41 protein-coding genes and 2 pseudogenes are annotated in these 45,744 nt (G+C 40.0%); 19 read left to right on the forward strand and 24 right to left on the reverse strand.

Annotated elements, in window-relative coordinates; all coding sequences use genetic code 11:
* Window positions 1-110: 110 nt before the first annotated feature.
* Complete coding sequence (locus B4F08_RS05250; RefSeq protein WP_086210080.1) at window positions 111-386, reverse strand: hypothetical protein; 276 nt, start codon at window positions 384-386, stop codon at window positions 111-113.
* Between the two features lie 148 nt (window positions 387-534).
* Window positions 535-1,725, reverse strand: a complete 1,191-nt coding sequence (locus tag B4F08_RS05255; protein WP_086210081.1) for a phosphoglycerate kinase — start codon at window positions 1,723-1,725, stop codon at window positions 535-537.
* Window positions 1,726-1,864: 139 nt separating this feature from the next.
* Here B4F08_RS05255 and B4F08_RS05260 point away from each other — a divergent pair, with 139 nt between their 5' ends.
* From B4F08_RS05260 to B4F08_RS05270, 3 genes are all read left to right on the forward strand, one after another.
* Window positions 1,865-2,251 carry a DUF2237 family protein gene (locus tag B4F08_RS05260; RefSeq protein WP_086210082.1) on the forward strand — a complete coding sequence of 129 codons (387 nt, stop codon included), beginning with the start codon at window positions 1,865-1,867 and terminating at the stop codon, window positions 2,249-2,251.
* Window positions 2,248-2,841 (forward strand): Maf family protein, encoded by a 594-nt coding sequence (locus B4F08_RS05265; RefSeq protein ID WP_110973975.1) that lies wholly within the window; start codon window positions 2,248-2,250, stop codon window positions 2,839-2,841. The genes B4F08_RS05260 and B4F08_RS05265 overlap by 4 nt, the downstream gene beginning before the upstream one ends.
* A 372-nt stretch (window positions 2,842-3,213) precedes the next feature.
* Entirely contained in the window at window positions 3,214-4,380 is a 1,167-nt protein-coding gene (locus B4F08_RS05270) for a cupin domain-containing protein (protein WP_110973974.1), read from the forward strand.
* 21 nt (window positions 4,381-4,401) lie between these two features.
* On the opposite strand, the gene B4F08_RS05275 is transcribed toward B4F08_RS05270, so the two are convergent.
* Together B4F08_RS05275 and B4F08_RS05280 are read right to left on the reverse strand one after the other, a co-directional pair.
* Window positions 4,402-6,300, reverse strand: coding sequence for a sensor histidine kinase (locus tag B4F08_RS05275; protein WP_151706408.1), 1,899 nt, complete (start codon window positions 6,298-6,300; stop codon window positions 4,402-4,404).
* The gene (locus B4F08_RS05280) at window positions 6,297-6,983 is read right to left on the reverse strand and encodes a LuxR C-terminal-related transcriptional regulator (protein WP_086210086.1); all 687 of its coding nucleotides are present in this window, start codon (window positions 6,981-6,983) and stop codon (window positions 6,297-6,299) included. The genes B4F08_RS05275 and B4F08_RS05280 overlap by 4 nt, the downstream gene beginning before the upstream one ends.
* A 298-nt stretch (window positions 6,984-7,281) precedes the next feature.
* Here B4F08_RS05280 and B4F08_RS05285 point away from each other — a divergent pair.
* A pseudogene (locus B4F08_RS05285) lies at window positions 7,282-8,951 on the forward strand (FMN-binding glutamate synthase family protein).
* 58 nt (window positions 8,952-9,009) lie between these two features.
* On the opposite strand, the gene B4F08_RS05290 reads toward B4F08_RS05285, so the two are convergent.
* The 4 genes from B4F08_RS05290 to B4F08_RS05305 are packed head-to-tail and all read right to left on the reverse strand — an operon-like array spanning window position 9,010 to window position 12,717.
* Complete coding sequence (locus tag B4F08_RS05290; protein WP_086210088.1) at window positions 9,010-10,041, reverse strand: alpha/beta hydrolase; 1,032 nt, start codon at window positions 10,039-10,041, stop codon at window positions 9,010-9,012.
* Window positions 10,041-11,153: a YdcF family protein gene (locus B4F08_RS05295; protein ID WP_151706406.1), complete on the reverse strand. Its 1,113-nt coding sequence runs from the start codon at window positions 11,151-11,153 to the stop codon at window positions 10,041-10,043. Before B4F08_RS05295 ends, B4F08_RS05290 begins: the two co-directional genes overlap by 1 nt.
* A gap of 4 nt (window positions 11,154-11,157) precedes the next feature.
* The gene (gene murB, locus B4F08_RS05300; protein ID WP_110973970.1) at window positions 11,158-12,195 is read right to left on the reverse strand and encodes a UDP-N-acetylmuramate dehydrogenase; all 1,038 of its coding nucleotides are present in this window, start codon (window positions 12,193-12,195) and stop codon (window positions 11,158-11,160) included.
* A gap of 9 nt (window positions 12,196-12,204) precedes the next feature.
* Window positions 12,205-12,717: a low molecular weight protein-tyrosine-phosphatase gene (locus B4F08_RS05305; protein WP_086210091.1), complete on the reverse strand. Its 513-nt coding sequence runs from the start codon at window positions 12,715-12,717 to the stop codon at window positions 12,205-12,207.
* 113 nt (window positions 12,718-12,830) lie between these two features.
* Here B4F08_RS05305 and B4F08_RS05310 point away from each other — a divergent pair, with 113 nt between their 5' ends.
* Window positions 12,831-13,991 (forward strand): iron-containing alcohol dehydrogenase, encoded by a 1,161-nt coding sequence (locus B4F08_RS05310; RefSeq protein WP_291373617.1) that lies wholly within the window; start codon window positions 12,831-12,833, stop codon window positions 13,989-13,991.
* Between the two features lie 51 nt (window positions 13,992-14,042).
* Entirely contained in the window at window positions 14,043-14,486 is a 444-nt protein-coding gene (locus B4F08_RS05315) for an acyl-CoA thioesterase (RefSeq protein ID WP_291373618.1), read from the forward strand.
* Here the strand turns inward: B4F08_RS05315 and dnaX are convergent.
* The 5 genes and pseudogenes from dnaX to B4F08_RS05340 form a co-directional block, all read right to left on the reverse strand.
* Window positions 14,479-16,577, reverse strand: a pseudogene (gene dnaX, locus B4F08_RS05320) (DNA polymerase III subunit gamma/tau). The gene B4F08_RS05315 and the pseudogene dnaX sit on opposite strands and share 8 nt — an antisense overlap.
* 261 nt (window positions 16,578-16,838) lie before the next feature.
* A complete protein-coding gene (locus B4F08_RS05325) occupies window positions 16,839-17,294 on the reverse strand; it encodes a copper resistance protein NlpE N-terminal domain-containing protein (RefSeq protein WP_291373619.1) in 456 nt (151 codons plus the stop codon).
* Between the two features lie 71 nt (window positions 17,295-17,365).
* The gene (locus B4F08_RS05330; protein ID WP_414632449.1) at window positions 17,366-18,616 is read right to left on the reverse strand and encodes a serine hydrolase domain-containing protein; all 1,251 of its coding nucleotides are present in this window, start codon (window positions 18,614-18,616) and stop codon (window positions 17,366-17,368) included.
* A gap of 68 nt (window positions 18,617-18,684) precedes the next feature.
* The gene (locus B4F08_RS05335) at window positions 18,685-19,539 is read right to left on the reverse strand and encodes a MaoC family dehydratase (RefSeq protein ID WP_291373620.1); all 855 of its coding nucleotides are present in this window, start codon (window positions 19,537-19,539) and stop codon (window positions 18,685-18,687) included.
* A 148-nt stretch (window positions 19,540-19,687) separates the two neighbouring features.
* Complete coding sequence (locus B4F08_RS05340; RefSeq protein ID WP_291373622.1) at window positions 19,688-21,079, reverse strand: 3-oxoacyl-ACP reductase; 1,392 nt, start codon at window positions 21,077-21,079, stop codon at window positions 19,688-19,690.
* A gap of 240 nt (window positions 21,080-21,319) precedes the next feature.
* Between B4F08_RS05340 and B4F08_RS05345 the strand changes: the two genes are divergently transcribed.
* Together B4F08_RS05345 and B4F08_RS05350 are read left to right on the forward strand one after the other, a co-directional pair.
* A complete protein-coding gene (locus B4F08_RS05345; protein WP_291373624.1) occupies window positions 21,320-22,837 on the forward strand; it encodes an acetyl-CoA C-acetyltransferase in 1,518 nt (505 codons plus the stop codon).
* A 107-nt stretch (window positions 22,838-22,944) separates the two neighbouring features.
* Window positions 22,945-23,496 (forward strand): hypothetical protein, encoded by a 552-nt coding sequence (locus B4F08_RS05350; RefSeq protein ID WP_291373626.1) that lies wholly within the window; start codon window positions 22,945-22,947, stop codon window positions 23,494-23,496.
* Window positions 23,497-23,542: 46 nt separating this feature from the next.
* On the opposite strand, the gene aceI is transcribed toward B4F08_RS05350, so the two are convergent.
* Window positions 23,543-23,977: a chlorhexidine efflux PACE transporter AceI gene (gene aceI, locus B4F08_RS05355; RefSeq protein WP_086210100.1), complete on the reverse strand. Its 435-nt coding sequence runs from the start codon at window positions 23,975-23,977 to the stop codon at window positions 23,543-23,545.
* Window positions 23,978-24,075: 98 nt separating this feature from the next.
* On the opposite strand from aceI, the gene B4F08_RS05360 reads away from it, so the two are divergent.
* The 4 genes from B4F08_RS05360 to B4F08_RS05375 all read left to right on the forward strand — a co-directional run bounded on the left by B4F08_RS05360 (window position 24,076) and on the right by B4F08_RS05375 (window position 28,064).
* The gene (locus tag B4F08_RS05360) at window positions 24,076-24,963 is read left to right on the forward strand and encodes a LysR family transcriptional regulator (RefSeq protein WP_063454283.1); all 888 of its coding nucleotides are present in this window, start codon (window positions 24,076-24,078) and stop codon (window positions 24,961-24,963) included.
* Window positions 24,964-25,055: 92 nt separating this feature from the next.
* A complete protein-coding gene (tal, locus tag B4F08_RS05365; protein ID WP_291373629.1) occupies window positions 25,056-26,042 on the forward strand; it encodes a transaldolase in 987 nt (328 codons plus the stop codon).
* A 70-nt stretch (window positions 26,043-26,112) separates the two neighbouring features.
* Window positions 26,113-26,763, forward strand: a complete 651-nt coding sequence (gene leuE / locus B4F08_RS05370; RefSeq protein WP_291373631.1) for a leucine efflux protein LeuE — start codon at window positions 26,113-26,115, stop codon at window positions 26,761-26,763.
* A 125-nt stretch (window positions 26,764-26,888) separates the two neighbouring features.
* The gene (locus B4F08_RS05375) at window positions 26,889-28,064 is read left to right on the forward strand and encodes a benzoate/H(+) symporter BenE family transporter (RefSeq protein ID WP_291373633.1); all 1,176 of its coding nucleotides are present in this window, start codon (window positions 26,889-26,891) and stop codon (window positions 28,062-28,064) included.
* 66 nt (window positions 28,065-28,130) lie between these two features.
* Here the strand turns inward: B4F08_RS05375 and B4F08_RS05380 are convergent, their stop codons facing one another.
* The 3 genes from B4F08_RS05380 to B4F08_RS05390 all read right to left on the reverse strand — a co-directional run bounded on the left by B4F08_RS05380 (window position 28,131) and on the right by B4F08_RS05390 (window position 30,137).
* A complete protein-coding gene (locus B4F08_RS05380) occupies window positions 28,131-28,688 on the reverse strand; it encodes a TetR/AcrR family transcriptional regulator (RefSeq protein WP_086210103.1) in 558 nt (185 codons plus the stop codon).
* A gap of 5 nt (window positions 28,689-28,693) precedes the next feature.
* Window positions 28,694-29,038 carry a DMT family transporter gene (locus B4F08_RS05385; protein ID WP_086210104.1) on the reverse strand — a complete coding sequence of 115 codons (345 nt, stop codon included), beginning with the start codon at window positions 29,036-29,038 and terminating at the stop codon, window positions 28,694-28,696.
* Between the two features lie 79 nt (window positions 29,039-29,117).
* Window positions 29,118-30,137, reverse strand: a complete 1,020-nt coding sequence (locus tag B4F08_RS05390; RefSeq protein WP_291373636.1) for an alpha/beta hydrolase — start codon at window positions 30,135-30,137, stop codon at window positions 29,118-29,120.
* A 296-nt stretch (window positions 30,138-30,433) separates the two neighbouring features.
* On the opposite strand from B4F08_RS05390, the gene B4F08_RS05395 reads away from it, so the two are divergent.
* Together B4F08_RS05395 and B4F08_RS05400 are read left to right on the forward strand one after the other, a co-directional pair.
* Window positions 30,434-30,877 (forward strand): universal stress protein, encoded by a 444-nt coding sequence (locus B4F08_RS05395; protein WP_086210107.1) that lies wholly within the window; start codon window positions 30,434-30,436, stop codon window positions 30,875-30,877.
* 82 nt (window positions 30,878-30,959) lie between these two features.
* Window positions 30,960-31,403, forward strand: coding sequence for a universal stress protein (locus B4F08_RS05400; protein WP_086210108.1), 444 nt, complete (start codon window positions 30,960-30,962; stop codon window positions 31,401-31,403).
* Between the two features lie 67 nt (window positions 31,404-31,470).
* Here the strand turns inward: B4F08_RS05400 and B4F08_RS05405 are convergent, their stop codons facing one another.
* Together B4F08_RS05405 and pepN are read right to left on the reverse strand one after the other, a co-directional pair.
* Window positions 31,471-31,686 (reverse strand): hypothetical protein, encoded by a 216-nt coding sequence (locus B4F08_RS05405; RefSeq protein WP_086210109.1) that lies wholly within the window; start codon window positions 31,684-31,686, stop codon window positions 31,471-31,473.
* Window positions 31,687-31,934: 248 nt separating this feature from the next.
* Window positions 31,935-34,544: an aminopeptidase N gene (gene pepN / locus B4F08_RS05410; RefSeq protein WP_291373640.1), complete on the reverse strand. Its 2,610-nt coding sequence runs from the start codon at window positions 34,542-34,544 to the stop codon at window positions 31,935-31,937.
* Window positions 34,545-34,965: 421 nt separating this feature from the next.
* On the opposite strand from pepN, the gene B4F08_RS05415 reads away from it, so the two are divergent.
* From B4F08_RS05415 to thiM, 3 genes are all read left to right on the forward strand, one after another.
* Window positions 34,966-35,223: a hypothetical protein gene (locus tag B4F08_RS05415; RefSeq protein WP_086210111.1), complete on the forward strand. Its 258-nt coding sequence runs from the start codon at window positions 34,966-34,968 to the stop codon at window positions 35,221-35,223.
* A gap of 184 nt (window positions 35,224-35,407) precedes the next feature.
* Window positions 35,408-36,568: a hypothetical protein gene (locus B4F08_RS05420; protein WP_119063433.1), complete on the forward strand. Its 1,161-nt coding sequence runs from the start codon at window positions 35,408-35,410 to the stop codon at window positions 36,566-36,568.
* Between the two features lie 11 nt (window positions 36,569-36,579).
* Window positions 36,580-37,452 carry a hydroxyethylthiazole kinase gene (thiM, locus tag B4F08_RS05425; RefSeq protein ID WP_291373642.1) on the forward strand — a complete coding sequence of 291 codons (873 nt, stop codon included), beginning with the start codon at window positions 36,580-36,582 and terminating at the stop codon, window positions 37,450-37,452.
* Window positions 37,453-37,485: 33 nt separating this feature from the next.
* Here thiM and B4F08_RS05430 read toward each other — a convergent pair whose 3' ends face one another.
* Window positions 37,486-38,217: a hypothetical protein gene (locus B4F08_RS05430; RefSeq protein ID WP_086210114.1), complete on the reverse strand. Its 732-nt coding sequence runs from the start codon at window positions 38,215-38,217 to the stop codon at window positions 37,486-37,488.
* 240 nt (window positions 38,218-38,457) lie between these two features.
* Entirely contained in the window at window positions 38,458-39,984 is a 1,527-nt protein-coding gene (locus B4F08_RS05435; protein ID WP_291373643.1) for a TerC family protein, read from the reverse strand.
* Between the two features lie 537 nt (window positions 39,985-40,521).
* On the opposite strand from B4F08_RS05435, the gene B4F08_RS05440 reads away from it, so the two are divergent.
* On the forward strand, window positions 40,522-40,824 hold the full coding sequence (locus B4F08_RS05440; RefSeq protein WP_086210116.1) for a hypothetical protein: 303 nt from the start codon (window positions 40,522-40,524) through the stop codon (window positions 40,822-40,824).
* Between the two features lie 153 nt (window positions 40,825-40,977).
* Window positions 40,978-41,442: a MarR family winged helix-turn-helix transcriptional regulator gene (locus tag B4F08_RS05445; protein ID WP_086210117.1), complete on the forward strand. Its 465-nt coding sequence runs from the start codon at window positions 40,978-40,980 to the stop codon at window positions 41,440-41,442.
* Between the two features lie 5 nt (window positions 41,443-41,447).
* Here B4F08_RS05445 and B4F08_RS05450 read toward each other — a convergent pair whose 3' ends face one another.
* The 3 genes from B4F08_RS05450 to B4F08_RS05460 form a co-directional block, all read right to left on the reverse strand.
* Entirely contained in the window at window positions 41,448-42,110 is a 663-nt protein-coding gene (locus B4F08_RS05450; protein WP_291373646.1) for an SOS response-associated peptidase family protein, read from the reverse strand.
* An 808-nt stretch (window positions 42,111-42,918) separates the two neighbouring features.
* The gene (locus B4F08_RS05455; protein ID WP_291373648.1) at window positions 42,919-43,395 is read right to left on the reverse strand and encodes a hypothetical protein; all 477 of its coding nucleotides are present in this window, start codon (window positions 43,393-43,395) and stop codon (window positions 42,919-42,921) included.
* Window positions 43,396-43,471: 76 nt separating this feature from the next.
* Window positions 43,472-45,634, reverse strand: coding sequence for a malate synthase G (locus tag B4F08_RS05460; RefSeq protein WP_291373650.1), 2,163 nt, complete (start codon window positions 45,632-45,634; stop codon window positions 43,472-43,474).
* Between the last annotated feature and the right edge of the window lie 110 nt (window positions 45,635-45,744).

The following is a 45,744-nucleotide window of genomic DNA, read 5'->3' on the forward strand; positions in this document are numbered from 1 at the left end:
AGTTGATGCGACATATTCTACATGGTCAAAGGTTTCAATTCAGCAACAAATAACACTATTTAAAAAAAATCCCCGCAATTGCAGGGACTTTTTACAAATTTCACATCTAATTAATGTGCTTGAGCCGCTGAAGCTTCCACCGCAGTATCCGCTGTTGCAGCATCGGCTGGTGCATTTGCGACTTCAGCAGGAATATCTTTATTCTTTTCATCTAATACTGGCTGATCAATCGCATCAATTGCTGCTTGTTGTTCAGCTGTTACAGCCTCTTCAACTGCTGCTGTTTCAGATGCTGCAACGGGTTGTTCTGGTGCTTCATTTTTCTTACAAGCAGTCAAAGCTAGTGGTGCTAACAAAAGTGCAGCAAGAGTCATTTTTAAATTCATAATGTTTTCCTAGAACAGATGATTTAATGCCCTGTAGTTTATTTCAGCAATATTTCATTTTCATGACTAAATGATGAATAGATTTGTTAAGCCCATAAAAAAGGTTGACCTAAGTCAACCTTTTTTACAACAACTTTAAACAAGATACTTATTGTGCACGTTCTAGTAATGCTGCAACTGCTGGAAGGGTTTTGCCTTCGACAAACTCAAGGAAAGCACCACCACCAGTTGAGATATAACCAATTTTGTCTGCAACTTCGTATTTATCAATAGCAGCTAAAGTGTCACCACCACCTGCAATAGAGAAACCAGCAGATTCAGCAATCGCTAAAGATAAAGTTTTAGTGCCTTCGCCAAATTGATCGACTTCAAACACACCGACTGGGCCATTCCACAAGATCGTTTTTGACGTTTTTAGAATGTCTGCAAATGCTTTTGCGGTTTCTGGGCCGACATCCAAAATCATGTCATTGTCAGTCACATCTTCAACTTTTTTCACGACTGCTTTAGCAGCAGCCAATGAACCCAAGAAGTCTGCAAAATCAATTTCAGAAGCATCCGCCACGACAACATCCGTTGGAAGCGGTACAGAAACTTTTGCAGCAATCGCTTTTGCGGTGTCAATCAAATCATTTTCACACAATGATTTACCGACATTGAAGCCTGCTGCTGCCAAGAACGTATTAGCAATACCGCCACCCACAATCAACTGATCGCAAATATCAGAAAGTGATGTCAACACATCCAACTTAGTCGATACTTTAGAACCCGCAACAATCGCAACCATTGGCTTTTCAGGCGTTTGTAATGCGCGACCTAAAGCATCAAGTTCAGCTGCAAGGAGTGGACCTGCTGCTGCAACTTTTGCTAAACGTGCTACACCTTCAGTTGATGCTTCTGCACGGTGTGCTGTACCAAATGCATCCATTACAAATACATCACAAAGCGCCGCATATTTTGCTGCAAGTTCTGGGTTATTTTTCTTTTCACCTGCGTTAAAGCGGCAGTTTTCAAGGAGTACCACTTGACCTGCTGTAACGTCAACGCCATCGAGATAGTCCGTCACTAATTGAACGTCTTGACCCAATGCTTCAGTCAAATATGCAGCAACAGGTGCTAATGATTGTTCTTGTTTTGGCTCACCTTCAACAGGACGACCAAGGTGAGAGTAAACCATTACGGCTGCGCCTTGTGCTAACGCTGCTTTAATTGTTGGTAAAGCGGCACGTAAACGCGCATCACTTGTAATCACACCATTTTTAACAGGAACGTTTAAATCTTCGCGAATAAGAACACGTTTACCTGTTAAATCGAGGTCAGTCATACGCTGAAAATTCATGTAGAGCTCTCTTTCTATATATAAAAATCGCGTCGATTTTAAATGATTATGCAGAAAAAGGTTAGCTTCTTTTGCAGAAAAGCAAACGAAAGACAAAGTTTTGCTATCATAGTGAAAAGTCTCACTCGATTTATCATTTATGTCTATTCATCCTGATCCAAATCTGAACCGTTTAAACGTTTTGGGTGAACCTTTAGCGAGCTGCTGTTACTCCCCAATTACTGGTTATTTCCGTAATGGTTTTTGTCATACAGCACCCTCAGATTTGGGACAACACACCATCTGTGTCGAAATGACCTCTGAGTTTTTAAATTTTTCGCAACAAGTGGGCAATGACCTCATTACCCCTGTGCCTGAAGTTAACTTTCCAGGACTACAACCGGGAGATTTTTGGTGTATCTGTGTGACTCGTTGGGTAGAAGCGTATCAAGCAGGTTTTGCTCCTCCAGTCAAAGTTCAAGCTTGCCATCAGGCCGTACTGTCTTACGTACCGCTGAATGTGCTCATGGAATATGCAGTCGAATGAATACTTCCGAAATTATCTTGGCATCCAGCAGTCAAACTCGTAAAGATTTGATGAATCGCTTACGCTTAGACTACCGTTGCATTGTCCCTGATATAGACGAATCGCCTCGTGGAGAAAGCCATGCGGATGATTTGGCTAAACGCTTGGCATTTGAAAAGGCGCATGTAATTGCTAGACGACATCCAGATGCGATTGTGATTGGTTCCGACCAAGTCGCATGGCGTGAAGGTGCGCCCGATATTTTTATTGGAAAACCATTGTCTGCTGAAAAGGCGATTAAACAATTACAAGCCAATTCAGACAAGATTGTCTACTTCAGTACCGCTTTGAGTGTTCAACAGCATTCTACTGGATTTGAACATAGTCTGGTTGAACACTATAAAGTTAAGTTCCGTAAACTTAGCCTGCCTGAAATTCAACGTTATATTGAACTTGAGCAACCACTCATGTGCGCTGGTAGTTTTAAATGTGAAAGCCTAGGGATCAGTTTATTTGAACAAATGATAGGACAAGATCAAACTACTCTTATGGGTATGCCGATGATCCAGTTATGTAATATTCTGCGTGAATTAAAAGTGCTTGTGCCTTAATTCTATAGAAAGATTTTTAGTTTATGTCTAATAAATTGAACAGCACTAAGTGTTGCTGTTCGCTTTTTAGTACTAAGCTCAATCACATTATTTGCTCTCTTTCATAAGTTATACTCACTCTTTTTGATTTCCTTCTGTCATATCTGATTCGCTATTTTCTGGGCATTGTCTTTATTTAACATTATGTTTATTTGCTATGTTTTAAACATATTATTCTGTAAAAATTTTAATGTGAGTAACCTAACGGCTAATGCAGGCGCTAGTTATTTAAATCAGCGAATCACTTTCAAATAAATCTAACGATACTTGCGCATAGGCCTTCGATCATAAGACAATACACAATATTGTTTTAAATTTGCTTAGGCTATTTTCATGTCCCAAACTCTTGATGTTCTTGGCGGTATTACAGCCGAACAATTCCTTACCGAATATTGGCAAAAAAAGCCTTTATTGGTGCGTAATGCTATTCCTGAAATTGCCAATCTCTTAGAACCAAGTGATGTAATGGAGTTGGCTTTGGATGAAAATGTCACAGCCCGTCTCATCAAACAAAAAGATCGCGATCCCAATCAATGGTCGGTAAAGTCTTCTCCGCTCTTAAAAGCAGATTTTCAAAAGATGCCGAAGCTTTGGACTTTGTTGGTTCAAGCCGTCGACCATTACTCTTTTGATTTGGCAGCGCTATGGAAAAAATTTCCATTTATTCCACAGTGGCGTCGTGATGACATCATGGTCTCTTATGCACCTAAGGGTGGTTCTGTAGGAAAACATTTTGACTTTTATGATGTCTTTTTGGTGCAAGGCTATGGTCATCGTCGTTGGCAGTTGGGTCAAATGTGCGATGCTGAATCTGAGATTGTTGCAGGCCAGCCTTTAAAATTACTGCCTGAAATAGACACCCATTTCGATGAAGTATTAGCCCCAGGTGACCTACTTTATGTACCACCAGGTTTAGCTCATTATGGCGTCGCTGAAGATGACTGCCTGACCTTCTCTTTTGGCTTCCGTATGCCAAACGTCACTGATATGGTTGACCGTGTAGGTGACAAACTATCAGATAATGCCCTGCTGCGTAATCCTTTGCTCGATATTGTCCGTGACCAACAAAGCCCGATCGGTCAATTAACACAAAACGAATTGGATTATTTAAAAGCAGAAATTCTAGCTCAATTACAAAATTCAACTCTGCTTGAAGATGCTATTATGACCTTGATGTCAGAGCCGAAATATCCTGAAAATATTCCTGAAGCTGAAGAAATTGGCACGGGAGATTTGGAAGGTATTTTAGACCAAGGCTACCAACTCATTTTAGAGCCTGCATCTCGCCTACTTTATACGTATGACGAAAATGCGTTCTTGTTCTGGGCTAATGGTGAAGGATTGTGTATTTCAGACCAATTTGCACCATTACTTAAAAGTTTAGCTGATGGTGAGGCATTATTGCTTGATGAAAGTTTATATGATGCCGATATTCTAGAAGATATCGCAATGCTTATGAACGAGTCTGTTTTGATGCTTCTACCTCCTGAAGAAGTTTAACAACATCAAGTGCTGAGCCTCTTACTCAGCACTTTCACCTTCTCCAAAACTTAAACAAGCCTTGATTTTGGTACAGCCTTTTTTAGACTCAATTTCCAACTCAGCACCAATTTTTTCTAAACGCATTTTCATGCTTCGCATACCAATACTCATTCCATGATTCAGCACACACTCTACGTCGAATCCAACACCATCATCTTGAACAATTAAGACCAATCGAGTTGTACTTGGATAATACATTTTGACTTCAATATGACTTGCTTGGCTATGCTTCACAATATTTGTCAAGCTTTCTTCAAGTACACGAATCAAAGTCAAACACTGTAAAGCCGTAGGCTGTATCTCCCATGTAGCTGGTATCGTCCAAGTCGCTTGAATATCCAATTCATCCATAATTTGACTAAAACGGTGCCGAACAGGTGCAATCCACAGCACTGGATTGTCTGGAATTTTATTATTCGTAGATGAACCACTATCAATAATTTGCCTTAAATCATCACGCAATAATTTAAGAATCGAAAGAAATTGTTGATTCGACATAGCACTAGAACTCTGCCCCACCAAAATCATCGAACGAACCAAAGATGCACCCAGACCATCATGTAAATCATGTGACAAGTGAATACGCTCTTGTAGCCGAACGTTTTCAAGCTCTAATTGATGTCGCGCGTATAGGCTTGAAGATAAATTACTGGTGACAAAGTTCACACGTTGTTCTAGCTCATTATTAAATCTTTGTATTTTTTTGATATTTTTATCTAAACGAGTTGCAAGAATGATCACAATAAAGAAAGTGATAATCGGTGAAGTATAGGGGGATAATGGCTGATGATCATTGATACGCTCATCAAATAATAGTGAAACGTCATACATCATTACAATACAAACAACACTCAAACACACAGCAAGTAAAATGTAATCACGACGCTTTGTTTTATTCGCACGATAAACCACAAATAAAAAAGAGGCTAAGAATAAGGCAATACACAGAAGAAAAATTATCGCAAAAACGGTTTTGACCATCAGACTCGGGATAAATAAAATCGTAACAATACAAACCGCTGCAACCAAAAATAATGTTTTTTCTAACTCAGCAAACTTCACCTTAACAAAACGGAGCAAATAAATAGAAAAGCAAACACTGTATAAAACAAAATAAGTTAGGTTAGCTTTCATAACCCATAACGAATTTGGATAAGGAAACACTTCCCGATTGATCACATTCCAAATAAACAGCACCCAAAACAAACAACTAATGGAGAACCAAAGAAAAGTTGTTTCATTGCGCCTAAAAAACCAGATGACAAAGCATACTAAACCTAAGGTTGTCGAAATCACCAAATTAACCTGAAACAGCGCTCTTTTATTCCAAAGCCGTCTTTGCTGCTTATCATAGGCTTTTGTAATATCTGAAAATTCTAAATTTCCTAAACCGGGGCTTTCATAGCTATTACCAACCACATACACCCAAATATCATTCTTTTGTTGTTTTAAACTTTCGACAGGAAGAATCCAAAAACGCGGAGTATTCCAACTTTTTGATAGAGGTTCAACTAAATGTTTATCTTTCCACATCAAATTACGGTTAAAAAAGACAGCACCCGCACTACTCATACCTTCTACTGAAAAAGCGATCGGTTCTTTTAACTCATGACTATCGCTACAGCTCCAATGCCATGCAAAATGGTACCAAACACCACCATCATAATATGGCCAACGCTTGGTCCAAACATCAGGATTTTTAACTTCGACCCAGCCCGTTTTAGGCACTTCATTAATAGATGTTGTTTTGACTGCAGAAATTTTATCGACAATCACATTACAAGTGGAGCCAACACTGAAGCGGGTTTCTGCATAACTGGCAAGACTAAACGCACACAAACATAGTGTGAAAAAAAGGCTCAGCCAGCCATTTTTCATAAAAGACCTAAAGAACGTGCTGTACTCACGGCCTTGGTGCGTTTGGTAACTGAAAGCTTTCGATAAATATGCTTAATATGACTTTCAACAGTATAGCGAGACACAAATAACTGCTCTGCAATTTCTCGATTACTTAAGCCCTGTGCAACTAAGTTTAGAATCTCAGTTTCTCGATTCGTCAATTCGTCATAATCTTGACCATCTAACTGATCTACACGTTCTGTTTGGGGTGTAGTTGATGTTGAAATTTGATTCAGAATTTCACGAGCAATGAATGGATCTATAGGAGCCCCACCACGTAAAATGCTACGTATAGACATAAGTACTTCAGCATCATCACGCTCTTTCAGTACATAACCATTCGCCCCTGCTTTAATCGAGGCAAATAGGCTTTGTTGTGTACTCCAAGCCGAAATCACTAAAATTAAAGCACTTTGGTCAATGTCTCTGAGTTTTTCAATCAGCGTAATACCATTGCCATCTGGTAAACCCAAGTCGACCAATGCCAAAGAAATTGGTTGCGATGCAATTATTGCCATTGCCTCCGCTAAATTCTTAGCAAAAATCAACATATCATGGCTATAACCTAATTCCGAGAGAATAAGGTCTAGGCGAGAGCGAATCATCGCTTCATCTTCTACAATTAAAACAGGTGCAGGCAAAACTGTTTCCGTATTTTTCACTGAAGCATCCCCTTTTTATCATTCTTTAACAACACTATACCGATGCTAACTCGAAGCAACCTATCCCTAGAAGTAAGTAATTTATCAATTTTTATTGTTGAAGAATACGCATTCATTAAAATCATTTTATCGACTTTAAAAACTGAAAGATACTAATCTGTATGTAATTGATTCCTCCATTTTTAACATTCGCCATATTCAAAATCTATTCACAGAATGAACAACAATTTATTACTTGTAGATGAAACAAAGACTTGGCACATTAGTCCTAAAACAACACGGAAGGAAGCCAAGCCATATGTCTAGCCCTGCTCAATCCATACGTCACAAATTACTCAATACTTTCTTTTCCAGACATTCTATTTGGCTGCTTTGTATTTTTATCTTTTTAAGTATTAGCTTTTTTCATTATAGCCATACCCCTATTTACATCAATTACTTTATCTCAAACACTTTCTTAAACAGTATTTGGCTCATTACAGGTTTACTCAGTTTTGTCGGTTTACATGATGTTTTGCAAAACAGACATTCTATTTTGAAGAACTACCCGATCATGGGACACTTTCGTTTTATCTTTGAAGATTTTCGACCTGAAATCCGCCAGTATTTCATTGAAGCGGATCAAGATGCACTGCCATTTTCAAGAATGCAACGCAGTCTAGTTTATCAACGCTCAAAAAACCAAAATGCAGATAAGCCTTTTGGTTCTATTGTCAATGTCTATGCAGACAACTATCGTTTCATGACGCATTCATTAAGTCCATGCAAACCTGCCGACCCAAAAACCTTCCGTATATTAGTAGGCAATGCGCAATGCTCTCAGCCCTATAGTGCATCTATTTTTAATATTTCTGCCATGAGTTTTGGCAGCTTGAGTGCCAATGCCATTCGTGCTTTAAACAAAGGCGCACAAATGGGTGGTTTTTACCACGATACAGGTGAAGGCAGCTTAAGCCCTTACCATCTAGAATATGGTGGTGATATTGTCTGGGAACTCGGTAGTGGCTATTTTGGCTGCCGTACTTTAGATGGCCAGTTTGACCCAGAAAAATTTGCCATTCAAGCTAAACGCCCTCAGGTTAAAATGATTGAGATCAAACTATCTCAAGGTGCTAAACCTGGACATGGAGGTATTCTACCTAAAGATAAAATTTCTGAAGAAATTGCTCAAATACGAGGTGTCAGTCGTGACCATGACTGTGTTTCTCCTTCAAGTCACTCGGCTTTTAAAACACCGATTGAAATGATGCATTTTATTCAACAACTGCGTGAATTATCTGAAGGAAAACCTATCGGTTTTAAACTGTGTATTGGTCAGCCTTGGCAATTTATGAGTATTGTCAAAGCCATGCTACATACCCAAATTATTCCCGATTTTATCGTCGTTGATGGTTCCGAAGGTGGTACTGGTGCCGCACCGATTGAGCTCATTGACAATATGGGTGTACCGCTACGTGAAGGTTTGCTTTTTGTACACAACACACTGGTGGGTGCAGGTTTACGTGATCAGATCAAAATTGGGGCCAGTGGTAAATTGGTCAGTGCCTTTGATATTGCCAGTACCATGGCAATTGGTGCAGATTGGGTGAACTCTGCACGAGGGTTTATGTTCGCGGTGGGCTGTATTCAAGCGCAAAGTTGTCATACCAACCAATGCCCTGTCGGTGTTGCGACACAAGACAAAGAGCGGCAAAAAGCACACATGTGCCCACCAAAGCCGAACGTGTGCTGCATTTCCATGACAACACATTAAAAGCACTTTCAGAAATGATTGCTTCAGCAGGTTTGAAACATCCAGCAGAAATTAAAGCACGCCATTTAGCACAACGTATTAATGATCGAGAAATTCGCAACTATGCTCAGCTACATTTTTGGCTAAAAGATGGTGAACTCCTGTCTTGTGAAAATAAAGATGAAGAGAACTTCTATTTCCGTATGTGGAATATGTCCAAATTAGAACATTTCTAAATAAAAAGGAGGCTGATAGAGCCTCCTTTTTATTCTCAATAAGCAAAATCACAGACTATTAGTAATATCCACTAGATGAACCCTGCGCATGTAAAAAAGCAGGGATTAAACCTGTTAATGCAGCACGAATGTCAGCACGTTCATTGATCAATTGGTGCGAACCTTCCTCTAGCATTAGCAAGGTCTGTAAACGAAACTTCTCTCGAATGAACTCGATGTTATACCGCCAATCTACCGTCTGATCCAGAGCGCCTTGAGCCAACCACACAGGAATACGACAGGCTGGACGTTGTTCCATTTCCAGCATCCACTTTGACATCGCCAAAATCCAATCCATACCCATCATACGCGGTTGCAAGGGATCTTTTAAACGGACAAAGCGCAAAAATTCAGGATTATGATTATTGCGTCTAAAATGACGCGGTACTTGGCGCTTTATCCGACGAATAATGCCTAATCCAACTGAATTATGCCACCAAGCCGATTTCGCAGGACGAATCAATGGTGAAAGCAACAGAACACGCTGTACATAAGGGTTTTCACGGCGTTCGGCAAATTCGAGTAAATGATGCATTAAAATTGCACCACCCGTACTCTGCCCGATGCCTAACCACGGCTGTGGTAGCTGATCAGCATGCTTTACATAACGCACTACAGCATGAAGCACATCTTGATAATGGTCAAAGTTTTGGATATTTGCAGGCGATCCATCACTCAGACCATGCCCAGGCAAATCATAAGTCAGTACGCTAAACCCTTGCTCAAGCAGCTCTTTAATGATGGGTTGGTAAATGCCACTGTGTTCTAAGTAACCGTGTAATAAACATACGGTTCCCTTAATCTTCTGGATTTTGGGCGCAAAGACCTGTACATGCAATTTAAACAAAGGCATTTGTACATAACCTTGCCACTGCTCACAGTCCAAAGTGTCTAAGCCATAGAGCCTACGGTATGAAATAATTTCAACAGACGCTTCATAAGACTGGTTTAAATTGAGTGGTTCTAAAAGTTGTGGTGTGGTCTCACGACTTGGGACAGGAAGCTCAAGTTGTTTGAGTACTGAAGGATTTAAAAAAGGAAGTTCAGGCATTATGGAATCTCCCTACAGTCACTTGAGCCGACAAGTACATCACGCACAGTTGCAAGCATTTCATAATTGGCACGGCGACTATGATCATAGTTTTGTTGACTTGGTCGCCAACGTGTTAATTGGGTCGGCATAGGTGCTTCTATCGGCTGGGTTTCTATACCATTTAAGGCAAATAAACGACGGGTACGTGGCATATGGTATTGATCTGTAATTAGAATCACTCTAGGTGCGCCACCTTTTTTCTGTAGTAACAAGGAACTAAAACGTGAATTTTCGCAGGTATTCATACTACGATCTTCCAACAGTTTTGCATCGACTCCTCGTGCCTTTAACCATTTTTGCATATACGGTGCTTCTACCCCACTCAGTACAATAGGCAGCTTAAACTGCTGTTCAACTTGTAATGTGGTTTCAAGTCGCAAACGGGTATATTCATTCACGACGATATCCTTACCATTCTTATCTAAAGTTAACCCGCCTCCTAGAACAACGATGGCATTCGGCATATTTAAAGCTGCTTTTTTCTCTTCATTTTGTGCATGGATTTGTGCAATATCTTGATAAATTTGCTCATCAACGGGCTGTTCTTCGAGTTGTTCAACCTTATGCGTTTTTAAGAACGCTAGATAATGCTCCATTAACGCTTTATTTTCTTTACTGTTGAGTTCTAATAGTTCTTTTACATTCTCTGTTGGGTCTACTTCTGAACTTGCAGTCTCAACCACCAAAGGAATTTGAGGCTTCTGTTCTTTTTCCTGTTCCTCTTTTTGCTCAGCAACAATCAACTCTTGTAAGGCTTTGTAGCGCGCCTGAATGGTGGTTAAGTTTTGTGAATTATGCTCTTTAATCTGTTCTTCCATGAGCTGTAAATAAGCTTGACGTGCTATCCACAAATCAGAACCCGGTTCTAAGCTTTCTTGCTCACTCAGTGCTGCCATCTTTTGGCTCTGTGCGGCCACTTCGTTAACATCGACAGGAACAAAAGTATTAAGCGCAGCAACAATGAGCTTAGAATAAAAAGGCGTATAAATAAAAATCATTAAACAGCCGAAAAGTGCAAATAACACCGAAGCGATTTGCACTAAACGTACCATTTTATGGGTTTTACTCATACTTTTAATGATCCTGATGAGATTGAATTAAACCGAGCGAATTAAATAAAACTGGCTCAGGCTCTAGTAAAACTTTAAATTTATTATACACATCCCGTTGTACTGCTCGGTATGTGCTCTGTACATCGTCTAAATTTGCATTGGCATAGTTCACCAAGACCAACGCCTGCTTATGAAACATACCCACCGCCCCAAGTTGCTTGCCTTTCCACCCCGACTGGTCGATTAACCAACCAGCGGCAATTTTAACATCACCATTTGACTGTGGATAATGTGGCAATTTGTCAAATTGTTGGGCTAAATCGTCATACGCCTGCTGACTCATAATTGGGTTTTTGAAAAAACTCCCTACATTTGGAAACTCTTTAGGATCGGGTAATTTACTTTGGCGAATCTGAATCACTTGTTGCTGCAAATTTAATGCAGTTAAGTTATCCCCTACAGCCTGTTTTAAATCACCATAACTAATTTTTAAGTCTTCGTGTTTCAAGAGTTTAAATGTGACATGAGTAATCACATAGCGATTCGGATCATCCTTAAAAATACTATGGCGATAACTAAATGCACAATCTTCAGCAGGAATATCACTAAATTGTTTCAGTTGTCTGTCATAGACCTGCACACTTTCAATGAACTCACCTGCTTCGACACCATAAGCACCGATATTTTGTACTGGGGATGCACCGACTAAGCCTGGGATCAAGGCTAAATTCTGTAAACCAAATAAACGCTGTTCTGTCGTCCAAAGTACAAAATCATGCCAAACTTGCCCTGCACCAACTCGTATGGTTTGGGTATTCGCATCTTCAGACAGATTCTCTATACCTAGAATATTCATATGCACAACCAAAGCATCAATTTGTGCAGGCAGAAGCATATTACTTCCACCTGATAAAATCATGACATTCAGCGCTTGTTGCTGCGCATAATCTAGGGCTTCAACCAATTCATCTGCACTATGAATTTGAACATAATGCGATGCAACTGCATGTAAACTTAAAGTATTAAAAGGTTTAAGCTGTTTTTGTGTTTCGATTTGCATGCGCTAACCTTAATAACTTTCAATTTGTTGTTTAAAAATGTGAACCCATGCTTGGCTACTTGATTCACATTGATCCAATACACGCTCAAAACCATCAGATCCACCATAGTAAGGATCAGGTAAGGCTTGCTGTGGATATTGCGTATCATGCTCGGACATGAGAGCGACTTTAGCACGTAGTTGCCCCGTACCAAATTCACGTGATGCTGTTTGATACAGCATCTGAATCTCATCAAAATTATTGTGGTCCATCGCTAAAATTAAATCAAAATGGACAAAATCACGGGTCTGTAACTGTCGTGCACGTAAACCAGACAAATCATAACCACGTTTCAAAGCATGTTCTTGGCTGCGTAAGTCAGGTGCCTTATTGGGATGATAGTTACTCGTCCCTGCTGAGTCGATTTCAATATTAAGTTGATGCGCATCACAAAAATGTCTGAGAACCACTTCTGCCGTGGGAGAACGACAAATATTTCCTAAACAGACACATAACACCTTATAGGGCGTTGTGAATGACATAACCACCTCGAAACAGCTTTATTTTCAAGTGTCTTATGTTAAGTTATTTAGAGGATGAATCCTATAGAAGTACAAAACATTATTGTTGAATAAGATATAAAAAAGGATGCTGTATGAACTCATTTCAATTTCAAACTGTGCCGAATATTATTTCAGGCTTGGGCAGCATTCAGCAACTCAGAGACATTTTAACAGCACGCCCTTATCAACATCTGTTATTGGTTACAGATGCAGGCATGCTACAACATCAACTGCATTTTCCCATCTTAGAAATTTTAGAGGATCTCTCTCTCACTTACAGTATATACAGTGAGGTTAAAGCCGACCCGAGTGAGCAGATTGTTTTAAATGCGGTTAATTTTGCCAAACAGCAAAAGGTAGATCTCGTTTTAGGCTTTGGTGGTGGTAGTTCTATGGATGTTGCAAAAATTATTGCCATACTCAGCCATCCTGCACAGCAGCAACAGTTAGCTGATCTTTATGGGGTAAATAATGCCCAAGCACCTCGCCTGCCGTTAATTTTAGTCCCTACCACGGCAGGGACAGGTTCTGAGGTCACACCGATTTCAATTGTTACCACAGGTGAAACGACAAAGACTGGAATCGTCGCACCTGTTCTTTTTGCCGATGTAGCGATTTTGGATGCGACTTTTACTGAAAACCTGCCGCGTCATATTAGTGCAGCGACAGGCATTGATGCGATGGTACATGCCATTGAAGCTTATACCTCTAAAATCAAGAAAAATCCCTATGCAGACATGTTAGCGAAACAGGCTTTGAAACTGCTGAATCAAAACCTCAGTTTGGTGCTAGAAGATGGTCGAAATTTAGAAGCCCGACAAAATATGTTGGTCGGTTCAATGTTGGCAGGACAAGCTTTTGCCAATGCCCCAGTAGGTGCTGTACATGCACTTGCTTATCCACTGGGTGGACATTTTCACATTTCACATGGACATAGCAATGCCTTAGTGCTGACAGAGGTTTTAAAGTTTAATCTTCCGCAAGCCAAGCACCATTATGCAGAGTTGATCTGCTGGCTCGACCCAAAAAGTACAGGTTGTACTGATGGTCTTTCTGATCTCTTTGTCGATCATATACAAAACCATTTAGACCGTAGCGGTTTAACCTTAAAACTCAAGGCGTTGAATGTTCCTGAACACAGTCTAGATCAACTTGCAACAGACGCCATGTTGCAAACACGCCTACTACAAAACAACCCAAGAGAACTAGAGTGGCAACAGGCACGCGAGATTTATCAAGCCATTTACAGCTAACCCATATAATTAACTTAGGCTATTTATAATCAGATTTTAAGGATGACGTCGATGAGACAAGCCGCAAAGACACGTGACCAATTTCATTATTTTTTACCGATTCAGACACGTTGGTCGGACAATGACCTCTATGGCCATGTCAACAACGTCACTTACTATAGCTATTTTGATACTGCCGCCAATGCCTTACTGATTGAAAAAGCAAATTTTGATATTCACCAATCCCCTATTATTGGCTTAGTGGTCGACTCAGCATGTAGTTTCTTACATGAGTTATCTTACCCTGAGATTATTGACGTGGGTGTGACTATTTCCAAAATAGGAAACTCTTCACTTACTTACGAGCTCGCCATTTTTAAATTTGGTCAAGAAACGGCTTCGGCTCAAGGACATTTTGTTCATGTTTTTGTGGATCGTGAAACACGAAAAAGCACCCCGATTCCATCTGAAATGCGGAATGCTTTGCGCCACTATTTAAGCCATGACATTACTTAAGCTGAATATTGTGTAATTCACCATCAAAAGTTTGCACTAGACTTTTCACGGTGTCTTCGTTTTGTAGTAATTCATGTGCACGTTGGAATGCCTTTTCCTTACGTTGCGCTTGCATCGTATATGGCGTAATGGTTTCAACTTCTGCATATTTCACATCAAAACGCGTCTGAGGCCATTCAGCTTTGAGCGCATCTTCCAAGACATGACGTAATTGGGTGAGGAGTTGCTCATAGCGTTGCGGTATCATAAACACCGATTCTGCATCAATCTGTCCCGTCATTAAGCCTTGCTGTGCCAACTCTTGTACCGCGGGTGATAAATCGCTGTTTCTAAACCAATACTCCCACTTCTCCACTGTCCATTCACCGACTAACTGCTGTGCTTGTAGTTGCAAAATATCTTGTGGCATTAAATCGGTTGGTGTAGATGAGACCTGTTCAGGTTGAGCAAGCTCTACAAGGGCAGTAACAGTTTGTAGGCTTTCATTTTCTACAACTTGAGTATCCTCAACATTCGCGACTGAAAGCACTTCACTTGCTAAATCAAAAGATTCCGCTTGTACAGCAGGTTCAGCTATTACTGCGGCAGGTTCAACGGATGCTTCATTTTGAGTTTCTAGGTCTAGCGGTACAATTTCATCAAACAAGAAATCATCACTATTTGGCTCATCGTCATTGCTTTGCGCATTAAATTCATCTGCTTCATCTAAATCGAACAACACTTCATCGCTTGAAGGATCGAAAACGATTTGATCAGATTGCTGAGATACTTCAACTGATGGTTTATTCTCTTTGGCGCTTTCTGAAAGATTCACATCATCAAGTTCAGAATTAAAGTCAGTCTCTGCATCCTCATTTATCGCAGCATCCTCAAATGTCGCGTCAATATCTAAGCTTTGAGCATCTTGTTGCAAAGCCGTTGCTGGAGCAGAAGTCGGTATTACCGTTTGTTGTACAGATTCAGCTATAGCGCTATTGGTCTGAGTCACCAGTACTTCATTCGGTTGTAATGGACGGAACGCCAACATGCGTAGCACCGTCATTTCAAAGCCTTGCTCTTGCGTGACTGCTAACTGTAATTCAGCACGTCCTTTACATGCAATTTGGTAATAAAGCTGTAGGTCTTGCGCAGCAATCCGCTGAGACAATTGCATGATTTTTTTATTAATTTCAGCGCTATATTTGAGGCTTAGTTCTGGTAAATATTGTAATAATGCCAATTCATGTAAAGTCGAAATCAACTGATCCAAAACTAAAGATACATCGAGTGCTTGCTGGCGGAATTGCATCAGCAACTCACTCACCCGTTGTTTCTGGTTTTGATGTATCGCAAGGATCAGATCATAAATAATGGTACGGTCGATTAAACCTAACATCTCTTTGACATCTTGGTGCTGGATAGAGCCCTGACCATAGGCAATCGCTTGGTCTGTCAAAGAAAGTGCATCACGTAATGAGCCTTGGGCAGATTCCGCAATTTGCCAAATCGCATCCTGCTCGGCGGGAATGCTTTCTTTATTTAAAATATTACCCAGATGCTCGGTAATTTCATCTACAGCCAACGGGCGTAGAGTGAATTGCAAACAACGTGAAATCACGGTAATTGGGAGCTTTTGTGGATCTGTCGTTGCAAAAAGGAATTTCACATGTTCAGGCGGTTCTTCCAATGTTTTGAGTAAAGCATTAAAAGAATGCGTAGAGAGCATATGTACTTCATCAATCAAATAGACCTTAAAACGACCTTGCGTCGGTGCATAAGGAACATTGTCTAAAAGCTCACGCGTATCTTCAACTTTAGTCCGTGACGCCGCATCAATTTCAATCAAAAATCAATAAAACGGCCTTCATTCACGGCAGTACAGGTTGGGCAAACTTCGCACGGCGTCGAAGTCACACCTGTTTCACAATTCAAGCACTTCGCCAAAATACGGGCAATGGTGGTTTTTCCGACCCCACGCGTTCCTGTAAATAAATAAGCATGGTGCAAACGTCCGCGCTCTAAAGCACTGGTTAGTGCTCGAGAAACGTGGTTTTGACCCACTAGCTCATTAAAATTGCGAGGACGATATTTCCGTGCAAGTACTTGATACATGTATGCTCCTTTTTATAGGTCTAAGCATACTGTTTTTTTGCCAAAGAGTGAATGAATTACTTCACCCCGTTCTCGCATTTCTAAGCTATAAACCTGATTTAGATCAATAATTCAAAAACCATTCGCTCCATTTTTATCCCACTCTCTATCTCAAGCTATTTATACATTTAGATTATGGATTTGAAATAAAATGAGAGCTTTGCAAAAGTAAAAAAGAGGTAAATATTAAAATGAATTCGTAAAATACAGCTATTTAGAAAATTAAGCCGACTTCACCAGAATAAAATCACTCTGCATTTGGTATTTTTTACTGGTCACATCTTCACGTATTTCTAAAACACGATCCTCTAAATCGACATAAAGTAAGTTTCGCTTGGTCACGTTCACCAACTCTACCTTGTGCTGATCTTGAGCATTAAAACGAAGTGGTCCAGTCAACGTTTCGATTTCATTATGACCACTCAAACTTTCTCGTTTTATGGTATAGGTCATGTTTTCATGCAGCTCTAGTGCAACTGCCATACCTAGACAGTCTTCACAACGGGACAAACATCCCATACACGGCGTTGTCCCGTAATAACCCCCAACCCACGCAGGAATAATCTGCTTTTGTTCTGCCACTTGGAGTTTAGACTGATCATGTTGCGTTTGGTTCGCCTCGGAACAACCCAACAATAGTCCTGTAGCCATCAGAGGAATAAGAATGGGAGCCTTCATATCACAAATCTTCAAAACCTAAACCGCGACGAACATAACATATTTTAGACGATGACTAAATCTCAGACCTGTCAAAACCAGCCTTTTTTACCTGTTAAAATTGCGTCCGCACAGCGTAAACTTTCTTGGCTCAAAGCCCAAAGTCGATAATCCCCAGTTAAAGAAGCTGTAGCAAAGTTATGTGTATAAGCAAAACTTAAGCCTCGCTCACTATCGCCCCAAGCCCCTGAACCATTAAAGCCCATATGACCAAAACCCTGCTCTGCGGTTTTGCCTAAAGTTAATATACGGTGATATCCCAAGCGCCAATGCATAGGTATCGGCATCACCCGATCTCGATACCTATATTGCACTCGACTCAATTCAGAAAACACATCAGGACGAATCAACTGCTGACCTTTCCAAACTCCTTTTTGAGATAACATCGCATACACTTTGGCTAAACTATTGGCGGTAAAGACACCATTTGCCGCCGGAATGATCGCCTGAATCGCATCATCATGATAAAAGCTGACCTTTTTCATGCCTTTGGGAATCATGCCATCCTGAAAGTCTTGTGGATCTTGCCCTGACCACTGTATCGCTTTATCAAACACTGAAACTTTACGCACCTTCGTGGGACTTGTTTGATTTGCTTGGATAGGTACAGGACGAGTAATAGGTCGTGCGATACGTTTGAATTCAGCACTGGGTGCACCAAAGTAAGCTCCATCTAGCTCCAGCGGCTCAACTAAATAGGTTTGAAAAAGCTCAGTTAAACTTTTCCCCGTTGCTTTTTCCAAAGCACCACCGACAAGCCAACCGAAGGATAAAGGTTGATAGGCAGCATCTTCACCAATTGCAAAGCGTGGTTGCGCCCTTTCAAATACGTCTAACATATGCGTCCAATCTAACATCTCTGTCGCATCGGCAATGTTATTACGAATATCAAATAATCCACTTTGATGACTCAGAACATGTCTTAGCGTCATCTTCCCTTTGCCATTTTGGGCAAATTCAGGCCAATAATCCGCAATCGCTTGGTCGTAACTCAGCACACCTTGACTGACTAAAATATGCGCCAAGGTTGCGAGCACGCCTTTGCCTGTCGAATAACACACCGACATCGTATTGGCCTGCCAAGGAGAATCTACCGCTGCCAAACCTGTATAGATATCGACAACTTTTTCACCCTGAAAATATAGAACACAGGCCGCACCGCCATATGCTGAACGAGCATCTTGTAAGCGGCTAAAGAGATGGGTAACACTTTGAAAACGTGGGTCAACGTAGCCTTGGTAATGGTTCGGATTCGCTTGTAAATATTGTTTTAAAATTTTCATTTACACATCCATGTATTTTAAAGCTGACATAAAAAAGCCCAGTGTAATCTAAACTGGGCTTTTTAAAATTATAGTGCTTTGATCTGTCCCGTCACATGCGGTTTTTGATTCTTACTATTTCGAATTAAGAAAGCAGTATTTGCCCCTTTTGTCACAGTCATAAAATCGACTGTTGACGGCAAATACATCGGCAGTTTAAACCAAACATCTGCTTCATAAGCATCAGGCAATGTGATCGAAGCCAACGCTCGTGCCTTACTCCACATGCCGTGCGCAATGGCCTGTTTAAAACCAAAGGCTTTTGCTGTCACCGCATGAATGTGGATCAGGTTAAAGTCGCCCGAAGTCATTGCATAACGACGACCTGTATTTTCAGAGACTTCCCAGACTACATTCGGCTGATAATCTGGAGTCGTTGCTTCGACTAATTTTGGTGCTGTTTTACCATCGGTCTTTTGACGTGCTAAATACGTGGTTAAAGCTTCAACCACGACTTCATTACCAACTTTCACCGTGGTAATAAAATCAAACTGAACACCTTTATCATGTGGCTCAAGCGCGCCATATTTACATGATAAAGTGAGGGTTTCATTGACGCCAACTTTACGCATTTGTTTGACTTGATTGCGAATATGCACCAAACCTAACACTGGAAATGGAAACGGCTCTTGCCCCATCATGTGCATTTGTAAGCTTTGCGATAATACAGCCAAATAAATCGCAGGAATATAACCATTATTCTTAAAGCCACATACTTCGTTATAGGCTTTCAAATGCTTTTGATCGACATTAAAAGAATCTACCACATACTCAACCTGCGGTAAGACTTTTTCACCTTTTGGTTTTTTAAAAATCAAACCTTGAATGACTTTCGGATAAGCCATGTATGGTTTTGGAAGTTGACTAAAATGGCGAGTCTTCATACTGAACCTTTGAGAAGTTTTTATTTCAATATTTTGAAAGTTCCTTCTCCCTCAGGGAAAAGGTTGGGATGAGGGAAAAATGCCATCCCATTTATAATATAAAGAATTCATCTCCCCTCTAAAGGAGAGATAAATTCAAGTTTTTAAATTAAGCACCCAACAAGCTTTGACCACAAACGCGTACCACGTTGCCGTTTAAACCAGTCGATGCTGTCGCTGCAAATAAAGCAATCGTTTCAGCAACATCTACCGGTAAACCACCTTGGCTCATCGAGTTCATACGACGACCCGCTTCGCGGATTGCAAATGGAATCGCAGCGGTCATTTGCGTTTCAATGAAACCTGGTGCAACCGCATTGATGGTAATGCCATTCGTCAACGTTGGAGCAGTAAATTTAACCACACCAATGACACCCGCTTTTGATACCGCATAGTTGGTTTGACCGAGGTTACCTGCAATACCTGAAATTGATGATACACAAACAATACGACCATTGGCATTTAAACCGTCGTTCGCAAGTAAATAATCATTTACACGCTCAATCGCTGACAGGTTAATGTTAATGACCAAGTCCCAAAGCTCAGGCTTCATATTTGCCAAAGTTTTGTCACGGGTAATACCTGCGTTATGCACAATAATGTCTAAACCACCTTGAGCAGCTGCCGCAGCTTTGATTTTCTCGCCTGCATCGTTTGCTGTGATATCAATTGCCAGTGTTGAACCACCAATCTCACCTGCAACACGGTCAAGATCTGATTGCTGCTGTAGTACGTCTAAACAAATCACATGCGCGCCATCGCGTGCCAAGACATGTGCAATCGCTTCACCAATACCACGGCTCGCACCTGTTACTACAGCCGTTTTTCCTGCCAGTGGTTTCGCCCAGTCCACATCTACAACATCAGCTTTAGAAACACGAATCACTTGACCGGAGACATAAGCAGAACGTGGAGATGCTGCAAAACGTAAAGTTGACTCAAGATTTGCTTCCGCATCTGCATCCACATAAATCAAATGTGCTGCAATCCCCTTTTTAAATTCTTTACCGACTGACTTCACGAAGCCTTCAAGCGCGCGTTGTGCAATCGCTTTTTTAACGCTACCCGCAGTTTCAGGGGTCGTGCCTACCACAATCACACGACCAGAAGCAGCCACTTGACGTGCAATCGGGTTAAAGAAGTTATATAACTCATTAAGTTGCTCTGATGACTCAATGCCAGATGCATCAAAAATAACAACTTTGAATTTAGACTCTTTGTCGCCTGCATTAAATGCACTTAAGTTTAAGCCCACTTGAGCCGCAGCTTGTTGTAGTTGCGCATTGTTACCCGCATAGCTATTGGCGTGGACATTTGCCAACACTTGCGCAATTGCACCAGATAGTGAACTGTTTGCTGCTGCACCCAGTAAAACAGCACCTTTAATCACAGGCGTTGCTGACTCAAAACGGTCTAAAAAAGTTGGTGCAGGTAAACCCAAATTTTTAATGACAAATTTACCAATAGGAGATTTTGCAAATGTTTGGTATTGATCAGTCATGTTTTTATCTCTCATACAAATGAATTGTTGATGGATTCAAAGATATCCTTTTAACTTCAAAGTGATGTCTAGAGTCTTATATTTCAATAGTTCCATCGGTTTCAGTAGAATCATACTTGAGTTATAGAGGATATGTCTTGACCTGAAAGCCTGTTGCAATGTCATTCTAGTCAATTCAGCCCTTTTTATAATATGCTAATGTACACCCTAAGAATAGATTAACATGCTTGGAAAAGCCTTATGAGCAAAACAACTCAAGAAAATCCAGCAGTGGAAAATTCTGCTACGGAAACCGTGTCAAATACATCAAAAAGTACACCGCGTAGAACTAAAAGTACTGGCACGACAACCCAATCAGTAAATAACACGACTAAGCCGACTCGCACTCGTGCTGCGTCAACTCGTAGTAAAAGCCCTGCTTCTTCTACAAATGCTTCAAAACCAAAAACTCAAACTGCTGTTCAACAGGATCAAACCATGAGTCAAAACACTGTTCGCCGCGTGGCTATTATCGGTGGTAACCGTATTCCTTTCGCTCGCTCAAATGGCGCATATTTCACCGCTTCGAATACAGATATGTTCACAGCAGCGCTAAACGGTCTTGTTGAACGTTTTAATCTTCAAGGCCAACGCCTTGGTGAAGTGGTTGCTGGTGCTGTTCTTAAGCACAGCCGTGACTTTAACATGACCCGTGAATGTGTACTAAACACTGCACTTGCGCCAGAAACACCTGCTTACGATATTCAGCAAGCATGTGGTACTGGCTTACAAGCAGCGTTCTTAGTTGCGAATAAAATCGCACTGGGTCAAATTGAAGTGGGTGTTGCTGGTGGTGTAGATACCACTTCTGATGCACCAATTGCGTTTGGTGATGGTTTACGTAAAGCATTACTTGAACTCAACATTGCAAAAACGGGTAAAGACCGTTTAAAAGCTTTAACCAAAATCAACCTAAAAGACTTGATGGATGCGCCGAAAAATGGTGAGCCACGTACAGGTTTGTCTATGGGTGATCACCAAGCCATTACTGCGCTTGAATGGGGTATTGCACGTGAAGCGCAAGACGAACTTGCTGCATCTTCACACCAAAAAATGGCTGCGGCTTACGAAGAAGGCTTCTTCGATGACCTGATCACACCATTCTTAGGTTTAGAGCGTGACAACAACTTACGTGCTGACTCTACGGTTGAAAAACTGGCTAAGCTCAAACCAGCTTTTGGTAAAGGCGATGCGCGTACCATGACTGCGGGCAACTCAACACCACTTACGGATGGTGCATCTTGTGTGCTTTTAGCATCTGAAGAATGGGCGAAAGCAAACGGTCACGAAGTCCTTGCTTACTTAACCTTCCAAGAAACAGCTGCTGTTGATTTCGTTGAGAAAAAAGAAGGCTTATTGATGGCACCTGCTTATGCAGTTCCACGTATGCTGGAGCGTGCTGGCCTTAAACTTCAAGACTTCGACTACTACGAAATTCATGAAGCATTTGCGTCACAAGTTCTTTCTACATTAAAAGCTTGGGAAGACCCGAAATTCTGTAAAGACCGTTTAGGTTTAGATGCTCCACTCGGTTCAATTGACCGCACTAAACTCAACGTCAAAGGTTCTTCACTTGCAGCAGGTCACCCATTTGCTGCAACAGGTGGTCGTATCATTGCCACTGCTGCGAAGTTGATTAACCAAAAAGGTTCAGGTCGCGTACTGGTTTCAATCTGTGCTGCAGGTGGTCAAGGTGTGACAGCAATTATTGAGAAATAATCTCGCCTTCGCTGTAAAAAAGCATCTCTTTTGAGGTGCTTTTTTTTACTGGTCAAAACCATCAATTTACTCTATAGATAAAAACATAAAATAACCAAATACAAACTATGCGAAATTCACCGCCCTTTATTGTTTATCTCAATACCCCGATTCGCTATTATTATTTTTACCTCATTCCCTTAGTCATAGCGCTTTTGATTGTCAGCTTCGACTTCCACTTTCAAGGCGTGTTTCCAACCAGCATTGCATCCAACTTGTCCAGCCCGCATAAATTTCTCAATGACTTTTTTGCTATTTGTACTTTCATCTGTCTTGCCCTTATTTTGATCAATTATTTTCGTGTACAACTCAACCGACCACAAGTTCAGCAGATCAGGCAACACTACGTAAAACTGAATACACAACAACGCTCAATGTTTAATCCACTAGGCTTAGTGTTTTTTATTTTTATGCTGCTTTTTTTCTGCTTAAGTTGGTTTTTGATCAGTGATGAAATCCCATACACAAATTCCAGTACAAAGAAAGGCGCAACCATGATCTATCTCAAAGGCTTTGCGCATCCATATATAAGCGCTATAGCAAATAGTTTTCATGCTGCCATCACCGTCTTTTTTGCCTTAATGATCCCTTATATTTTAAATGTCAGAAAATTCAAATAAGAATTGCATCACATTAAAAAAGCCACGACATTGCGTGGCTTAATTTTTAATTTGAATATTGTGCTTCAGATTGAATACCCAATTTGGCCTCCACCATGTCATAACACCATTGGAAAATAAAGGTATAAACCAAAATACACATGGTTAAACTGAAGTCGAGTACGATGGCTTGCCAAATACTCATTTGCATTGCATATGCGACCATTGGGATGGTTGCAAGCATCAAACCACCTTCAAAACCAATCGCGTGAAGAACACGTACGCCGATGGTTCTTTTGAGTTTTCTTTTCGCTTCAAACTTTTCAAAAAAATGGTTAAACACCATATTCCATATGACCGAAGTGACTGCCATGGCAATACCGAGCACGCCTGTGACCTCTAAAGGCATATGGAATATGAAACTTAAAGCTACAGCAATGATCACCAATAGGATGATTTCATAGCTGAGCGCATGAATAATCCTTCTTTTGGAAATCAACATTTTTAATTACTCTTTCATGATTGGATGTTGGCTATTTTATTTTTATAATATTGATTAATCGAGTCAGGTTCTTTCAATAAATTTGAAAGATGAAAATTATGAATATTAACCAAGAACAACTGATCATTTTTAAGACCGTGATTGAATCAGGCTCATTTTCTGCTGCTGCACGCAAATTGGGCAAAGTGCCATCGGCTGTGAGTATGTCAATTGCCAACTTGGAAATAGACTTAAACCTACAACTTTTCTTACGCGAAGGACGTGAGCCTACAGCAACAGCGCAAGCCCTAACCTTGTATGAAAAGACCGAGCAACTACTGACCGAAATGAATCAATGGAAACAGCATGCTCATGCCCTAAGCCACGGTTTGGAGTCCTCGCTCAATATCGTCGTTGTATCCGAACTGCTACATATGCAATGGATCGACTACATCGCAATATTAGAAGCTGAATTTCCCAGTCTACAGATCAACATTTTTTCTGCACCTCAGGAAGATGCGCAAAGAATGTTACTCAACGGTACAGCGCAACTTGCACTGATGTTCGAACGTGAACAGCTGGAAAGCAGCGAACAGTTTGTTGAATTAAAAATGGAAACTTTAGTCCCTGTCGCAAACAAAGACTTTGAGTTGGCGCAATTTTCACAAGTCAGCTTTGAACAAATTCAACACAGTCGCCAGATCGTGGTTGCCAGCCGAGATAAAAGCATTAAACCTGAACTACTTTTTTCTAAAGAATATTGGCGGACTGACAATCATCACTCTGCCTGCGCACTCATTATGCAAAATTTCGGCTGGGGTGTTTTACCCTTGGAAATGCTGAATGAAAACCCTCAGCTCAAAACCCAGTTGAAAATATTAGATCTGCTAGATTTCACCCCAAAGTTTGAATATTTTGTCGATTTGGTCTGGAGTCGTGAAAGTGAATTGGGTGCAGCTGCACGTTTTTTAATCCAATACATCCGAAATCAACGTAAAAAATCGTGATAACTGCTGTTAAAACATCCGAATCCACTTGGGTTAGAAGCAGTTTGTGTTATAAATATTTTATGGGTAATAACTTTAAGAACTAACGATCAATGACACAAACTGCATTAAACCAATTAAAAAGCTTAACCACCATTGTTGCTGACAGTAGCGATTTAGCGGCGATTAACCAATTTCGCCCGCTTGACGCAACGACTAATCCGTCGCTGATTACAGCGGCTGCTATTCAACCTGAAAATAAAGAGTTGATTGAGGATGCTTTTGCTCAAGCCAAAACTGAGGGCTATAAAGAAGACTTACTCATTGAACGCACAATCGACATTCTTACCGTCAAGTTTGGGGTTGAAATTCTCAAATTGATTGAGGGTCGTGTATCTACAGAAGTGGATGCTGCACTGTCATACGATACCGATGCCACCATTGAAAAAGCCAAAGAGCTGTTGGCACTATATAAAAACTACGGCGTAGATCAAAATCGTATATTAATTAAAATCGCTTCAACATGGGCGGGTATTCAAGCAGCGAAAGTGTTAGAAGCTGAAGGTATCCATACCAACTTAACGCTTTTGTTTGGTGTGCATCAGGCCCATGCTTGTGCGGAGGCAAATGTCACTTTAATTTCACCTTTTGTTGGACGTATTTTAGATTGGTACAAAAAAGCCGAAGGCGTGGACAGTTATCCAGTTGAAAAAGACCCTGGCGTACTTTCTGTGAAGCAAATTTACCAGTTCTATAAAGCACATGAGATCAAAACAGAAATTATGGGCGCAAGCTTCCGCAGTGTTGACCAAGTCTTAGGACTTGCAGGTTGTGACCTTCTTACTGTTGCGCCTAACTTATTGGCAGCTCTTGAACAAGACACACGTGAAGTTAAAGCCCAACTGTCAACAAGTGATATTGCACCAGCGACAACTGCACTTAACACACTCAGTGAAGCTGAGTTTAGAAATCAAATTGAACATGACTTGATGGCAACGCAGTTGTTACAAGGCGGTATTGATGGATTTATTAAAGCCCGTCAACAGCTGAACACACTATTGCGTCAGTCTTTTGGTCTAGATGAAGAAATTTCAGCTTAACTTGATTTTTCTTCTTTTAAAAGCCGATTTTGCTATCATGCAATATCGGCTTTTTTATTGAGAATATGTTGTGTTTGGGATTATCGACATCGGTACCTATATCATCGGTACAATTTTAATTGTGATTCTACCAGGCCCAAATTCTCTTTATGTGATGTCCATTGCCTCACGTTTTGGTCCGAAGATCGGCTATTGGGGAGCATTAGGCGTTTTCACGGGTGACCTGATCCTCATTCTATGCACGGTACTAGGCGCAGCGTCTCTTTTACATGCTTTTCCTTGGCTGTTCATTTTATTAAAAATTGTAGGGGCTTTGTACCTATCCTACCTAGGTGGAAAACTCTTGATTGCTGGCGTCAAAACGTGGCATTCATCCCCACAGCATCTTGAAGCAAGTACAAACCAGAATACTTTGCAAACGCTACACCCGTTTAGATCGGCGCTGACCATTAGTCTTTTAAACCCTAAAGCTATTTTGTTCTATTTGTCTTTCTTTGTGCAGTTTGTTAACCCTAAATACGCTTATCCTGCACTCAGCTTTACTTTACTTTCAGTCATCTTGCAGATCATCAGCATGGCTTATCTTAGCATTTTGATTTTCTCAGGGATTAAATTGGCCAGTTACTTTAACCGTCAGTTTAAAGTTGCCGCTGTCGCAGTGGCAACTGTTGGTTTGCTGTTTTGTGGTTTTGGTTTAAAGCTCGCACTTTCCACCCTGTAATTCTCGTGAATAATCTCGTTATTTTCGATAAAAAAACCATTGTATGCTGTTTTCTTTTTCAAGAACCAGCGTATGATCCTTGAACAATCGCTATTTTCACTCATTCAAATTATGTTTTGATCTTCATGCAAAAATTATTTCAAGATTTCTCAGTTCCAGCAGTATTCGCAGGTTTTATTACCTTCCTCATTGGCATTAGTGTGTCTTCAGTCTTGGTCATTCAGTCCGCCCAAGTCTTAGGTGCAAATACCGCACAAATCAACTCATGGTTCTGGGCTTTAGGTCTGGGTATTGGTTTGAGTGGATTGCTTTTATCTTGGAAACTTAAATATCCTGTATCGACCTCATGGTCTACTGCGGCACTGGCTTTAATTATTGCTACGGGCAGTGGCTATAGTTTACATGAAGCAATTGGCGCATTTTTGGTCTGTGGTTTAGTTACCGCTATTTTGGGCTTTTTCGGGATCTTTGAGAGAGTTCTGACTTATATCCCGCAAAGCCTAACCAGTGCCATGCTGGCAGGTGTGCTACTGAAGTTTGGTATTTCATTGTTCGCCAGTATGCAAGACCATTGGGGGTTTATTTTATCCATGCTGGCGGCTTATATTGTTTCTAAGCGACTTACCCCACGTTATTGTATTGTCATTACCGTGATTGCAGGCTTGTTACTCTGCCCATTGTTCCTAGACTTCCATACACCTCAAATCACATGGAGCCTAGCGCAACCTGTTTGGATGACGCCTGAATTCAGTATGTCTGCTATTTTAGGTTTAGCGCTGCCTTTGTTTGTGATCAATATGGCATCCCAATATTTACCAGGTATTGCCATGATTAAAAGCTATGGCTATAACCCACATGTCAATCAACTGATTGGTTGGACGGGTACCGCTCAAGCCTTACTCGCACCATTTGGTTGCTATAGTGTGAATACTGCAGCCATCAGTGCCGCTGTCAGTTTAGATGAACAAGTTCACCCTGACCCATCAAAACGCTATATTGCGGGCATGAGCTGCGGCTTCTTTTACATCTTAATGGGACTATTCGCAGCCACCCTGACCAGCCTTTTACTGTCTTTCCCTGCGATTTTTATTACAGCCTTGGCTGGTATTGCTTTGTTTGGCACGATTAGCCATAACATTGCAATTGCATTTGAAGCGGTATCAGACCGTGAGGCAGCTCTCATGACCTTCTTATTCAGCGCATCTGGGGTACAGTTCTTAGGCATTGGTTCTGCCTTTTGGGGACTACTCTTTGGTTTTGCAGTTATGCTTATATTTAAGTTTAAAACCAAAAAAGTTTAAGCCCTCATATAAAAAAGCACCCGCGATGGGTGCTTTTTTATTTTGAAATACTGCTAACTTAAAAAGTTAATGCTGATAACTTCGTTGAATCAATTCTTGCTTAAGCTGCATGGTCTCAGACAAATTTTCCACCTCAGTAAATGCTGTGAGCCAAATGCCATCTGCAGCATAACGTAGAATTTTCAATTCCAAATCATTATCTGTGTCCTGATGTCGCGCTAAACGTTTTTCTAGCCACTCAATCCAATACTCATTAAAGGTACGATCTGTCAGCATGATCATCGAAATAGCTGACCAAGAGTGTTCTAAACCCAGCACCTGCTTTTCTAATGTAATTTCGATATAGGCTCGCGTGAAGCATCCGTAATACTCTTGATCTTTGGCTATCAACTGATCCACCACTCGATCTAATTGTTCAAGCTGTTCTACAATCATTGCCTCAAGTAGCTTTTGCTTGTTTGGAAAATGATGAAAAACCCCTCCTTTACTCACGCCAACCAAATCAGCTACGGCCTGTATAGAAACCCCTGTCACACCCTTTTCAGCCGCCAAACGGATGGCATGTTGCAAAATACTGTGGCGAACCTGTTCAGGTGCTTTTTTACGTGGAGTTGTTTGTTGCATCGAAGTTAATGCCCTGTCGAATTTGAAAATAAATTAATTACGATTACACCAGAAACAATCAACGCAATACCAATCATTGCGGCGAGATCTAAACTTTGTTTGAAAATAAAGTAGCCAATCAATGCAGTTAAAACAATCCCCACACCCGCCCAAATTGCATAAGCGATACCCAATGGAATCACTTTAATCACTTGTGACAATAAATAAAATGCCAGTGAAAATAAAACCACCACCGCCAGCGAAGGCAATAGTTTGGTAAAACCTTCCGACTTAACTAAAAAGGTCGAACCAATGACTTCAGAAATAATTGCCATCGCTAGCAAAGCATAAGCCATTAATACAGGATTCATACTAAACTCAATTATTAACATACCGATCGGTCGGTATGTTAATAAAACCCCAAAAGTTAAGCAAGTCTTTTAAACATGATTATTTGGATGAATTTATCACTAAATCTGAAGTTCTTTTTATGAAATCAATGGTTCGATCAAAGGTGATCTGACTCGCCTCTTTACTCATCATGAACTGATATTCATGCACCAAATACTCTTTAGAGTTTGGATAAAAAGCTTCTGTAACTGCCACCTGATGCTGCTTCAGTACTTCAACAAAAGGTAAAGACTGAGTTTTGGTTAAAAAGTCTTTATTTCCCCCACTAATAAATACAGCAGGATACTGTGATGTAATATGTTCGCTAGTTGAAATCGACTTTAAAAATGCAGCATCGTCCTTACGCTCGCCTGTATAAGCCTGCACCAAATTATATACACCCCATTCAATCAACTTTAACTCTTCAGGAGCCGTATTCACAAAACTGTATAAATCGTAAATCCCACAATGCAGAATCAATCCTTTTAGTTGTCTAGCCTGAATCGAAGGTTGAAAGCCAGATGCTTCAGCAAAGCTAGAATTAGTCAAAAGCGCAGCATAATGGCTGGCAATATTGGCTCCAGCAGAATCTCCAGCAAGATACAATTGGTTCGCGTTAATGTGGTACTGAGTAGCATGTTTTTGTAAAAAACTAAGTGCTTGATTGAGCTGATGTAGTTGCGTTGGATAAATCGCCTCGGGGGCAAACTGATACTCAACTGAAATAACATTGAAACCTTGGTTGGCTAAAAGCTTGAAATACCCACGTGCATGTTCTTTAGAACCAGAAACCCAGCCACCACCATGAACCCAAACTACTGTAGGCACTGTATCTAATTGTTCAATATTTTGTGGTTGATAAATATCAAGATTCAGCACAGGACTAGCTTGATATGGAATATTGTGATGTACAATGACATCAGGGGGAGCAAAACGATCCAGCATTTTCATTTGAATATGGGTTGCTGTATTAAATGTACCCGCAATCAGTTTGGTATTTTTTTCGACACTTTGACATGCACTTAACACGACCATCATAAAAATGATACTGATTGTTTTAATCAGAGACTGAAAACCCATATTGTTTGCTCAATTTTTTTAGTGATTCTAATACAATATCTTGCGCAAGATATATTTAAAACAGACCAATTCGCCCCTTTTATAGCTCTCGAGTTAAGCGCTGAAAAAAATTCTTCAAACTTGAAACTTGAGTTTTTTGCTCAAGATTTATTCTGGCTAAATCCACATTTAATGACATTATTTTCTGAAAATTTCATGAATTTTCAATTTTTTAGCGCAATCAAAATTGAACATTTAAGTACAGTATGTTATCAATAAAACAAGAACTAAATCTTATACAATCAGGAGTTCCACTGATGGCTTACCAACATATTTTAGTCCCTGTTGACGGTTCGCAGATTTCTTTTTCTGCTGTAAAACAAGCAAGTGAAATTGCCAAAGTTTTCGGCAGTCAATTAACTCTCATCAGCTTAGTCGCTGAGGATCCCTTGAAAGATGCTGACTTTTACTACACAGCTCCAATCATGAAAGAATATTTCATTGAAGCATATAACAATGCTGAAAAAGCCCTGCAAGATGCCGTTAAAATTGCACAAGAAAATGGTGTAGCAGCTCAGTCAAAAATCATCAAAGGTCAAGTTTCGGAAGATGCTGTGGTTGAAGCAGCAACTTCGCTGAAAACAGACTTAATTGTCATGGGCTCACATGGCCGTAAAGGCTTCCAAAAGTTTCTTTTAGGTAGCTTCGCTCAAGATGTGCTGAAGTCTACCGAGCTTCCTGTTCTCATTGTTAAAGCCTAACCCAAAATAAACTTTCTTTGCGATGCACTACGATTCTCTCTGCATAAAATAGCCATCGCGAAGAAAAACAAGGAGAATACCAATGAGCTATAAACACATTTTGGTGGCAGTTGATGAGTCACCTATGTCTTATGCTGCCGTTGAGCAGGCACTTGCTTTGGCTAAAGACCTCAATAGTCGTGTAACGTTGATGAGTGTCATTGCCGTTGATCCATTTGTCGGAGTCGATTTTTATAAAGTTGCACCTGCAATCACAGACTATTTCCTACATGCAGAACAAGCTGCTCAGGCACGTTTAGCTGAAGTCAAACTATCTTTTGATCGTGATGAAATTGAAGCAGATACTAAAGTCATCCGCGGTATATCTCCCTCTGAAGGTATTATTCATGTCGCCGATGAAGTCAGTGCAGATTTGATTTTGATGGGTTCACATGGACGCACAGGCTTTAAAAAAATGATGCTAGGTAGTGTGGCACAGAATGTCCTGACTCAGTCTCCTATTCCAGTCTTAATTGTGAAAGTTTAATACATAGTGCTAAATAAAAAAGACTGCCTAGGCAGTCTTTTTTATTTAGCAAAGTATTAATATTGCACTAACTTTTGGAAATTTGCTGATGCAAATTTTGTAAATATTGCTCTGCTACTGACTGTTGAATAAAGGTTTTTTGAAATAAACCTGAGGCATGATGGTTATGTGGACTATACTCAATATTGACTTGAAATGTTCCCAGTTCAACACTTTTTACAATACGAATCGCAATAATATGAACAGTATTTAAATAAAACCCATCTTCAATCTTAACTAACATATCTGTTTACACTCTACATGTTCTATTCACTCAACATCCTGCATACATAGGCCGAAAAAAATGCAGAATATGAGCTAATCAATGATTATTGTGGATTATTATAGCTCATAAAATGCGATTAATTTCACACTATTCACATGAAAAGTAATTATTAAAATAAATACTGATATAGATTTACATCATGCAGTCATTCTTCAGTTTTAATAAAAAACCAGTCATATGACTGGTTTTTTATTAAAATAAATCTGTTAAATGCTTAGCATACTACTTAAAGTTTCACTGACATTTTTAGATTTCACTTGTGGTTTTAAGCCCTCAAGCTTTGCTTTCACTTCGCTACGCTGTGGTTCTGCCAATGTGTACCAACGTGACAAAACTTGCAATAAACGAGAGCCTACAATTGGGTTTTTCTCATCCAAATACTTTGCCAGTCCAATGAAATGATCCACACCAAAACTCCATGTGTTCACTGGGTTTGCATTTAAGCCACCGCTCACTGAACGGATGCGGTTTGGTACACCCAAATCATAGTCTGCATGTGAAGTAAGGTAATTAATCGTCTCTTCTGTCGCACAAGGATGTGCCGCTTGTAGCATAAACCACTGATCTAATGACAAAGCCTCATCTTTAAAACGTAGATAAAAATCACGTAATGCAGCTTCTGCTTGTGGTGCATCGTTCCACACCAAGACACGTAATGCGCCTAAACGTTCAGACATATTGCCCGTAGCTTCGTATTGCTGGTACGCCAGTTCAAAAGCAGTTTCATCACCTTGGCGAGCCATCATACTGAGCATGATATTTTTCAGTGCACGGACGCCCATCGCCTGTGAGAACTCTTTTTGCAAATCTGGGTCTAAAGCCAAATACGTGTCTTTACAGAACGCCCCTAACTCACGTGCAAGTTTGTCAATCAGAGCATTACGCTGTTCTTGAACTTTCTCAGGTTCATAATCAGTGTCGATACGGCTACCTAAATATCCTTCACTTGGCACATCAAATAAACGCGATGCCAAGAGTGGATCTTGCTCAACAAGCGCAGGCAACGTGTTTTTAATGGCTTGAATATAAATATGCGCATCATGACCATTGAGCAAAATACGCTCAAGCAGTGTTTGTGTTGCTTGCCATTGGTTAAATCCATTGGTTTCGTATTGAATTAAGAATGCCAACTCTTCATCGGTATAGTTGAACTCTAAGTTGACGGGCGCAGAAAAATTACGCAGTAATGACACGACCGGCTTCGTGCTTAAACCGCTAAATACAATGCTGGCTTGGTCTTGATCAAAAAGATACACACCGTCTTTGACTGCATTTTCAAATAAACTGTCTGAGTTTAAAAGCAATTGCTCACCTGTTGCAGCATCGAACAGTGCTAAAGCAACAGGAATTGGAACAGCTTTTAGGTTCGGATACTTAGGATGTGCTTTTAAACTTTGCTTAAAGTTCAAGCTATAAGTTTGTGCAGCAGCATCATAGTGACCTTCAGCTTCTAACTTTGGTGTACCTGGTTGGTTATACCACGTTAAGAAGTTGGATAAATCTACACCTGAACCCGCGGTCAAAGCAGCGACCCAATCTTCAACTGTCACAGCTTGACCGTCATGGCGTTCAAAGTATTCATCGGTTCCTTTACGGAATTTTTCTTTGCCTAATAAGGTTGCCATCATGCGGTTAATTTCCGCACCTTTTTCATAGACTGTTGCCGTATAGAAGTTATTGATTTCCACAAAATGGTCTGGACGCGGTGGATGAGACAATGGGCCTGAATCTTCTGGGAACTGATGCGCTTTGAGTACCGCAACGTCGTCAATACGTTGAACCGCAGCAGACTGTAAATCTTCTGAGAAAGATTGATCACGGAAAACCGTTAAGCCTTCTTTTAAACACAATTGGAACCAATCACGGCAAGTAATTCGATTACCTGTCCAGTTATGGAAGTATTCATGGGCAATCACCGACTGTACACGCATGATCGCGGCATCTGTTGTGTATTCTTCATCAGCCAAAACACATGAGGTATTAAAAATATTGAGACCTTTGTTTTCCATCGCCCCCATGTTGAAAGCACTGGTCGCCACAATCATATAATTATCTAAATCATAGGGACGACCATAGTGTTCTTCATCCCAACGCATTGAATGCTTTAACGCTTCCATCGCAATATGACATTTCGGAATATCTTTTTCTTCGGCATAAATTTCCAAAGCCACGTCACGACCTTCGGAGGTCACATAACGGTCTTTTAAAACAGCCAAATCACCAATCACACAAGCAAACAAATACGCTGGTTTTTTGGTTGGGTCTTGCCAAACGGTATAGTGACGACCTTCGCCTGCCTCGCCCGCTTCAATTAAGTTACCATTGGCAAGCAGCACAGGATATTTTTTGTCAGCTTCTACACGAGTGGTAAACACTGAAAGAACATCAGGACGGTCTGGGTAAAAGGTAATTTTACGGAAACCTTCAGGCTCATTTTGGGTTACGAACAAATCTGATGCGGCTTGGTATAAACCTTCAAGTTGTGTATTTGACTCAGGATGAATGATCACTGATGTCTCAAGCTTGATCTGATTTGGTGCATTGCGAATTACCAACTGCTCAGCATCAAGTACATATTGCTCTTGGCTGAGTTGCTGACCATTCAGCACTAAACGCTTCAGCTCTAAATCACGCCCGAGTAGAACCAAATCACCTTCAGCTTGGCGCGTTAACTCCAGTACAGCATCAACTTTGCTATGCTCATCATAGACTTGAATATCGAGGTGAATGCTGTCTACTAAAAAAGATGGCTTTTGGTAGTCTTTTAAATAAACAGTTTGATCTGCCTCAATAATTGGATTTGCCGCAATATTCATGTCATGTCCTAATGTTATTGGTCTACAGCTTTATATTGTGTATGTTTTGATCATACGACAAGTTTGTCATGCTGTCTGTGTTCGTTGAATGATATTTATATGGGCACATTGAATTGGCTTTTCAATTGTATTTCCCTTGTCGCTATCCACTATCTTTATCAATTGAATAAGAAACAGGCAATTCCGTTCATTGTGCTGGTGTTGTTCTGCAATATTTACACCAGCACTCAAAACCAATTTCATACAAATGGTACAAATTCAATAAAATCAGGCTTTCTCAAAACCCTATAACACTATAAGAAAGACGTTTTCGAATTTATAACTTAATTTTCAAATCGTCTACATTTTGTGCACAGTTCTTGCTTGTATCTCATTATGCATAGCGCATGATAAAACTTAGACAAAATAAAAGAGGTGTGAGATGTATTTAAAAGACCATATCGTCCGCGTCGAAAATATAAAAATGCTGCAAGCACTGGATGCTGCAAAAATTGATCATAAAGTGATTGCTATGTTTATGAGCTGTGAAGGAATGCCATTACAAGCACATGACGTCACCAGTATCTTAAACCACTATGACAACCTTAGTCGCAAAAAGCTCCCCAACAGGAAGGTTCAAGCTATGATTGAAGCCAAAAAATTAGGTAGAGAAGACGACTCTTTGCCTTGCCCCGTTTAAATTCGACTTCTACAAAAATACGGCGCATGCCGTATTTTTTTGCCCTATATTCGCCCCTGTATCCCTTCTTCTATCTCATCGTCACAAAGCGCCTCTGCTTGTTCAATTACACTGCAATTTACAACGCCTTTCTGAAATTTTAGCGTGTATAATTTGAGAAAATCCTGAGTTCCAGATTCATCCTATGTCGCTTCAAATTTTGCACAAACAACTTGATGAAAGCACGCCATGTCCACTGTGTCAGGCGGCTATGTTTTGGGTGGATGCTGAACAATACGATAAAGAAATTAACTTTCATGAATGTAGCCACTGCCAACATCGTGTTTTTAGTCATTCAAATCTAAATTGTCACTGTGACAGCTGTTTAGCGCAACGCAAAAAAATATTGAAAGAAACTCGCCAGCAAGAACAACGTAAAACTAAAAATCAAAAAGACATTTATGAGTTTGAGCTAGGTCAACTTAGTTTTATGCATAAATTATTTTTATTGGCCCTGCTTGATGACTACGTACAAGAACATACTCAACACCAAGAGTTTATTGATTGGGAACAGATCAAATATTTTAGCATCAGCCCCAATTACCTGTTTCAAAATAGCCTTGTTAAACAACTGGTAAAAGAACAAATCCTCGTTGCCAAAGATTTTGCCAGTGAAGCACATCAGTACTATATAAATGTCCGTTTAGATGGTTATTCGGAACCCAGCTTATTTAGCATTACCCAACAGCTTCGTTATTGGTTTTACGAGAACCTGAGCCTCGGTGTTCCATTTAAAACCTCAGATGAAGTCAAAAATGCCTTGTACCAATTGCTTTATCAGGAAATTATCCAGTTTATGCAGTTTTACTGCCGTACTTGGGGCATTCAAATTGCGGGAAATAACAGTTTCCAAGTGTTTTGTTATCGTTTACTCGATGTACTCGCAGTCGGACAAATTTATTATTTAATCCAAACTGCATTGGAGTATTTGTACGAACGTAAAGCCTTACAAATACGCAATGAAAACTTTATCAATACCAACTTGTTGAAAAAAACCTTGCAACAATACCGTGAACGTAGTGTGGCTGAAAAATGGGAAACTTCAACGTTGCCTCGACCGCATAACTTAGCATTCAGTAAAATGAGCGAAATTTTGTTTTTCCGCTTCTTGGGTTATGACGAAACTATTTTCTTCCAACCTGTTTCACGTTCATGGCAAAAAATTGAACCACGTTTAAGCTTCTACTCACAAAAACGCTGTATGTACTGCGGTTCAAATGAACTCACTGTAGATTATGATGCTGACCAATATGTGACTTTATTTTGTCGTAAATGTAAGCATCAAGACCACTATTTCACAAAATAAGGGCACCCACCATGACCCAGCTTTTAGACCTTTCCTTGCTTAACTCAAAACAATCAATTCACGACCAAACCGATGTCTTGGTGGAATATGTTGCTGAAGCTTGGACTGCCCTGCAAACACAACAACCTTTGGTGCAATGTATCACCAACAGTGTTGCAGCCAACTATGCAGCTAACGTTTTATTGGCTGCGGGTGCCTCACCTGCCATGATTGATAATCCCTTTGAAGCGGAAAGTTTCACCCGCATTAGTGCAGCGCTTAGTATCAACCTAGGAACGCCAACCACTGAACAAATGCAAGCCATGCAAATCTCAGCTCAAACTGCGCAGCAACAAGGCATTCCATGGGTTCTAGATCCTGTTGGTTATGGTGCATTTTTAAAATGGCGCTCTGAAATGGTCGATCAGCTTTTAGCCTTTAAACCCACTGTTATTCGTGGTAATGCATCGGAAATCAGCACACTTGCGGGGAATCAGATCGAAACCAAAGGTGTGGACAGTACTGCCAATAGCGCAGATGTCTACCATCAAGCAAAAACACTCTTAGCACAGGCTGAAGTCATTGCCATTTCTGGTGAGTCTGACTACATCCTTTCGAAACAACTTGATGCTGTAATCCAAGTCAATGGTGGTTCGCATTTACAACCCAAAGTTACTGCTACGGGTTGTGCCCTAGGCGCATTAATCGCAGCCTATAGCGCAGTCACCAATCCTGTCATTGCGGCGCTGTCTGCGCATGTCCACTTTGCCATTGCAGGACAGCTTGCTTATACCCAAAGTCAAAGCATTGGAAGCTTTGCCGTAGCTTTTATGGATCAAATTCACCAACTCAAAGCTGAAATGATTTATGAATATGCAAATATACAACTGATTCAAACATCTTGATAAGCGCAAATAAAGCTGTTCTTGACTCGCTTGTTAGGCGACTTCTCGCCCTAAGAGCAAGTTAAGTGCAGCATCTACTAATGTAAAAAGATCTAATTTACAAATACAGATCAACCCCATACCGATAAAATAGTCAGGTGCATGCTGCATATAAAAGTTGATATGTGGACTCGCCCGATTGCGTAGTCGAATTAATTGTTCAGGGGTTGTTTGTGGCAGCACACAAGGATGTACAAATACATCCTCACTACGTTGCTGTACATTCTCATGACGATTTTGCATGAGCTCAAGCACCTGCAAATACTCTTCAGGCATCTTAGCACCAACACGTGGATAAAAGCGCTTAGAGCGTGAAGCAAACAAGCGATACACTTTCGGTTGCATCAAGCTTGAAACAAACCACAGCTGTCGCGTGGGATATTTGAGGCGATAACCTAAAGCCACTCGTATCGCAGACATCAAACTTCTGTTTTGATTCCTATAATCAGGTAAAAAGGCTGCTCGTGAATTCACGATATACAAAGTCTGCTGCTCTCTATTAAGCTTTAAAATGGCAATAATATTTTGACCAACGATTTTACCTCGATGATAAAAACGAATAATCGGTAATGCAACAACATCATGATTATAAAGTAATTGATATAACTCATTTTGAACTGCATTTGGAAAAATTTTCCGATCAAAGCTTTCCAACTTCTTAAATAAGGCCTGTTGCTTCTCAGTCGAAAGCTTAGTGAAATCGACCATTTTTTCCATAAGATGCATGAGCTCTTTCCATTTTTATTTTTGGTAGCCACACTACCTTTATTTATTATCTGATATTAAATTATGGGATAAAAACCTACCTTTACTAAACTTCACCAGCTCAAAAAGGATAAACGCACATCGCCACTAAATTTTGCGCATAGCATAGCGATTTTTTAATCAAACATCTAATGGTTAATTTATATACAAAAAAATGCCAACATAAAGCTGACATTTTTTTACAAAAGCTTAAAGCAAATCTTAAACTATACGATGAACAATGCTGACAGTTTTAATTCGATTTGAATCTAACTCAAGCACTTCAAAATGAACACCACGATAGTCTAACTGAGTTCCGACCTGAACATCACCATGGGTTTTATCAAGAATTAATCCAGCTACACTGATATAGCCTGCATCTTCCTCGACCAAATCCAGCATTCCAAGTTCGAGTTCAAGTTGATACAAGTCTAGCATTCCTGTCGCCTTCCAAGTCTGATCATCTATTTTGATCAAATCAAGCTGTTCATCAGCGTCAGGAAACTCACCAGCAATTGCTTCAAACACATCAAGCGGTGACACCAAGCCTTGTACATTACCAAACTCATCACTCACCAAGACCAAAGAACCTTTTGATGTTCTCAAAGTATTAATGGCATCAATCACTTTCATTTTTTCGAAGATGTAAATTGGGCGATGACGCTTGATCAGATCTTTTAACTGTTCTTCATCATCGAGTACATCAAGCAGCTCTTTGGCACGTGCAATACTTATGACCTTGTCTAGACTACCACGACACACTGGAAATAAGCTGTGTGGTACAGACAATACCTGCTCACGAATTTTTTCAGGGGAATCGTCTAAATTGACCCATGAAATTTGGCTACGTGGCGTCATGATTGAAGCCACAGAGCGTTCGGCCAATGTCAGCACACCACCGATCATATAACGCTCTTCATCCGCAAAAGCTTCTTGTGCTTGACGCTGTTCCGGGTCTTCAGCTTCGATTTTTCCGCCCATGAGTTTTAAAATAGAATCCGCAGTACGATGACGTAGTGGAATTTTAGCTTCATGTTTTGCCGCATTACGCTCACCAAACTGGTTAAATGCCTCGATCGCAATCGCGACACCAATACCCGAATAGATATAACCCTTAGGAATATGGAAGCCGAAACCTTCCGCAATTAGGCTGATACCAATCAATAACAGGAAACTAAGACACAAAATAACCACGGTTGGATGACGGTTTACGAAAGCAGTTAAAGGCTTAGATGCCAACAACATCACGGCCATCGCAACAATCATCGCTGCCATCATGACATAAATGTTATCTACCATACCAATGGCGGTAATTACTGAGTCCAGTGAAAAAACAGCATCTAGAATAACAATTTGTGCAACGACTGCGGTGAAACCTGCATAGACAACATTGCTTGTAACTTTAAGCTCAGGCTTACCTTCAATTTTTTCGTGCAACTCAGTAACGGCTTTATATACCAAGAATAAGCCACCAAAAAGTAAAATGAGGTCACGTCCAGAGAATGTCCATTCCAATATAGAAATAAGCGGTTGAGTCAATGTGACTAACCAAGAAATTGCAAATAACAAACCCAAACGCATAATAAGTGCAAGGGATAAACCTATGACACGCGCTTTATCACGTTGTTCAGGGGGAAGTTTTTCAGCCAAAATGGCAATAAAGACTAGGTTATCAATACCTAAAACAATTTCTAATATAATAAGAGTAAGCAAACCAACCCATATTCCCGGATCTAATAGAAATTCCATTATTTCATTACTCCAGAATTATGTTTCTGTTTTAAAAGCATAAACCCACACGGCGACGGATCCATTTTTGTGACCTGTTCAACTAAAGATGAAATAATTATGCCTGAGATGTTTGCTTTGTAATATTTTTTTTATGGTTTTTAACAAAATTTTAATATTTAGATACTTATAGAGTGAAATTTATCCTTAAAGCGTCTAACTTGACTTTAGATATTGTCACTTAATGCCAATATTCGATGTTTAAAAATTCTAGACGCATTGGTCATTTTTTAAAAAATTAATTTTCAAACTCAATTTATTTGAATCAAATAAATGTTTTTTATAGATTATTTATTTTAATAATAGTTAAAAAAAATCAATTTATAATATTTATGACCTTACGCATTGAAACTTTTTGTTAAAAACACTAGTTCACAAATCCATTTTTTTCACTAAAATGAAACACAGCCAAGATTGTTGTAAAAATAATCAATTGCTAAAACCAAGGATGCGCGGATTTCTAATCCAATCAAGTAATACAGAATAGGATTCATTGCTATGACCAATGAAAAGGCTTTGACTTTTAATAAAACGTCAAAAATGCTTAGCAATACTAGCTATGAAGGCTCATATCTCAACTTAGACTCATCATTTGATCAGCATCAAGTTAAAATTGTGGTTTCGCATAATAACCAAAAGTTTGAAATGCTCCTACCTATCGTTCTACAAGACGGTACCCCAATGGCTAAACTTTCTTTAGATTCTCACCAGAATGCTGAAGTAGAAGATGAAGTTATACAATTTGCGCAGACTATTGTTGGCTTTCACCAAAATAAAAGCAGTTATACCCTATCTGTTTAATAGCCACACTTAGCTTCAAATTACTGTTAAAAGATATTTCATCTGCAAATCTCTTTTAACAGTAATTTTATATTGCTAAGTATATGAGTGTTCACATAAAATGTGTTCAATTGATTTATAAAATAAAAATACGATTCACGGGGAATCCGTCACATGACCAAAAAGTATAGTAAGTTCCTACCAGGTTCTGAAGATTTTTCACTGGAAAACTTTCCATTTTACTGGGTAACTCAAGTACATGCTCAATATGTACTCAATGTCGATCACGCTTTGAAAAAATATGGTTTAGACAACTCTCGTCGTCGTATTTTACTTGCTCTCAAATCAAAACCACATGCCAGTGTTTCTGATCTATCTGACATGGTCGTCTCAAAAATGTCGACAACCACCAAAATTGTTTATCGTTTGAAAGATGAAGGATTGGTTGAAACTTATTCTTGTGAAGATGATGCACGTATCACTCGTGTCCTCCTCACAGAAAAAGGCACGGAGATGACCAGTAAAATTAATGATTTAACCAGTGTAGTACTTGAGCAATCATTTGAAGGTTTAACACCTTTGCAAATTGAAAAAATGATGGAAAGCTTGAAACACGTGTTTAAAAATTTAGCGCGCTAAACCGTTTAAAAGTCGAAAGAGTTGAGCTGGGGACTCTCTTTTTCGACTTTTATTTTGGGTACATAAGAACATTCAAACTCTTCAACAGGAAAGCCTTGTACAAAAGATTGAATATTTGACGATTTCCAGCTAAGCCATTCCTCTAAACGGTCATGTGGAATCACAATCACTGAGCGTTTCACATCCCCCGGCTCATGGAACTCCCGCATCATTGGGTGGTCTATAGCGTCCATCGTCAGCATGGTTGCTGACCGCACTACCTCGCCTGCTATGCGACAGATTTCATAAAGAGCGGCAACAAAAACAACCTGTCCATCCCGTCGTCTAACACCCCATCTCTGTGGTTTTTGCTCTATATATTTTGACTCATAGAATTCAAAAACTGGAATTACCCCAAACTGATATTTTGAAGTCGCTTCAATAAAACTAGCCTTTTGCAGAAGTGTCTCACTTCGAGCATTATAGGTTTTGCTTGCAATACTCTTATCTTCTGCCCATTTCGGTATTAAACCAAAATGCACCTTACGCCATTCAAATCCTATATTTGATTTGAACAATAAGGGCAGCTCATAACCTGGATACACCTCCTCCACATAATCAAAAGGAATTTCAGGTAGGCCAAACTGCTGTACTTGAGCAAGGGTTAGAGGTTTAAAATTAGCACACATAGCATCAAATCATTTTCGCTTTTTTGTCTCAAGCGAAGTTCTAAACTTAATCAATAGAGTAACATATCATCTTGGATATTTTACCCATCAGGCATAATCAACCAAAGCCCAAACTAAAGTCTTCAAAATACATCACTTAGCTTGAGCTAGAAAAGATATGCGAGACCTGTAAATACCATCTGCCAATAGTGAGCACGATAAACGACAACCTGGCTTTTGTTCAAGCATACTTTTCTACTACCGTATAGCAAAAGTATAACCTTAGCTATTTATCTAAGTTTTGACCCTGAATAATGAGTCTGCACCAGTCAAAGCGACTAAAAATAAAATGGGATAAAGACTCAATAAGATATTTTTTCCAATCAGTTGGTGAAATATTTAAGTCGAAATCAGCTTATTGATGGCGAAACTTCAGCCACAAATTCGCACCATATAGCAATCAAGATTGATACGCTCTGTAAGACCAATACATTCATTAGAGCTCTTGCAAAAGTCAAAAAATGATCATGCATTGGTAATAAAATAAGTGTTGAACGTCACTTCTCTCTTGTTGAAAAGCTTAGAATGAGGGCGGATTCTTCCTATCAATCCTCTCCCTAGCCCTCTCCTTTAAAAAGGAGAAGGAACTTTCATTGTAATTTCAATACAGCTCAAAAAATGACTTATGCAAAAAATCCATTTATCTTAGAACAAATCTAGTAGACATAGACCTTATTTTTACTCTTGGCTTTAGAGCAAACCAAGTGCTTGGTGGACTATATATCCTGTCGAAAGCTCAATAAAAGTTCTCTATGAATATAAACCTTTTTCATCTCAGTTGATTAATTTGTTTTACTGCCACATAAATTCGCCAATAAATATATGTACTGATAATAACTTCAAAAATAAGATCTAAGACTATATTTAATTGCTTAAGCATTGCCTCTTCCAAACTGGAAGCAAAAACCAAAATTATGACTTGCAAGGAAATACCAACTATCAAAAACAACACAAGTGATTGAATTGTAATAGGTAGACTCAAAGCAATAATACGCTTTAAAAAATCACGACCTTTTTCACCCCCATTCACTTTAAAGATTGCATTTATCCAGCTAATCAACAAACCAATTTGCAGAATAAATGATGCCCACGCTGCGGATACGGTAGATTCGGGTGCAAGTGTAAGTGCTAAATAACTCAACAAGATAATAATGGCACTCACGATATAATAATTTTTAAAATCTGTTTCTGAGACTTTATTTAACTTCAAATCTTCTGCTAATTTATTAACATTCCAGAAGTACATTGTTATTCCTTGTTCTTATACTATTTAAAATTGCTGATAAAAAAAGCCTCCGAAGAGGCTTTTTTAGCTTTACAGATTAGTCACCTGTATAACCTTTTAACTTCAAACGTGCAGCATGTAGAAGTGGCTCTGTATAACCTGATGGTTGCTCGCCACCTTTAAACACTAGGTCATAAGCTGCTTTGTATGCATAACCATCGAAGCTTGGTGCCATTGGTGTATAAAGCGGATCGTTTGCGTTTTGCTCATCAACGATTTTCGCCATACGCTGCATCACTTCTTCAACTTGCTCTGCAGATACGATGCCATGACGCAACCAGTTTGCAACGTGTTGAGATGAAATACGCAAAGTTGCACGGTCTTCCATTAAACCAACGTTGTTGATGTCTGGAACTTTCGAACAACCTACACCTAAGTCAACCCAACGTACAACATAACCTAAGATCCCTTGAAGGTTATTTTCAAGCTCTTTAGTTTTCTCTTCTTCAGTCCAGTTAGTATCTGTCGCTAAAGGCGGTGTTAACAAATCGTCTAATGATAAAGGCTGAGTATTCAAGAGTTCTTTTTGACGCTCAGACACGTTGCATTGGTGATAGTGAATCGCATGAATGACAGCACCAGATGGAGATGGAACCCATGCACAGCTTGCACCCGCTTCTGGATGTTCAATCTTGGTTTTGTACATGTCTAGAAGCATGTCTGGTTTTGGCCACATGCCTTTACCAATTTGTGCTTTACCACGTAAGCCCGCTTGAAGACCGATCATCACATTGCGGTTTTCATATGCTGGGAACCAAATTTGTGCTTTCACTTCGCCCTTACGAACAAATGGACCTGCTTCCATGAAAGTATGAATTTCATCACCTGTACGGTCCATGAAACCTGTATTAATGAAGATAGTACGGTCTTTTGCTTGAGCAATACAGTTTTTCAAGTTTACAGAAGTACGACGCTCTTCATCCATGATACCGATTTTTAACGTTTTTGCAGGCAAGCCAAGCGCTTGTTCTGAACGCTCAAACAACTCAACCGCAAAAGCAACTTCTTCAGGGCCATGCATTTTAGGTTTTACGATATACATTGAACCTTTACGCGAGTTCTTGTTTTCGTTTTCACCTTTAATGTCTGCAAAAGACAATAGCGGAGTGATTAATGCATCCATAATCCCTTCGTAGACTTCAGCACCATCTACAAGGATCGCAGGGTTGGTCATGAGGTGACCCACGTTACGAAGAAGCATCAATGAACGGCCATGAAGTTTCGTTTCACCGCCGATCAAGTTTTTGTGCGTACGGTCTTTATTCAAAGTACGCGTAACAGTTTTACCATTCTTCTCGATAGACTCTGAAAGTGTACCTTTCATCAAACCTAACCAGTTACGGTAGCCTTCAACTTTCTCTTCTGCATCTACAGCAGCGATCGAGTCTTCTAAGTCTTGAATTGTGGTTAATGCAGATTCAAGAACCAAATCTTTTACGCCAGCCGCATCTGTTTGACCAATTGGGCTATTTGCATCAATTTCGATAATAACGTGTAGGCCGTTATTTAAAAGTACGATTTCTGTTGGAGCAGATTCTTCGCCATTGAAACCTACAAATTGTGCTTCGTGTGCTAAGCTTGTTGTTGAACCATCTTTTAAGGTCACAACTAACTTTTTGCCTTCAACTGCATATTTTGTCGCATCAGCATGTGAACCATTTGCTAATGGGAAGGTTTCATTTAAGAAGTTTTTAGCAAATGCAATAACTTTATCGCCACGTACTGGGTTATAGCCTTTACCTTTTTCAGCGCCACCGTCTTCAGGGATCACGTCAAAGCCGTAAAGTGCGTCGTATAAAGAGCCCCAACGCGCGTTTGCAGCATTTAAGCAGTAACGTGCATTACGTACAGGTACCACCAATTGCGCACCAGCCAATAATGCGATTTCTTCATCTACATTTTCTGTGCTGATTTGGAAATCTTCTACTTCTGGTACCAAGTAGCCAATTTCAGTAAGGAAAGCTTTGTAAGCTCCAAGTTCAAATTTGTTGTTGCGGTGCCATTCATCAATCTTCGCTTGAATGTCGTCACGCTTAGCCAATAGTGCTTTGTTCTTTGGGCTAAGATCGACAACGACTTGTTCAAAGTTCTTCCAGTAAGCTTCACTGTCTAAACCTGAACCTGGAAGTGCTTCATTTTCGATGAAATCGTAAAGTTCTTTAGCAATCGCTAACTTGCCTTTTTGAATACGTGCAGTCATTGTCTTTCCTGATATTGCTACTTTTTATACAAGAGATTCTAGTATACCGATTTAAACTTGGCTGAATAGTAATATCACCGTGCGAAATAGTGATCATTTTTTATTTAATA

This window comes from Acinetobacter sp. UBA6720 (assembly GCF_002454215.1).
Taxonomy (GTDB): Bacteria; Pseudomonadota; Gammaproteobacteria; order Pseudomonadales; family Moraxellaceae; genus Acinetobacter.

What these genes read in the sequence shown, in the direction of transcription:
- B4F08_RS05400 (WP_086210108.1), top strand. Translation starts at nt 30,960, where the DNA reads ATGAGCTATAAACACATTTTGGTGGCAGTTGATGAGTCACCTATGTCT.
- B4F08_RS05390 (WP_291373636.1), bottom strand. Translation starts at nt 30,137, where the DNA reads ATGGGTTTTCAGTCTCTGATTAAAACAATCAGTATCATTTTTATGATG.
- thiM (WP_291373642.1), top strand. Translation starts at nt 36,580, where the DNA reads ATGACCCAGCTTTTAGACCTTTCCTTGCTTAACTCAAAACAATCAATT.
- B4F08_RS05395 (WP_086210107.1), top strand. Translation starts at nt 30,434, where the DNA reads ATGGCTTACCAACATATTTTAGTCCCTGTTGACGGTTCGCAGATTTCT.
- B4F08_RS05275 (WP_151706408.1), bottom strand. Translation starts at nt 6,300, where the DNA reads ATGAAAAATGGCTGGCTGAGCCTTTTTTTCACACTATGTTTGTGTGCG.
- B4F08_RS05455 (WP_291373648.1), bottom strand. Translation starts at nt 43,395, where the DNA reads ATGTACTTCTGGAATGTTAATAAATTAGCAGAAGATTTGAAGTTAAAT.
- B4F08_RS05295 (WP_151706406.1), bottom strand. Translation starts at nt 11,153, where the DNA reads ATGAGTAAAACCCATAAAATGGTACGTTTAGTGCAAATCGCTTCGGTG.
- B4F08_RS05360 (WP_063454283.1), top strand. Translation starts at nt 24,076, where the DNA reads ATGAATATTAACCAAGAACAACTGATCATTTTTAAGACCGTGATTGAA.
- B4F08_RS05430 (WP_086210114.1), bottom strand. Translation starts at nt 38,217, where the DNA reads ATGCATCTTATGGAAAAAATGGTCGATTTCACTAAGCTTTCGACTGAG.
- B4F08_RS05345 (WP_291373624.1), top strand. Translation starts at nt 21,320, where the DNA reads ATGAGCAAAACAACTCAAGAAAATCCAGCAGTGGAAAATTCTGCTACG.
- B4F08_RS05250 (WP_086210080.1), bottom strand. Translation starts at nt 386, where the DNA reads ATGAATTTAAAAATGACTCTTGCTGCACTTTTGTTAGCACCACTAGCT.
- B4F08_RS05385 (WP_086210104.1), bottom strand. Translation starts at nt 29,038, where the DNA reads ATGAATCCTGTATTAATGGCTTATGCTTTGCTAGCGATGGCAATTATT.
- B4F08_RS05265 (WP_110973975.1), top strand. Translation starts at nt 2,248, where the DNA reads ATGAATACTTCCGAAATTATCTTGGCATCCAGCAGTCAAACTCGTAAA.
- B4F08_RS05445 (WP_086210117.1), top strand. Translation starts at nt 40,978, where the DNA reads ATGACCAAAAAGTATAGTAAGTTCCTACCAGGTTCTGAAGATTTTTCA.
- B4F08_RS05305 (WP_086210091.1), bottom strand. Translation starts at nt 12,717, where the DNA reads ATGTCATTCACAACGCCCTATAAGGTGTTATGTGTCTGTTTAGGAAAT.
- B4F08_RS05405 (WP_086210109.1), bottom strand. Translation starts at nt 31,686, where the DNA reads ATGTTAGTTAAGATTGAAGATGGGTTTTATTTAAATACTGTTCATATT.
- B4F08_RS05350 (WP_291373626.1), top strand. Translation starts at nt 22,945, where the DNA reads ATGCGAAATTCACCGCCCTTTATTGTTTATCTCAATACCCCGATTCGC.
- B4F08_RS05375 (WP_291373633.1), top strand. Translation starts at nt 26,889, where the DNA reads ATGCAAAAATTATTTCAAGATTTCTCAGTTCCAGCAGTATTCGCAGGT.
- B4F08_RS05440 (WP_086210116.1), top strand. Translation starts at nt 40,522, where the DNA reads ATGACCAATGAAAAGGCTTTGACTTTTAATAAAACGTCAAAAATGCTT.
- murB (WP_110973970.1), bottom strand. Translation starts at nt 12,195, where the DNA reads ATGCAAATCGAAACACAAAAACAGCTTAAACCTTTTAATACTTTAAGT.
- B4F08_RS05335 (WP_291373620.1), bottom strand. Translation starts at nt 19,539, where the DNA reads ATGAAGACTCGCCATTTTAGTCAACTTCCAAAACCATACATGGCTTAT.
- B4F08_RS05325 (WP_291373619.1), bottom strand. Translation starts at nt 17,294, where the DNA reads ATGAAGGCTCCCATTCTTATTCCTCTGATGGCTACAGGACTATTGTTG.
- B4F08_RS05460 (WP_291373650.1), bottom strand. Translation starts at nt 45,634, where the DNA reads ATGACTGCACGTATTCAAAAAGGCAAGTTAGCGATTGCTAAAGAACTT.
- B4F08_RS05435 (WP_291373643.1), bottom strand. Translation starts at nt 39,984, where the DNA reads ATGGAATTTCTATTAGATCCGGGAATATGGGTTGGTTTGCTTACTCTT.
- B4F08_RS05380 (WP_086210103.1), bottom strand. Translation starts at nt 28,688, where the DNA reads ATGCAACAAACAACTCCACGTAAAAAAGCACCTGAACAGGTTCGCCAC.
- B4F08_RS05255 (WP_086210081.1), bottom strand. Translation starts at nt 1,725, where the DNA reads ATGAATTTTCAGCGTATGACTGACCTCGATTTAACAGGTAAACGTGTT.
- pepN (WP_291373640.1), bottom strand. Translation starts at nt 34,544, where the DNA reads ATGAATATTGCGGCAAATCCAATTATTGAGGCAGATCAAACTGTTTAT.
- B4F08_RS05340 (WP_291373622.1), bottom strand. Translation starts at nt 21,079, where the DNA reads ATGACTGATCAATACCAAACATTTGCAAAATCTCCTATTGGTAAATTT.
- B4F08_RS05260 (WP_086210082.1), top strand. Translation starts at nt 1,865, where the DNA reads ATGTCTATTCATCCTGATCCAAATCTGAACCGTTTAAACGTTTTGGGT.
- B4F08_RS05330 (WP_414632449.1), bottom strand. Translation starts at nt 18,616, where the DNA reads ATGAAAATTTTAAAACAATATTTACAAGCGAATCCGAACCATTACCAA.
- B4F08_RS05420 (WP_119063433.1), top strand. Translation starts at nt 35,408, where the DNA reads ATGTCGCTTCAAATTTTGCACAAACAACTTGATGAAAGCACGCCATGT.
- B4F08_RS05315 (WP_291373618.1), top strand. Translation starts at nt 14,043, where the DNA reads ATGAGACAAGCCGCAAAGACACGTGACCAATTTCATTATTTTTTACCG.
- B4F08_RS05450 (WP_291373646.1), bottom strand. Translation starts at nt 42,110, where the DNA reads ATGTGTGCTAATTTTAAACCTCTAACCCTTGCTCAAGTACAGCAGTTT.
- tal (WP_291373629.1), top strand. Translation starts at nt 25,056, where the DNA reads ATGACACAAACTGCATTAAACCAATTAAAAAGCTTAACCACCATTGTT.
- B4F08_RS05310 (WP_291373617.1), top strand. Translation starts at nt 12,831, where the DNA reads ATGAACTCATTTCAATTTCAAACTGTGCCGAATATTATTTCAGGCTTG.
- B4F08_RS05270 (WP_110973974.1), top strand. Translation starts at nt 3,214, where the DNA reads ATGTCCCAAACTCTTGATGTTCTTGGCGGTATTACAGCCGAACAATTC.
- B4F08_RS05415 (WP_086210111.1), top strand. Translation starts at nt 34,966, where the DNA reads ATGTATTTAAAAGACCATATCGTCCGCGTCGAAAATATAAAAATGCTG.
- B4F08_RS05290 (WP_086210088.1), bottom strand. Translation starts at nt 10,041, where the DNA reads ATGCCTGAACTTCCTTTTTTAAATCCTTCAGTACTCAAACAACTTGAG.
- aceI (WP_086210100.1), bottom strand. Translation starts at nt 23,977, where the DNA reads ATGTTGATTTCCAAAAGAAGGATTATTCATGCGCTCAGCTATGAAATC.